Origin of the sequence: Comamonas aquatica NBRC 14918, assembly GCF_000739875.1 — a bacterium.
In the GTDB taxonomy this organism is placed as follows: domain Bacteria; phylum Pseudomonadota; class Gammaproteobacteria; order Burkholderiales; family Burkholderiaceae_C; genus Comamonas; species Comamonas aquatica.
This window is the reverse complement of the sequence record NZ_BBJR01000044.1, coordinates 1-56,625: the sequence shown is the minus strand read 5'-3', so window position 1 is coordinate 56,625 and position 56,625 is coordinate 1. Positions and strand designations below refer to the sequence as shown.

General features: G+C 66.3%; 48 protein-coding genes and 1 tRNA gene (1 of these 49 only partly in view). 30 read left to right on the top strand and 19 right to left on the bottom strand.

The window, feature by feature from the left end; genetic code table 11:
- From CA2_RS09960 to cobT, 9 genes are all read left to right on the top strand, one after another.
- On the top strand, nt 1–119 hold the 3' portion of the coding sequence (locus tag CA2_RS09960; protein ID WP_042416131.1) for an ABC transporter ATP-binding protein. 676 nt of this gene lie to the left of the window's left edge; only the last 119 of its 795 coding nucleotides appear in the window; its start codon lies off the left edge, out of view; its stop codon occupies nt 117–119.
- Between the two features lie 60 nt (nt 120–179).
- Nucleotides 180–857 (top strand): energy-coupling factor ABC transporter permease, encoded by a 678-nt coding sequence (locus CA2_RS09955; RefSeq protein ID WP_042416128.1) that lies wholly within the window; start codon nt 180–182, stop codon nt 855–857.
- Nucleotides 858–1,029: 172 nt separating this feature from the next.
- The gene (gene cobO, locus CA2_RS09950; protein ID WP_042416125.1) at nt 1,030–1,599 is read left to right on the top strand and encodes a cob(I)yrinic acid a,c-diamide adenosyltransferase; all 570 of its coding nucleotides are present in this window, start codon (nt 1,030–1,032) and stop codon (nt 1,597–1,599) included.
- 10 nt (nt 1,600–1,609) lie between these two features.
- On the top strand, nt 1,610–2,323 hold the full coding sequence (bluB, locus tag CA2_RS09945; protein WP_042416121.1) for a 5,6-dimethylbenzimidazole synthase: 714 nt from the start codon (nt 1,610–1,612) through the stop codon (nt 2,321–2,323).
- Entirely contained in the window at nt 2,320–3,387 is a 1,068-nt protein-coding gene (gene cbiB / locus CA2_RS09940; protein ID WP_042416118.1) for an adenosylcobinamide-phosphate synthase CbiB, read from the top strand. Before bluB ends, cbiB begins: the two co-directional genes overlap by 4 nt.
- Nucleotides 3,380–4,402 carry an aminotransferase class I/II-fold pyridoxal phosphate-dependent enzyme gene (locus CA2_RS09935; protein ID WP_042416115.1) on the top strand — a complete coding sequence of 341 codons (1,023 nt, stop codon included), beginning with the start codon at nt 3,380–3,382 and terminating at the stop codon, nt 4,400–4,402. The genes cbiB and CA2_RS09935 overlap by 8 nt, the downstream gene beginning before the upstream one ends.
- Complete coding sequence (locus tag CA2_RS09930; RefSeq protein WP_042416112.1) at nt 4,399–5,898, top strand: cobyric acid synthase; 1,500 nt, start codon at nt 4,399–4,401, stop codon at nt 5,896–5,898. The genes CA2_RS09935 and CA2_RS09930 overlap by 4 nt, the downstream gene beginning before the upstream one ends.
- Before the next feature lie 118 nt (nt 5,899–6,016).
- Nucleotides 6,017–6,568 carry a hypothetical protein gene (locus CA2_RS17195; RefSeq protein ID WP_052369903.1) on the top strand — a complete coding sequence of 184 codons (552 nt, stop codon included), beginning with the start codon at nt 6,017–6,019 and terminating at the stop codon, nt 6,566–6,568.
- 148 nt (nt 6,569–6,716) lie between these two features.
- Nucleotides 6,717–7,796 carry a nicotinate-nucleotide--dimethylbenzimidazole phosphoribosyltransferase gene (gene cobT, locus CA2_RS09920; RefSeq protein ID WP_042416186.1) on the top strand — a complete coding sequence of 360 codons (1,080 nt, stop codon included), beginning with the start codon at nt 6,717–6,719 and terminating at the stop codon, nt 7,794–7,796.
- 227 nt (nt 7,797–8,023) lie between these two features.
- Here the strand turns inward: cobT and CA2_RS09915 are convergent, their stop codons facing one another.
- From CA2_RS09915 to CA2_RS09905, 3 genes are all read right to left on the bottom strand, one after another.
- The gene (locus CA2_RS09915) at nt 8,024–9,331 is read right to left on the bottom strand and encodes an NAD(P)/FAD-dependent oxidoreductase (RefSeq protein WP_042416111.1); all 1,308 of its coding nucleotides are present in this window, start codon (nt 9,329–9,331) and stop codon (nt 8,024–8,026) included.
- A gap of 279 nt (nt 9,332–9,610) precedes the next feature.
- On the bottom strand, nt 9,611–11,050 hold the full coding sequence (locus CA2_RS09910) for a sensor histidine kinase (RefSeq protein ID WP_042416108.1): 1,440 nt from the start codon (nt 11,048–11,050) through the stop codon (nt 9,611–9,613).
- The gene (locus tag CA2_RS09905) at nt 11,047–11,745 is read right to left on the bottom strand and encodes a response regulator transcription factor (protein ID WP_042416181.1); all 699 of its coding nucleotides are present in this window, start codon (nt 11,743–11,745) and stop codon (nt 11,047–11,049) included. Before CA2_RS09905 ends, CA2_RS09910 begins: the two co-directional genes overlap by 4 nt.
- Nucleotides 11,746–11,921: 176 nt before the next feature.
- On the opposite strand from CA2_RS09905, the gene CA2_RS09900 reads away from it, so the two are divergent.
- The 3 genes from CA2_RS09900 (at nt 11,922) to CA2_RS09890 (ending at nt 15,066) form a co-directional block, all read left to right on the top strand.
- Nucleotides 11,922–12,881 (top strand): Bug family tripartite tricarboxylate transporter substrate binding protein, encoded by a 960-nt coding sequence (locus CA2_RS09900; protein ID WP_042416178.1) that lies wholly within the window; start codon nt 11,922–11,924, stop codon nt 12,879–12,881.
- A 107-nt stretch (nt 12,882–12,988) separates the two neighbouring features.
- Nucleotides 12,989–13,543, top strand: coding sequence for a tripartite tricarboxylate transporter TctB family protein (locus tag CA2_RS09895; RefSeq protein WP_042416107.1), 555 nt, complete (start codon nt 12,989–12,991; stop codon nt 13,541–13,543).
- On the top strand, nt 13,543–15,066 hold the full coding sequence (locus CA2_RS09890) for a tripartite tricarboxylate transporter permease (protein WP_042416104.1): 1,524 nt from the start codon (nt 13,543–13,545) through the stop codon (nt 15,064–15,066). Before CA2_RS09895 ends, CA2_RS09890 begins: the two co-directional genes overlap by 1 nt.
- 112 nt (nt 15,067–15,178) lie before the next feature.
- On the opposite strand, the gene nth is transcribed toward CA2_RS09890, so the two are convergent.
- A complete protein-coding gene (gene nth, locus CA2_RS09885; protein ID WP_042416175.1) occupies nt 15,179–15,829 on the bottom strand; it encodes an endonuclease III in 651 nt (216 codons plus the stop codon).
- A 180-nt stretch (nt 15,830–16,009) separates the two neighbouring features.
- Here nth and CA2_RS09880 point away from each other — a divergent pair, with 180 nt between their 5' ends.
- A complete protein-coding gene (locus tag CA2_RS09880) occupies nt 16,010–17,206 on the top strand; it encodes an aminotransferase-like domain-containing protein (protein WP_042416101.1) in 1,197 nt (398 codons plus the stop codon).
- Nucleotides 17,203–17,430 (top strand): SlyX family protein, encoded by a 228-nt coding sequence (locus CA2_RS09875; RefSeq protein ID WP_042416097.1) that lies wholly within the window; start codon nt 17,203–17,205, stop codon nt 17,428–17,430. The genes CA2_RS09880 and CA2_RS09875 overlap by 4 nt, the downstream gene beginning before the upstream one ends.
- Nucleotides 17,431–17,598: 168 nt before the next feature.
- Here the strand turns inward: CA2_RS09875 and CA2_RS09870 are convergent, their stop codons facing one another.
- Both CA2_RS09870 and map read right to left on the bottom strand, forming a co-directional pair.
- Nucleotides 17,599–20,190 (bottom strand): [protein-PII] uridylyltransferase, encoded by a 2,592-nt coding sequence (locus CA2_RS09870; protein WP_042416095.1) that lies wholly within the window; start codon nt 20,188–20,190, stop codon nt 17,599–17,601.
- Nucleotides 20,191–20,359: 169 nt separating this feature from the next.
- A complete protein-coding gene (gene map, locus CA2_RS09865) occupies nt 20,360–21,175 on the bottom strand; it encodes a type I methionyl aminopeptidase (RefSeq protein WP_042416091.1) in 816 nt (271 codons plus the stop codon).
- Nucleotides 21,176–21,416: 241 nt separating this feature from the next.
- Between map and purL the strand changes: the two genes are divergently transcribed.
- Entirely contained in the window at nt 21,417–25,427 is a 4,011-nt protein-coding gene (gene purL, locus CA2_RS09860; RefSeq protein WP_042416089.1) for a phosphoribosylformylglycinamidine synthase, read from the top strand.
- A gap of 82 nt (nt 25,428–25,509) precedes the next feature.
- Here purL and CA2_RS18015 read toward each other — a convergent pair whose 3' ends face one another.
- A complete protein-coding gene (locus CA2_RS18015) occupies nt 25,510–25,656 on the bottom strand; it encodes a hypothetical protein (RefSeq protein ID WP_156106008.1) in 147 nt (48 codons plus the stop codon).
- Between the two features lie 177 nt (nt 25,657–25,833).
- On the opposite strand from CA2_RS18015, the gene CA2_RS09855 reads away from it, so the two are divergent.
- The 4 genes from CA2_RS09855 to CA2_RS09840 all read left to right on the top strand — a co-directional run bounded on the left by CA2_RS09855 (nt 25,834) and on the right by CA2_RS09840 (nt 29,481).
- Nucleotides 25,834–26,706, top strand: coding sequence for a rhodanese-like domain-containing protein (locus CA2_RS09855; RefSeq protein WP_042416086.1), 873 nt, complete (start codon nt 25,834–25,836; stop codon nt 26,704–26,706).
- 102 nt (nt 26,707–26,808) lie between these two features.
- Nucleotides 26,809–27,816, top strand: coding sequence for a DUF808 domain-containing protein (locus tag CA2_RS09850; RefSeq protein ID WP_042416083.1), 1,008 nt, complete (start codon nt 26,809–26,811; stop codon nt 27,814–27,816).
- Nucleotides 27,817–28,012: 196 nt separating this feature from the next.
- A complete protein-coding gene (locus CA2_RS09845) occupies nt 28,013–28,624 on the top strand; it encodes an OmpW/AlkL family protein (RefSeq protein ID WP_042416080.1) in 612 nt (203 codons plus the stop codon).
- A 140-nt stretch (nt 28,625–28,764) separates the two neighbouring features.
- Entirely contained in the window at nt 28,765–29,481 is a 717-nt protein-coding gene (locus tag CA2_RS09840) for a LysR family transcriptional regulator substrate-binding protein (protein WP_081888942.1), read from the top strand.
- A gap of 10 nt (nt 29,482–29,491) precedes the next feature.
- On the opposite strand, the gene CA2_RS09835 is transcribed toward CA2_RS09840, so the two are convergent.
- From CA2_RS09835 to CA2_RS09815, 6 genes are all read right to left on the bottom strand, one after another.
- On the bottom strand, nt 29,492–30,769 hold the full coding sequence (locus tag CA2_RS09835) for an O-acetylhomoserine aminocarboxypropyltransferase/cysteine synthase family protein (protein WP_042416077.1): 1,278 nt from the start codon (nt 30,767–30,769) through the stop codon (nt 29,492–29,494).
- A gap of 303 nt (nt 30,770–31,072) precedes the next feature.
- Nucleotides 31,073–32,719, bottom strand: a complete 1,647-nt coding sequence (locus CA2_RS18745) for a methyl-accepting chemotaxis protein (protein ID WP_081888941.1) — start codon at nt 32,717–32,719, stop codon at nt 31,073–31,075.
- Nucleotides 32,720–33,182: 463 nt separating this feature from the next.
- Nucleotides 33,183–33,350, bottom strand: a complete 168-nt coding sequence (locus CA2_RS18260; protein WP_162858919.1) for a hypothetical protein — start codon at nt 33,348–33,350, stop codon at nt 33,183–33,185.
- A 17-nt stretch (nt 33,351–33,367) separates the two neighbouring features.
- The gene (locus CA2_RS09825) at nt 33,368–34,465 is read right to left on the bottom strand and encodes a YeeE/YedE thiosulfate transporter family protein (RefSeq protein ID WP_042416074.1); all 1,098 of its coding nucleotides are present in this window, start codon (nt 34,463–34,465) and stop codon (nt 33,368–33,370) included.
- Nucleotides 34,466–34,592: 127 nt separating this feature from the next.
- On the bottom strand, nt 34,593–35,540 hold the full coding sequence (locus CA2_RS09820; protein WP_042416071.1) for a sulfurtransferase: 948 nt from the start codon (nt 35,538–35,540) through the stop codon (nt 34,593–34,595).
- A 106-nt stretch (nt 35,541–35,646) separates the two neighbouring features.
- On the bottom strand, nt 35,647–36,567 hold the full coding sequence (locus CA2_RS09815; RefSeq protein WP_042416069.1) for a LysR family transcriptional regulator: 921 nt from the start codon (nt 36,565–36,567) through the stop codon (nt 35,647–35,649).
- A gap of 201 nt (nt 36,568–36,768) precedes the next feature.
- Here CA2_RS09815 and CA2_RS09810 point away from each other — a divergent pair, with 201 nt between their 5' ends.
- Genes CA2_RS09810 through CA2_RS09800 form a run of 3 tightly spaced genes read left to right on the top strand, consistent with a single transcriptional unit; the run spans nt 36,769 to nt 40,002 of the window.
- On the top strand, nt 36,769–37,992 hold the full coding sequence (locus tag CA2_RS09810; RefSeq protein WP_042416066.1) for a CaiB/BaiF CoA transferase family protein: 1,224 nt from the start codon (nt 36,769–36,771) through the stop codon (nt 37,990–37,992).
- Complete coding sequence (locus tag CA2_RS09805) at nt 37,989–38,966, top strand: hydroxymethylglutaryl-CoA lyase (protein ID WP_042416062.1); 978 nt, start codon at nt 37,989–37,991, stop codon at nt 38,964–38,966. Before CA2_RS09810 ends, CA2_RS09805 begins: the two co-directional genes overlap by 4 nt.
- Nucleotides 38,967–39,021: 55 nt before the next feature.
- A complete protein-coding gene (locus CA2_RS09800) occupies nt 39,022–40,002 on the top strand; it encodes a Bug family tripartite tricarboxylate transporter substrate binding protein (protein WP_042416060.1) in 981 nt (326 codons plus the stop codon).
- Nucleotides 40,003–40,078: 76 nt separating this feature from the next.
- Here the strand turns inward: CA2_RS09800 and CA2_RS09795 are convergent, their stop codons facing one another.
- The 3 genes from CA2_RS09795 to hemH form a co-directional block, all read right to left on the bottom strand.
- Complete coding sequence (locus CA2_RS09795) at nt 40,079–41,317, bottom strand: MFS transporter (protein WP_042416058.1); 1,239 nt, start codon at nt 41,315–41,317, stop codon at nt 40,079–40,081.
- A 305-nt stretch (nt 41,318–41,622) separates the two neighbouring features.
- On the bottom strand, nt 41,623–42,141 hold the full coding sequence (locus tag CA2_RS09790; protein WP_042416055.1) for a nucleoside deaminase: 519 nt from the start codon (nt 42,139–42,141) through the stop codon (nt 41,623–41,625).
- Between the two features lie 80 nt (nt 42,142–42,221).
- Nucleotides 42,222–43,289, bottom strand: a complete 1,068-nt coding sequence (gene hemH, locus CA2_RS09785) for a ferrochelatase (RefSeq protein ID WP_042416052.1) — start codon at nt 43,287–43,289, stop codon at nt 42,222–42,224.
- Nucleotides 43,290–43,368: 79 nt separating this feature from the next.
- On the opposite strand from hemH, the gene CA2_RS09780 reads away from it, so the two are divergent.
- From CA2_RS09780 to CA2_RS09770, 3 genes are read left to right on the top strand one after another with little or no spacing between them, the layout of a single operon-like run.
- Nucleotides 43,369–44,067, top strand: coding sequence for an HAD family hydrolase (locus tag CA2_RS09780; protein WP_042416049.1), 699 nt, complete (start codon nt 43,369–43,371; stop codon nt 44,065–44,067).
- A gap of 35 nt (nt 44,068–44,102) precedes the next feature.
- On the top strand, nt 44,103–44,948 hold the full coding sequence (locus CA2_RS09775) for a DUF2189 domain-containing protein (RefSeq protein WP_042416046.1): 846 nt from the start codon (nt 44,103–44,105) through the stop codon (nt 44,946–44,948).
- Nucleotides 44,949–44,967: 19 nt separating this feature from the next.
- The gene (locus CA2_RS09770) at nt 44,968–45,180 is read left to right on the top strand and encodes a DUF2788 domain-containing protein (RefSeq protein WP_042416044.1); all 213 of its coding nucleotides are present in this window, start codon (nt 44,968–44,970) and stop codon (nt 45,178–45,180) included.
- Nucleotides 45,181–45,270: 90 nt separating this feature from the next.
- Here the strand turns inward: CA2_RS09770 and hpnE are convergent, their stop codons facing one another.
- Together hpnE and hpnD are read right to left on the bottom strand one after the other, a co-directional pair.
- On the bottom strand, nt 45,271–46,593 hold the full coding sequence (hpnE, locus tag CA2_RS09765) for a hydroxysqualene dehydroxylase HpnE (protein ID WP_042416041.1): 1,323 nt from the start codon (nt 46,591–46,593) through the stop codon (nt 45,271–45,273).
- A 5-nt stretch (nt 46,594–46,598) separates the two neighbouring features.
- Nucleotides 46,599–47,438 carry a presqualene diphosphate synthase HpnD gene (gene hpnD / locus CA2_RS09760; RefSeq protein WP_042416039.1) on the bottom strand — a complete coding sequence of 280 codons (840 nt, stop codon included), beginning with the start codon at nt 47,436–47,438 and terminating at the stop codon, nt 46,599–46,601.
- A 149-nt stretch (nt 47,439–47,587) separates the two neighbouring features.
- On the opposite strand from hpnD, the gene CA2_RS18740 reads away from it, so the two are divergent.
- Nucleotides 47,588–49,315: a methyl-accepting chemotaxis protein gene (locus CA2_RS18740; protein WP_042416036.1), complete on the top strand. Its 1,728-nt coding sequence runs from the start codon at nt 47,588–47,590 to the stop codon at nt 49,313–49,315.
- 71 nt (nt 49,316–49,386) lie between these two features.
- On the opposite strand, the gene hpnC is transcribed toward CA2_RS18740, so the two are convergent.
- Complete coding sequence (gene hpnC, locus CA2_RS09750) at nt 49,387–50,253, bottom strand: squalene synthase HpnC (protein ID WP_042416034.1); 867 nt, start codon at nt 50,251–50,253, stop codon at nt 49,387–49,389.
- 80 nt (nt 50,254–50,333) lie between these two features.
- Here hpnC and CA2_RS09745 point away from each other — a divergent pair, with 80 nt between their 5' ends.
- The 4 genes from CA2_RS09745 to CA2_RS18010 form a co-directional block, all read left to right on the top strand.
- Nucleotides 50,334–51,446, top strand: a complete 1,113-nt coding sequence (locus CA2_RS09745; RefSeq protein ID WP_042416032.1) for an efflux RND transporter periplasmic adaptor subunit — start codon at nt 50,334–50,336, stop codon at nt 51,444–51,446.
- A 14-nt stretch (nt 51,447–51,460) separates the two neighbouring features.
- A complete protein-coding gene (locus CA2_RS09740; RefSeq protein ID WP_042416029.1) occupies nt 51,461–54,652 on the top strand; it encodes an efflux RND transporter permease subunit in 3,192 nt (1,063 codons plus the stop codon).
- A gap of 96 nt (nt 54,653–54,748) precedes the next feature.
- Nucleotides 54,749–54,834: transfer RNA gene (locus CA2_RS09735), tRNA-Leu, on the top strand.
- 329 nt (nt 54,835–55,163) lie between these two features.
- Nucleotides 55,164–56,625, top strand: a 1,462-nt coding sequence (locus CA2_RS18010; RefSeq protein ID WP_169741462.1) for a type IIL restriction-modification enzyme MmeI, incomplete at its 3' end; no start/stop codon positions are given.

The following is a 56,625-nucleotide window of genomic DNA, read 5'->3' as shown; positions in this document are numbered from 1 at the left end:
GGGTGCTGCACCAGGGCGCCACGCACGATGCGGCCACGCACGCCGCGCTGGAGGCGGTGTTCGACCAGCGCATCCGCATCCGCCAGGTCGAGGACATGTGGATGGCACTGCCCGGCTGAACCCTGTTTTTTCGTCCCTCCCGCTTCTTCGCAAGCACCCACTCTGAAAGGAAATCTGCGATGCATATCGAACCCGGTCTCGTCGATGGAACCAAGATTCTGCTGAGCTATGCCACGGCCACGGCGGCGTTGGCCTATACCGCCAAGCTGGCCTGGGACATGGTGCGCAGCAACAGCGTGCAGGCCCTGTTGCTGCGCTCGGTGGTGGCCACGGCCCTGGTGTTTGCCTTCTTTGAAGTGTTTCCGCACCACCCGGTCGGGGTGTCCGAGGTGCACCTGATCCTGGGCACCACGCTGCTGCTCATCTTCGGCGCAGCACCGGCGGCCATCGGCCTGGCGGCCGGCCTGCTGGTGCAAAGCCTGTTCTTTGCGCCGCAGGATCTGCCGCAGTACGGCATGAACGTGACCACCTTGCTGGTGCCGCTGTTCGCCACGGCCGTGTTGGCGCGCCGGGTGATTCCGGCCGACATGGCCTATGTGGACCTGAGCTATGCCCAGACCTTCAAGCTGTCGGTGGCCTACCAGGGCGGCATTGTGCTGTGGGTGGGCTTCTGGGCGATCTACGGCCATGGTGTGGGCGCAGAGAACCTCGCCAGCATCGGCAGCTTTGGCGCGGCCTACATGACCGTGGTGCTGCTGGAGCCCCTGATCGATCTGGCCGTGCTGGCCGCGGCCAAGTCCTGGCGCCGCCTGCAGGGCAGCGCCGTGCTGGAGCGCCGCGTCTACCAGGCCGTCTGAAGCCGGCGGGCGCACATCCCCTGTGCGCCCGTGCCCCGTTCCACCGGTGCGGCGTCCTGCGCGCGGCCGGTGGGTACCCGCTACCCGTGCAGGGCACGCCGTGCCTTGCTTTTTTCCTGGATGCCAGGACCTTGTTCACCCGGCGTGCGCTGCACGCGGGGACCCTTCTGTTATGCAAATCGAAACCCCACCTTCCACCAAACCCTACGAGAAGCCCGATGGCGAGCGCCGCGGCCTGGTCATCGTCAACACCGGCAATGGCAAGGGCAAGACCACGGCGGCCTTTGGCCTGGCCTTCCGTGCAACGGGCCGTGGCAAGGCCGTCAAGGTCTACCAGTTCATGAAGGTGCCCACGGCACGCTTTGGCGAGCACCGCCTGGCCGACCAGGTGGGCCTGCCCGTGCAGGGCCTGGGCGATGGCTTCAGCTGGAAGAGCAAGGACCTGGAGCAGTCGGCGCAGCTGGCCCGCGAAGGCTGGGACAAGGCCAAGGCCGACATCCTGTCGGGTGACTATTTCCTGGTGGTGCTGGACGAAGTGACGTATCCCTTGATCTATGGCTGGTTGCCCCTGCAGGAGGTGCTCGACACTCTGCGTGCGCGCCCCAAGGACGTGCACGTCTGCCTGACGGGCCGCCGCTGCCCGCAGGAAATCATCGATATGGCCGATACCGTGACCGAGATGCAGATGATCAAGCACGCCTTCCAGGCGGGGGTCCCTGCGCAGCGGGGCATCGAAGACTGACAATCGCAGCATGAACGACACCCACGACCTCGACCACTACCGCACGATTGCCGCCACCGCGTTCACGGACAGCGAGCGGGCGGCCGTCTACCGCGCCATCCATGAGCGGCGCGACATGCGCCACTTTGCCGGCGGCACGGTCAGTGACGAGGTGCTGCTGCGCCTGCTGCGCGCCGCCCACCATGCGCCCAGCGTGGGCTTCATGCAGCCGTGGCGCTTCATCCGCGTGCGGGAGCGCGCGCTGCGCGAAGGCATCCACACGCTGGTGGAGCAGGAGCGCGTGCTCACCGCCCAGGCCCTGGGCGAGCGCGAGGAAGATTTCATGCAGCTCAAGGTGCAGGGCGTGCTGGACGCTGCTGAGCTGCTGGTGGTGGCCCTGCCGCCCGGGCGCGAGGCCCATGTGTTCGGTCGCCGCACCATGCCCGAGATGGACCTGGCCTCGGCCGCCTGCGCCATCCAGAACCTGTGGCTGGCCGCGCGCGCCGAAGGGCTGGGCATGGGCTGGGTGTCGATCTACGACCCGCAGGCCCTGGCCCAGTTGTTGGAGATGCCGGCCGGCAGCTACCCCTTGGCCGTGCTGTGCCTGGGGCCGGTGCAGGCCTATTACGCCGAACCCATGCTGCAGCAGGAAAAGTGGGCCGCCCGCGCGCCCCTGCAGGACATGCTGTTTGAAGAACGCTGGGGGCAGGCGCCGCAGACCCCGCCACCGGCCGAGATGGAATGATCGCTATGGATGTGACGGCCGTGCTGGCCGTGGCCCTGAGCCCGCTGGCCTGGGCCTGGCAACTGTGGGGCGCCGAGGGCGCCTCGCAGCTTTTCTGGGCGCAGCAACTCATGTCGGCCGCGCTGGCGGTGCTGGTGGCCCTGCTGCTGGACCGCCTGTGGGGCGAACCCCCTGTGTGGCTGCACCCCGTGGTGCTGATGGGCAAGCTGCTGGGGGCCTTGGGTAAATGGATAGCGCCCTGCGCTGAAAGAACCAGGGATTACAGGTCTTTTGTACTGGGAATGACCGCGTGGTGCGCGCTGGCAGCTCTCTTTTTTGTGGTCTATGCCCTGTGCCAGTGGCTGTTGCCACCGCAGGCCTGGTGGGGGCAGGGCCTGGTGCTGGGCGTGCTGCTCAAGCCGCTGCTGGCGTGGCGCATGCTCCAGGACGAGGTGCTGGCCGTCGAGGCCGCCCTGCAGCAGTCGTTGCCCGCAGGGCGCGAGCGCCTGTCCTGGCTGGTCAGCCGCGACACCACGCAGCTGGACGCGGGCACGGTGCGCGAAAGCGTGATCGAGACCCTGGCTGAGAACCTCAGCGACTCCGTCATCGCTCCCTTGTTCTGGTTCCTGCTGGCCGGCCTGCCGGGCGCGGCGCTGTACCGGCTGGCCAACACCGCCGATGCCATGTGGGGCTACCCGGGTTGGCGCGGGCAGGGCGCGCAGCGCCGCCACTGGCAGTGGGCCGGCAAATGGGCAGCGCGTGCGGACGATGTGCTGAACTGGTTGCCTGCGCGCCTGACGGCCCTGCTGCTGGCCGGCGTGGCACATGGCGTGGCCTGGTCCGCGTTGCGCCGCGATGCGGCCATCACGCCTTCGCCCAATGGCGGCTGGCCCATGGGCTGCATGGCGCTGGCCCTGGGCGTGCGCCTGGGCAAGCCCGGCGTCTATGTGCTGAACCCGCAGGGCCAGGTGCCCCAGGCCGCGCAGGTGCAGCAGGCCGTGGGCCTGGCCGCGCGCGTGGTCGGGGCCTGCGCGGTGGCCGCGCTGGTGGTGCTGCTGGGCCTGGGGGTGATCGCCCATGGCTGAGGCCCAGATCCACGGTGGCACGGACGCACTGGGCGTGCCGGCGCACGATTTTTCCACCAATCGCAATGCCTGCGGCCCGTGCCCGCAGGTCGTGGCGGCGCTGCAGGCCGCGCACGTGGCCCAGTACCCGGACCCGGCCTACACCGACCTGCGCGCAGCCCTCGCGGCCTTCCACGGCGTGGACCCGGCGCGCGTGCTGCTGGCCGGCAGTGCCAGCGAATGCATCCACCGCCTGACCCTGCATGCCGTGCGCAGCGGGGCCCGCCAGGTCAGCCTGCCGCCGCACCACTATGGCGACTACCCGCATGCCGCGCGTCTGTGGCAGTTGCCGGTGGTTCCGCGCAGCCCGCACGCGGGTGGCCCCGGGCTGCACTGGGCCTGTGCCCCGTCCAGCCCCCTGGGCCTGGACGAGGACGTCTGGCCGCTGTGGCCATCGCCGGCCCCGGCGGGGGCCTGGCGCGTGCTGGACTGCGCCTATGTCCCGTTGCAGCTGGAGCCGGCCGCGGTGCAGCCGAACCTGGACCACGTGTGGCAGATGTGGACCCCCAACAAGGCCCTGGGCATGACCGGGGTGCGCGCCGCTTACGCGATTGCGCCCGTACAGGCCACGCCGCAGGAGCTGGCGGCGCTGCGCGATCTGGCCCCCTCCTGGGTGGTGGGGGCCCACGGCGTGGCCATGCTGCAGGCCTGGACCACCCCGCCGGTGCAGGCCTGGCTGCAGGCCAGCCTGGTGCAGCTGCGGGCCTGGAAGGCGCAGCAAGTGCAGCTGTGTGCCCGGCTGGGCTGGCAGGTGCTGCCGGGGCACCGGGCCAATTATTTCGTGGCGCGCTGGCCCCAGGACGGGCAGGCGCGCATGGCGCAGGCCCTGGCCGTGTTGCGCGCGCAGGGCATCAAGCTGCGCGATGCCCACAGCTTTGGCCTGCCCGGCTGTGTGCGCCTGGGCGTGCTGCCGCCGGCCTCCCAGCAGGCCCTGGCGCAGGCCTGGGCGGCGATGAACCTCAAGGAGTTGGCATGAGTCCGACCGCATTCGATCCCGTCCGCCTGCCGCGGCCGCAGCCCGGGCAGACCCAGGCCCTGTGCGTCATGGTGCTGGGCACCAGCAGCAACGCCGGCAAGAGCTGGGTGGCCACGGCCCTGTGCGCCTGGTACCGCGCCCAGGGCTACAAGGTGGCGCCTTTCAAGGCGCAGAACATGAGCAACAACGCCCGCGTGGTGGCCACGCCGGACGGGCAGTGGGGCGAGATCGGTACGGCCCAGTACCTGCAGGCCCTGGCCGCCGGCTGCGTGCCCGATGTGCGCATGAACCCGCTGCTGCTCAAGCCCGAGGCCGACACGCGCAGCCAGGTGGTGCTGCTGGGCCAGGTGGATGCCGCGCTGTCGGCCATGCCCTGGCGCGGGCGCAGCCAGCACGTGTGGCCGCAGATTGCCCAGGCCCTGGACAGCCTGCGGGCCGAGAACGACGTGGTGGTGATCGAGGGGGCCGGCTCCCCGGCCGAGATCAACCTGCACAGCAGCGATGTGGTCAACATGCGCGTGGCCCGGCATGGCCAGGCGCACTGCCTGCTGGTGGCGGACATCGACCGGGGCGGCGCCTTCGCCCACCTGTACGGCACCTGGGCCCTGCTGCCGCCCGAGGAGCAGGCCTTGCTGCGCGGCTTCGTGCTCAACAAGTTCCGGGGCGATGCACGCCTGCTGGCCCCGGCGCCGCAGATGCTGCAGGAGCGTACCGGCGTGCCCACGGTGGCCACCATCCCCATGCAGTGGAACCATGGCCTGCCCGAGGAGGACGGCGTGTTCGATGCCCGCAGCACGGGCGCCGGGGCCATCCACACCACGGTGGCCATCGTGGCCTATCCGCGCATGAGCAACCACGATGAATTCCAGCCGTTGCTGAACCTGCCCGGCGTGCGCGTGGTCTGGGCGCGCAGCCCGGCCCAACTGCAGGGTGCGGACTGGGTGATCCTGCCGGGCTCCAAGGCCACGGCGGCCGACCTGGACTGGATGCGCAGCCAGGGGCTGGACGCTGCGGTCGTGGCGCATGCCCATGCCGGGCGCCGGGTGCTGGGCATTTGCGGGGGGCTGCAGATGTTGGGCGAGGCCCTGATCGACCTGCACGGTGTGGACGGTAACGCCGCCGGCCTGGGCCTGCTGCCACTGGTCACGCTGTTTGCGCCGGACAAGACCGTGCGCCGCGTGCGCGTGCACCTGCCGGCGCTGCACGGGCCCTGGTCGTCGCTGGCGGGCATGGCGTTGGACGTCTATGAAATCCACCACGGCCAGACGCAGCTGCGCACCGACATGGAGGCCGGCCAGCCGCAGCGTTCCCGGGAGGTGGTGCCGGGCCTGGTCTGGCAGAACGGCCCCGGCCACATTTGGGGCACCTACTGGCACGGCATGCTGGAGAACACGGCCTTTGTCCAGGCCTTGTTCGGCGCCCAGGCCCCGTCGCTGGAGGTGGTGTTTGCCCGCCTGGCCGAGGGCGTGCAGGCCTGGTTTGCGCAAGAGGTGTAAGCGGGTGCTACGGTTGTAGGCTTGTGCCTGCAAGGCTGGGCGGGCTGGGCTGATAGTCCATGCCGGGCCATGGCAGGCATGCTGTTGGCATTGTTTGTCATCCAAGGAGAATGCTTTGATGAAGTTGCAATGGACCCCTTCCTGGCGCCTGGGCCTGTGCATGGTGGCACTGGCCGGCGCAAGCTTGGCCCAGGCGCAAACCGCTGCTCCCGCGTCCGCTCCCGCTGCGCTCACCCCTGGGGCGCACCACCCTGCAGCCCCCCACCATCCGGCCAAGGCGCCGCACCATCGCGCCATGCCGCACCACGGGACCCAGGGCACGGCCATGAGCCCGCAGCAGCGCGAGGCCGCGGCCGTCGCGGCGGAACAGCGCCGCGGGCAGGGGCCGGTCAACCCCCCGGGCATGGGCATGGATGAACTGCAGCGCAACGCCTTGCGCCGCTGCGACATCTTCAAGGAGCTGGACCGCAGTGCCTGTGTGGCGCGCGTGCAGCAACCGCAGCTCTCCGGCAGCGTCGAGGGCGGGGGGGTGATCCGCGAATACACCCAGACCATCGAGGTGCCCGCCGCACCGCCCGCCCAGCACCCCCACATGATGCAGCAGCCCATGCCGCACGCGCCCATGATGCAGCAGCCGATGCCCCAGCCCATGGAGCCGATGCGCAAGTAAGCGCCTGCGCTGCCCAGTACCCCCGACCCGGCCTGGCCGGGTTTTTTCTTGCCCGCGATTGATGTGGTGCGGGGCAAGGCCATGGACGCAGGCGCATACTTGGGCCCGGGCGCTGGAGCGCCTTTTTTGTGTGTGATGAGGGATGGAAATGTCGACCGTGATTCCTGACGTGGCTTCGATCGAGGACGCCACATTTGCCGCCCATGTGCAGGGCTTGCTGGACGTGAAGACCAAGCCCGTGGGCTCCCTGGGCGTGCTGGAGCAGCTGGCGCACCGCCTGGCCTGCATCCTGGGCAGCGACACCCCGGTGCTGGAGGCGCCGCAGATGGTGGTGTTTGCGGCCGACCATGGCCTGGCGGCGCGCGGTGTGTCGGCCTACCCCGTGGACGTGACCTGGCAGATGGTGGAGAACTTCATGGCCGGCGGCGCGGCCGTGAGCGTGCTGGCGCGCCAGCATGGCATTGCCCTGAATGTGGTGGACTGCGGCGTGGCGCGCGACTTTGCCGCCCGCGAGCAGGACCCCGAGGACAAGCTGCCCAAGGCCGGCCAGCCGCGCCTGTGGCGTCGCAAGGTGGCCTATGGCACGCAGGACTGCAGCCAGGGTCCAGCCATGACCGAGCAGGAATGCGCGCTGGCCATCCGCAACGGGGTGGAGCTGGTCAAGCGCCTGCCGGGCAATGCCTTGCTGCTGGGCGAGATGGGGATTGGCAACACCTCCACCGCCTCGCTGCTGCTGTCGCGGCTGTGCGGTGTGTCCGTGGCGGAGGTCACGGGCATGGGCACGGGCCTGGATCCGCAGGGCGTGCAACGCAAGATCGCTTTGCTGCTGCAGGTGCTGCAGACGCATGCCGCCGTGACCGAGCCGCTGCCGGTGCTGGCCGCCATGGGTGGGCTGGAGGTGGCGACCATGGTCGGCGCCGTGCTGCAGGCCGCGGCCGAGCGGCGCGTGATCGTGGTCGATGGCTTCATCACCACGGCGGCGGTGCTGGTGGCCAGCCGCCTGCAGCCTGCGGTGCTGCAGCGCTGCGTGTACGCCCACCGCTCCGGCGAGCCCGGCCACACCCTGCTGCTGCAGGCGCTGGGTGCGCGGCCCTTGCTGGACTGGCAGTTGCGCCTGGGCGAGGGTTCCGGGGCGGCGGCAGCCTGGCCGCTGCTGCCCGCGGCCTGCGCCATCCTGCGCGAGATGGCCAGCTTCACCTCGGCCGGCGTGGCTACCAAGGCCGGCTGAAGCTTTTTCAAAAAAAGGAGCTGACTGCGCGCCTTCCGCCTGCATTTCAAAGCGAATCGTTCTGAAAAGCGCGGAGGGGCTGCGTGGTCAGCTCCATTTTTTATACCCACTAGCGTGACCCCTGGTACGTCGTTGCTGGGCCTGGTCGTACGCGGGGACTGCCTGCGGCTTTACGCTGCGTCTCGGACGCCAATCTTCGATGGGCTGGGGGTTAGCGGCGCTTGGGGTCAATCCAGCCGGATGGTGGGGCGCAGGCGGGAGTTCATCAAATCCACCAGCCACAGCAGGCCGCCGCGCCAGAAGCCGTACAGGCGCGCCTGGTGCGAGCGGTACAGCCAGATGTGGCTGAGCATGGCCAGCCGGCCCTTGATCATGCCGCCGTTGAACAGCCCGAACTTGCCCAGCGAGCCATAGGCGTCGTAGTTGGCCAGCGACACCAGCGCCCCGAAGTCGCGGTAGGCAAAGCCCTTGCCGGCATACGGCTGGCGGCTGGCCAGCACCTTGGGCAGCAGTTCGATCAGGTAGCGCGCCTGCTGGTGGGCCACCTGGGCGGTGGGCGGCAGCGGTGTGCTCTGGCCGGGCAGGGTGTAGCTGGCGCAGTCGCCCACGGCGTAGATGTCGGGGTCGGCGGTCTGCAGGTCGTCGTTCACGATCAACTGGTTGCCGCGCGTGACGGGCAGGCCCAGTTGGGCCAGGAAACTGGGCGCCTTCACGCCGGCGGCCCAGACGCTGAGCCCGGCGGGGATGACCTCGTCGCCATCCAGCAGCAGGCCGTTGGCCAGTGCCGCCTGCACGCGGCGGCCGACCAGCACCCGCACGCCCAGGTGCTCCAGGCGCTGCTGGGTGGCCTGGGAGATCTCCTCGGGGAAGCTGGGCAGGATGCGCGGCCCGGCCTCGATCAGCACGATGCGGAATTTGGCGGCCCGCCCCAGCGCGCCATAGGCTTCGGCGCTTTCGGACAGCTGCACCAGCTCGGCTGCCAGCTCCACGCCGGTGGCGCCGGCGCCGACGATGGCCACCTGCAGGGTCTCGCCCTCGGTCATGCCGCGCACCATGCGCAGGCGGATTTCGCGGTTGAAGTCGTCGGCCTTGCGGCGCGAATCGATCATGTAGCAATGCTCCAGCACGCCGGGCGTGCCGAAGTCGTTGGCCCCGCTGCCGACAGCGATGACCAGCTTGTCGTAACCGATGCGGCGCGCGGGCACCATTTCACGCCCGTCGGGGGCACAGATGGCGGACAGGATGATTTCCTTGCGTGCGCGGTCCAGCCCTTCCATGGCGCCGGGCTGGTAGGCGAAGCGGGCGTCCGTGGCCTGGGCCAGGTAGGTGGTCTGCTGCTGCGCCAGGTCGCGCGTGCCGGCGGCAATCGTGTGCAGCATGGGCTTCCAGACGTGGGCGGAATCGGCATCGACCAGGGTCACCGAGGCGGTGTGCGGGTCGCGCAGCTTGCCCAGTGCCGAGGCGATTTCCAGCCCCGCGACCCCACCCCCCACGATCACGACCCGTGCGGCCTTGTCCTGCTGCGCTTCACCCATTGTTGTTTCCTGCCTGTGCTATCGAATGTTGTTGCGGCTGCGCGCATGCACCCGGCATGCGCGGCGAAACGGGCATTCTGCTGATATTTTTGATAGCGCGATGTGCAGGATGGGCTTAGGATTGCTTGGGATTTATGTCTTACAGCAGAGTGCTTCGCTATGCATAGCGCCCCAGGCGCATGGGCCGGGCGGGCGTTGCGGCCACCGTTCCCCGGGCCCGCAAAAACCGGGCGATAACCGCTCAGGGTTCGAGGTTATTGCGGGCGCGGGCGGCCGCCCTCAGGCGCCCTCGGCCGGGGCCATGGGCAGGCAGGCCATGGCCTCCAGGCCCAGGATGCGCGGGCCCTGCTGGCGGTTGTGCAGCTCCAGGCGGCCGTGCAGCGCCTGGACGATTTCCAGGCAGATGGCCAGCCCCAGGCCGGAGCCATTGCGCGTGTCCCCGGCCGAAAACGGCTGGTACAGGCGCTGCAGCAGCTCTTCGGACAGGCCCGGGCCCTGGTCGATGATGTGCAGGCAGGCGTGCTGCCTGTCGGCCTGCGGGGTCAGCGTGACCAGCAGGGCGCTGCCCGGTGGCGCATGGCGGATGGCGTTGTGCAGCAGGTTGCGCACCAGCTCGCGCAGCATCCATTCGTGTGCGGACAGCGGCACGGGCGTGTCGGCGCGCAGCTCGAAGTCCAGCATCTTGTCGGCGATCAGCGGGGCCAGGTCCAGCGCCACCTCGCGCACGATGGCGTCCCAGCCGGTGGCGGTGGCGGCCTGCGGCTGCTGGCGCAGCTGTTCCACCTTGGCCAGCGACAGCATCTGGTTGGCCAGCTGCGTGGCACGGTCCACGGTGGCCTCGAGTTCCTGCAAGGCCGTGGCGGGCGGCATGTCGCCCTGGCGGGCCGACTGCACCTGCACCTTCAGCACCGCCAGCGGGGTGCGCAGCTGGTGCGAGGCATCGCGCACAAAGCGCTTTTGGTGGCTGAGCAGTTCGCGCAGGCGCTCGATGGCGCGGTTCATGCCGTCGATCCAGGGCTGCAGCTCACGCGGCACGGCGTCGCGCTGCAGCGGTTGGAAATTATGGTGCGGCCGCTGGCCGATGGCGTGGCCGACCTCGCGCACGGCGCGCGTGACGCGCTGCACGACGATCATGATGGTCAGCACCAGCAGGCCCAGGAGCACGGCGTTCTGCCACAGGGTCTCGGTCAGTAGGTTCCAGGCCAGGTTGTGGCGCAGCTGCAGGGTTTCGGCCACCTGGATCACGGCCATGCTGCGCCCCGTGGCGCTGGACACGGGTTGCAGCAGCACGGCGATGCGCACCGGCTGGTCGCGGTAGCTGCTGTCGTAGAAGTCCACCAGGGCCGCGTAGGGGGGCTGGGCCGGGATGCTGCCGCGCCAGAAGGGCAGGTCGTCAAAGCCGGAGATCAGCTGCCCATCCAGGCTGGACACGCGGTAGTACAGGCGCGTGTGGGTGTCGGCCTCGAAGGCCTCCAGCGCCGAATACGGCACCAGCGCGTGGATGCGGGCGTGCTCGTCATAGCCGTCCACGTCCAGCTGCTCGCCGATCGTCTTGGCCGAGGCCAGCAGCGTGCGGTCGTAGGCGGTGTGCAGCGCCTGCAGCGAGGCGCGGTAGGACCACAGCATGTTCAGCGCGATACAGGCGATCACCGGCAGCAAGATGCCCACCAGCAGCTGGCTGCGCAAGGACCAGATGCCGCGGTGCTGGGCCTCGCTCATGCCGCGGCCCCCGGCGGCGTGGGCTTGAGCAGGTAGCCCAGGCCGCGCAGCGTGACCAGGTCCATGCCGGTGCCGGACAGCTTCTTGCGCAGGCGGTAGACCACCACCTCGATGGCTTCGTACTTGACGTCGACCTCGCCGGGGAAGACCAGCTCGTACAGGCGCTCCTTGGCGATGGCCTGGCCCGGGCGTGCCAGCAGGGCCAGCATCAGCGCCCGCTCGCGCGGCGTGAAGTCCATGGGCAGGCCCAGGTGGTAGATGGCGCCGCTGGCGCGGTCCAGGCGCAGGGTGCCGAAGCTGTCATGGTCGGCCTGGGCGGAGGTGCCGCCCGCGCCCTGGGCGCGCCGCTCCAGGGCACGCAGGCGTGCTTCCAGTTCGTCCAGGTCGAAGGGCTTGGCCAGGTAGTCGTCGGCCCCGGCGTTCAGGCCCAGCACGCGGTCGCCCACGGTGCTGCGCGCGGTCAGGATCAGCACCGGCGTGGTGGCGCGCAGCGCGCGCAGGTGCTCCAGCACCTGCAGGCCATCCTGGCCGGGCAGCGTCAGGTCCAGCACCACCACGTCGGGTTGCAGGGCCTGCCACTGCGGGATGGCCTGCAGCCCGTCCGCGCACAGGCTGACATGGATGCCGCGGCGCGCCAGGGCGCGCTGCAGGCTGGTTTGCATGGCGGGATCGTCTTCGACCAGGAGAATGTGCATGGGCGGCACGTTAGCACTGCGGCGACCGGGTTTTGTCGCTGTGCAGCTTGGGGTTTTCACGGCCCCTGCAGGACAGCCATTTGACAGGCAGTCGCCGCATCATGCTGCTCAAGCAGTGCAGGTTGCGGCTGGTGCTGCTTTTCCTGACGACGAACCTATAAACAGGAGACAAGATGATGCGACGCGATACTTTCTTGAAGAGCATGGCTGCCCTGGCGGTGGCCGGCACCGTCCCCACCAGCTGGGCCCAGGCTGCTGCCATGAAGATGATGCTGCCCGCCAATCCCGGTGGCGGCTGGGACACCACGGGCCGTGCTCTGGGCAAGGCCTTGCAGGATGCGGGTGTGGCCTCGTCGGTGACCTATGACAACAAGGGCGGCGCGGCCGGTGCCATCGGCCTGGCGCAGTTCGTCAACGGCAGCAAGAACGATGCGAACGCCCTGATGGTGATGGGCGCGGTCATGCTGGGCGGCATCATCACCGGCAAGCCCCCGGTGACCCTCAAGCAGGTGACGCCCCTGGCGCGACTGACCAGCGAATACAACGTGTTCGTGCTGCCCGCCAATTCGCCGTTCAAGAACATGGGCGAGGTGATCGCCCAGCTCAAGAAAGACCCCGGCAGTGTGAAGTGGGGTGGTGGCTCGCGCGGATCGACCGAGCACATTGCGGCTGCAATGATTGCCAAGGCCGTGGGCGTGGACCCCGCCAAGATCAACTACGTGGCTTTCCGTGGGGGCGGCGAGGCGATCTCGGCCATCCTGGGTGGCAACGTCACCATCGGCGGCAGCGGCTACAGCGAGTTTGCCGAGTACATCGCCAGCGGCAAGATGAAGCCCGTGGGCGTGACTTCGGCCGAGCGCCTGCCGTCGCTGGACGTACCCACGCTGAAGGAGCAGGGCATTGACGTGGAAATCGGCAACTGGCGCGGTGTCTACGGCGCCCCCGGCATCAGCAAGCAGCAGCGCGACGAGCTGATCGCCAAGCTGGAAAAGGCCACCAAGAGCGCGGTCTGGCAGGAAGCCCTGAAGAAGAACGACTGGACCCCGGCATGGCTGGCCGGCGATGCCTTCGCCACCTTTGTGGACAAGGAGTTCAGCAGCCTGCAAGACACCATGACCCGCGCCGGCATGGTGTAACGCGCGGTCCTGCAGCACGGTGCGTGCGCCGTGCTGCAGAACTTGATAGCTGAAAGCGCTTGCTGCACAAGCGCTAGAGCCTGATTTCTCTCTTAAAGGAGCTCTGCATGTCTGAGAGCTTGAACCCTGTGCCCGCCGAGCCGGCCTGGCACAGTGCAATTCCGTCCGCGCGCTGGCAAGCCGCCGTGGGCGTGGGGGTGGTGCTGGTCGCCGTGGGCATGGGCGTCGGTGCCAGCCAGATTGCCGGCGACGCCGGCTACGGCGGAGTAGGCCCCAGTTTTCTGCCCTGGTTGTGTGCCGCAGTGCTGGCCCTGTGCGGCGTCTGGCTGGTGTGGGAGGCCCTGACTGGGGGTTACCGCAAGGCAGGTGAGCCCGGCGGCAGTGCCAAGGCCGATGTCGGCCCCTTCGTCTGGGTCTCTGCGGGTCTGCTGCTCAATGCCGGACTGATCGAGCACCTGGGCTTCATCATCAGCTGCACGCTGTGCTTCACCCTGGCCGTGCAAGGCCTGCGCCGGGCCCAGGGCCAGACGGGCACCCTGAGCGGCAAGGCCCTGCTCAAGGACGTGCTGGTGGGCTTCACGATTGCGGCCCCTGTGTTCTGGGCCTTCACACAGTTCCTGGCCATCAACCTGCCAGGTCTGACGGAAACAGGGTGGCTGTGATGGACATGTTCGACGCACTGATGCAAGGCTTTGCCACGGCGGCCACTCCGATCAATCTGCTGTGGGCGCTGCTGGGCTGCGCCCTGGGCACGGCCGTGGGCGTGCTGCCGGGCATCGGCCCCGCCGTGGCCGTGGCCATGCTGCTGCCAATCACGGCCAAGGTGGAAATCACCGCCTCCATGATCTTCTTCTCGGGCATCTACTACGGTGCCATGTACGGGGGCTCGACCACCTCCATCTTGCTGAACACGCCGGGGGAAACCGCCAGCATGGTCACGGCCATGGAGGGCAACAAGATGGCCAAGAGTGGCCGCGCCGGCGCGGCGCTGGCCACGGCGGCCATCGGCTCCTTCGTGGCGGGCACGGTGGCCACCGTGGTGGTGACGCTGTTCGCGCCCACTGTGGCGGACTTTGCCGTGCGCCTGGGCCCGCCCGAGTACTTCATGCTGATGGTGCTGGCCTTCACCACCGTGAGCGCGGTGCTGGGGCAAAGCAGCCTGCGCGGCATGACGGCCTTGTTCGTCGGCCTGGCCCTGGGGTGCGTGGGCATGGACCAGATCACCGGTTCGGCCCGTTACACCGGCGGCAAGATGGAACTGATGGACGGCGTGGACATCGTGCTGGTGGCCGTGGGCCTGTTCGCCGTGGCTGAGGTGCTGTACGCCGCCCTGTACGAAGGCAAGGTCGACCAGTCGCAGAACAAGGTGACGCGCGTGCACATGACGCGCCGTGACTGGAAGCGTTCCGTGCCGGCCTGGCTGCGCGGCACCATCATCGGCACGCCGTTTGGCTGCATTCCCGCCGGCGGGACGGAGATCCCGACCTTCCTGAGCTACGCCACCGAGAAGAAGCTGGCCAAGGGCGAGGACAAGGCCGAGTTCGGCGGCAAGGGCGCCATCGAAGGCGTGGCCGGTCCCGAGGCGGCCAACAACGCCACGGTGACGGCGGCGCTGATTCCGCTGCTGACCCTGGGCATTCCCACCAGCAACACCACGGCAGTGCTGCTGGGCGCGTTCCAGAACTACGGTATCAACCCCGGGCCCCAGCTGTTCAGCAGCGCCGGTGCCCTGGTGTGGGCGCTGATCGCCTCGCTGTACATCGGCAACCTGATGCTGCTGGTGCTGAACCTGCCCATGGTGGGCCTGTGGGTGAAGCTGCTGAAGATTCCCCGCCCACAGCTGTACGCCGGGATCCTGATTTTCGCCACCGTCGGTGCCTATGGCATGCGCCAGAGCACGTTCGATTTGTTCCTGCTGTATGGCATTGGTCTGCTGGGCGTGCTGATGCGCCGCTTTGACTTCCCAACGGCCCCCGTGGTGGTCGGCATGATCCTGGGCCCGCTGGCCGAAGCCCAGATGCGCAACGCCGTGTCGATCGGCGAGGGCAGCTTCTGGATCTTCCTGCAGCGCCCTATGTCGCTCACGCTGGTGGTGATCGTGCTGCTGGTGCTGATCGTGCCACGTGCGCTGCAGTACTGGGCGGCCCGCCGTGCCGTGCAACGCCACGATTTCGCGGCCCACTGAACGGTCTGCCGTTGACCCTTCCAAGCCCCGCTGTGCGGGGCTTTTTTCATGGGTTGAACCCGCAGCACTGGGCCCGTGGTGCGGAGGGCGTTCAGGCGTTGCGGGCCCGGGCCTAGGCGCGTCCGGTGGGTGCTACGGTCTTGGGCTTGAAATCGCAGTGCGCCGCGACCAGGCATTCCCAGCACTTGGGCTTGCGCGCCTGGCAGACGTAGCGTCCCAGCAGGATCAGCCAGTGGTGCGAGTCCACGGCAAATTCGTCCGGCACCCGTTGGAGCAGCTGCTTTTCCACCTCCAGCGGGGTCTTGCCGGGCGCCAGACCGGTGCGGTTGCTGACGCGGAAGATGTGCGTGTCCACCGCCATCGTCGGCTGGCCGAAGGCCACGTTCAGGACCACGTTGGCCGTCTTGCGGCCCACGCCGGGCAGGGCCTCCAGGGCTTCGCGCGTGGCGGGCACCTGGCCGCCATGCTGGTCAACCAGGATGCGGCAGGCGGCCATCAGGTGCTTGGCCTTGCTGCGGTACAGGCCGATGGTCTTGATGTAGCCCTCCAGCCCCTCCAGGCCCAGGTCCAGGATGGCCTGCGGCGTGTTGGCCACCGGAAACAGCTTGCGCGTGGCCTTGTTGACGCCCACGTCCGTGGCCTGGGCCGACAGCAGCACGGCCGCCAGCAGCTCGAAGACGGTGGTGTATTCCAGCTCGGTCTGCGGGCTGGGGTTGGCGTCGCGCAGCAGGGTGAAGAAGGGAACGATCTCGGATTTTTTCATGGCGCTCGGTGGGGATGGTTGCTGCGGATTTTCCTTCAAGCGCCGGGCGGCGGTGGCCGGCCATGGCGCGGCGCGGCCTGTGGCAGGCGCGATAATGCAGCGCATAGGCGGCAGGCCGCCGCCGGCCTGGTGCACAGCCCCGGCACCAGGCACTGGATTTTTACCGAGAGGACATGCTCCATGCAGTTTGCACAACGTTTGGACAACGTAGAAACATCCGCGATCCGTGAATTATTCAAGCTGCTGGGCAAGCCCGGGATCATCAGTTTTGCCGGGGGCTTTCCCGACAGCGCCATGTTCGACGTGGCGGGCATCCAGGACGCCGCGCAGAAGGCCCTGGCCCAGGACGCCGGCCTGGCCCTGCAGTACGGCGCGACCGAAGGCTTCATGCCGCTGCGCGAACAGCTGGCCGCCTTCACCGCGGCCAAGGGCGCCAAGGATGTGTACGCCGACAACCTGGTCGTGACCACGGGCAGCCAGCAGGCGCTGGACCTGCTGGGCAAGTGCATGATCTCGCCCGGCGACAAGGTGATCGTCGAAGGCCCGACCTTCCTGGCCACCATCCAGTGCTTCCGCCTGTACGGCGCCGAAGTGATCAGCGCGCCCATCGACAGCCAGGGCGTGATCGTGGACGAGCTGGAAAAGCTGATCGCCGAGCACCAGCCCAAGCTGGTCTACCTGATCCCCACCTTCGGCAATCCCAGCGGCGCCACGCTGAGCCTGGAGCGCCGTCAGCGCGTGCTGGAGCTGGCCGTGAAGTACCAGACCCTGGTGGTCGAGGACGACCCGTATGGCGACCTGTACTTCGACGCTCCCCCGCCCGCCAGCCTGCTGGCGCTGTCCAGCGAGGTGCCCGGCAGCCGTGACTGGCTGGCGCACTGCGGCTCGCTGTCCAAGGTGCTCAGCCCCGGCCTGCGCATCGGCTGGCTGATCGCCCCGCCCGAGCTGCTGGCCAAGGCCGTGATGTGCAAGCAGTTCAGCGACGCCCACACCAGCACCTTTGCCCAGGCCACCGCGGCGCACTACCTGCTGGCCGGCCACATGCCCGCCACGCTGGCCAAGGTGCGCAAGGTCTATGCCCAGCGCGCCCAGACCATGATGGCGGCGCTGCGCAGCGAGCTGGGCGATGCCGTGGCATTCACCGAGCCGCTGGGCGGCCTGTTCCTGTGGGTGCGCCTGACCGGCGCGCACGGTGCGCTGGCCGATGCCAACGTGCTGGCCAAGCAGGCCATCGCGCAGGGCGTGGCCTTTGTGCCGGGGGCGCCGTTCTTCAGCCAGCACCCCGACCTGTCCACCTTCCGCCTGTCGTTCGCGACGGCGGACGAGGACAAGATCCGCGAAGGCGTGGCACGCCTGGCCAAGGCGCTGCGGGCATGAGCGTGCAGCCCACGCCCGAGGCGCTGGAGGCGCGCATCATGGACCTGGAGGTGAAGGCCAGCTACACCGACGATCTGTTGGAGCAGCTGAACATGACCATCTACCGCCAGCAGCAGCAGATCGACGCGCTGATCAACGAGGTGCGACAACTGCGCCAGCAGGTGCCGGAAGGCGGGCAGGGCGCGCCGCGCAATCTGCGCGACGAGCTGCCACCGCACTATTGAGCGGTGTGGCGCACGGGCCTGCAGGGGCCCGGTGCCGGTGGAGCCACTTCCACGAACAGAGCGCCTAGCGCAGGTCCTGCAAGGCTTTCAGAGTCAAAATCCTCTGAAATCCTTGTCAAGCCTGCGCCAGGCGCTCTTTTTTTCTTCGGGCCGCGTGCAGGCCGTGGCTCACTCCTGCAGCATCTGCACCAACTGGGTTTCGATCAGCAGTTGCTGGGCGTTGCTGTTCAGCCGCGGGCCTTGCACCAGGAAGCTGTCTTCCACGCGCTCGCCCAGGGTGGAGACCTTGGCCAGCTGCACGCTCAAACCGTGCGCCGCCAGGATGCGCGCCACGGAATAAAGCAGGCCGGCGCGGTCGCTGGCCGAGATGTTGAGCAGCCAGCTCTGCGCCTTGTCGTCCGGCGTGAGCGTGACGCGCGGCACCATGGGGAAGCTGCGCACGCGCCGCGACAGGCGGCGCTTGCCGGGCTCGGGCAGCGGCTCCTTGCTGAGGATGGCCTGGGGCAGGCCGTTTTCGATCAGCGTCGTCAGCTCGCGGTAGTGCATCTGCAACTGCTCGGAGGCGATCTGGAAGGTGTCCAGCGCATAGCCATTGCGCGCCGTGTGGATGCGGGCGTCCACCACCATCAGGCCGGCGTTGTCGAAGTAGCCACAGATGCGGGCGAACAGGTCGGACTGGTCCGGGGCGTACACCAGCACCTGCACGCCTTCGCCCACCAGGGACTGGCGCGCGCGCACCACGGGCGCCGGGCTGCCCACGTGGCGTGACAGCTGGCGCGCATGCCAGGCGATGTCGGCCGGCTCGTGGCGCATGAAGTAGCTCACATCCAGCGTGTCCCACAGCGCCTTGTGCGACTCGTAGGGCTGGGCCGTCAGGGCCAGGGCCACCTGGGCCTCGCGCTTGCGCGCCTCCACCAGGGCGGCGGCATCGGGCGCGCGCCCGCCCAGCACGCGCAGCGTGGCGTGGTACAGGTCTTCCAGCAGCTTGCCCTTCCAGGCGTTCCAGACCTTGGGGCTGGTGCCGCGGATGTCGGCCACGGTCAGCAGGTACAGCGCCGTCAGGCGGCGCTCGGTGCCCACGCGGTCGGCAAAGGCGCGGATCACGTCCGGGTCGCTGGTGTCCTGCTTTTGCGCCACGGTGCTCATCTGCAGGTGCTCGCGCACCAGGAATTCGACCAGCTCGGCGTCCTCGGCGGCCATGTTGTGCTGGCGGGCGAAGCGCCGCACCTCGATGGCGCCGATCTCGGAGTGGTCGCCGCCGCGGCCCTTGCCGATGTCGTGGAACAGCGCTGCCAGGTACAGCAGCCAGGGCTTGTCCCAGCCGCTGGCCAGTTGCGAGCACAGCGGGTACTCGTGCACGTGCTCGGCCATGAAGAAGCGCCGCATGTTGCGCAGCACCATCAGCGTGTGCTGGTCCACGGTGTAGACGTGGAACAGGTCGTGCTGCATCTGGCCCACGATGCGGCGGAAGGACCACAGGTACCGCCCCAGCACCGAGGTGGCGTTCATCAGCCGGAAGGCATGGGTCTGGCCGCGCGGTTCCTGCAGGATCTGCATGAAGGTGTCGCGGTTCACCGGGTCCTGGCGGAAGGTGTTGTCCATCAGGTCGCGCGCGCTGTACAGGGCGCGCAGCGTGCGCGCCGACAGGTCGCGCAGGCCGGGCGACTTCTGGTAGGTCAGGAAGGTCGCCAGGATGGCCTGCGGGTCTTTCTGGTACAGGTCGTCGCTGGCCACCTCGATCAGCCCGTCCTTGTCGAAGAAGCGGTCGTCGATGCGCTTGAGCTCGGCGTTGTTCGGGTACAGGTGCTCCTCGATGTTCAGCAGCAGGATCTGCTGCAGCTGCATCACCGCCTTGGCCGCCCAGTAGTAGCGGCGCATCAGCACCTCGCTGGCACGCACGGGCATGGTCTCGCCCACGGGCGTGTGGCTCTGGATGCCGAAGGACTCGGCGACGGCGGTCTGCAAATCGAAGATCAGCCGGTCCTCGTGCCGGCCCGACAGGGCGTGCAGCTTGGCGCGGATCAGGCTCAGCGTGGCCTCGTTGCGCTCCAGCTGCGTGGCCTCGAACTCGGTGGCAATGCCGCTGGCCGCCAGCTCGCGCCAGTTGCTGCCCAGACCGGCCGCCTGCGCCACCCACAGGATGGTGTGCAGGTCGCGCAGGCCGCCGGGTGATTCCTTGCAGTTGGGCTCCAGCGAATAGGGCGTGCCCTCGTGCTTGATGTGGCGCTGGCGCAGCTCCAGCGTCTTGGCGGTGAAGAAGGCCTTGGGGTTGAGCGAGGCGCGGTACTGGCGCTGGAACTCGGCAAACAGTGCCGCATCGCCGTCGATCAGCCGGGCTTCCAGCAGCGAGGTCTGCACGGTCACATCGTTCTGTGCCTCGGCCACGCATTCGCTGATGGTGCGCACGCTGGAGCCGATTTCCAGGCCCGCATCCCAGCAGGCGCCGATGAAGCGCTCCAGGTCCTCCTTCAGCGGGGCGTGCCCCTCGGTGCTGTGGCCGGGCAGCAGCAACAGCACGTCCACGTCGGAGGCGGGGAACAACTGCTCGCGGCCATAGCCGCCCACGGCCACCAGGGCCACCTCGGCCGGCAGCCCGCTGGCCGCGCGGATGGCACACAGGTGCTGGTCGGTCAGCCGCGAGAGCTTTTGCAGCACGCTGCGGATGCCCCGGGTGCTGCTGGCAGGGGTGCGCAAGGCGTCGGTGAGGGTCGCCTTGTCCTGGCGGTAGGCAGTGCGCAGGGCGCCGAGTTCGATGTTCATGGCAAGAAAGACCTGTCAGGCAAAAACTGGACCACAGGCAAGCAAGAAATATGCAAGGCGTGGCGGCGGCATGGACCTGGAGCCCGAGTGTGCACGATCCCGCCATGAAAAAAGGCAGTCCGCCTGCAGCGGGACTGCCTTGTCACTGGGCGTCAGGGCCGGTGCCGCATCAGGTGCGGATGCCGCTGATGAAGTCCGGCGGCGTGGGCGAGCCCTCGGACCAGGTCAGGATGTCGTAGCCGGTCTTGGTCACGGCCAGCATCAGTTCCCACTGGGCCGACAGGCTGCGGTCCTTGGTGATGATGGTCCAGCCGTCGTTGCCCAGTTCCTTCACCTCGCGCTTGCCCAGGTTCAGCATGGGCTCGATGGTGAAGACCATGCCTTCTTCCAGCACCGTGCCCGTGCCGGGCTTGCCGTAGTGCAGCACCTGGGGTTCTTCGTGGAATTTCTGGCCGATGCCGTGGCCGCAGTATTCGCGCACCACCGACAGGTTGTGCTTTTCGGCAAAAGTTTGGATGGCGTGGCCAATATCGCCCAGCGTGGCGCCGGGCTTGACTTGCTGGATGCCCAGCCACATGGCTTCAAAGGTCAGCTTGGACAGGCGCTTGCCGGCGATGGTGCCCTCGCCGATCATGAACATGCGGCTGTTGTCGCCGTACCAGCCGTCTTCGGTGATGACGGTGACGTCCACGTTGATGATGTCGCCCTTCTTCAGCGGCTTGTCGTTCGGGATGCCGTGGCACACCACGTGGTTGGGCGAGGTGCACAGGTGGCCGGGGTAGGGAGGGTAGCCCGGGGGCTGGTAGCCGATGGTGGCGGACCGGGTGCCCTGCTGGGCCATGCACTCGGCGCCCAGGCGGTCGATCTCTGCGGTGGTGATGCCGGGCTTGATGTGGGGGGTGATGTAGTCCAGCACTTCCGAAGCCAGTCGGCCTGCAATGCGCATGCGCTCGATGTCTTGCGGGGTTTTGATGGTGATGCTCATGCCCTGGATTATTCCATCGGCCGGCTTTCGGTGGCGGCACAGGCCCGTTTGGGGAAGTTGCTAGCAGGGTGTTGGCGATTGTGTGCAAAGCATGTGTCTATTCCCCCTGCTCATATTGCTTTCCATATATAGGGTATTCGACCCGGTAAAATCGCCACTCTCTCAATTCAGCGTCCCTGCCTTGGTGCTTGTCCTCAGGGCGGGACGCTTTTGACCAGCCTTCACATAAACAGGCCGCCTCGTGACCTTGCATTTGACTCAGTTTGAGGGTGGAAACGCCCTGAGCTCGTTCCGCGCCCAGCAACTCCTGACCGATCTGGTCGCCATCCACCCCAAGATCACGGGCATCAGCGCCCGATTTGTGCACCTGGTTGCCACCGAGGCCGCCCCGACCGCCGAGCAAGCTCAGCGTCTGGCGGCCTTGTTGACGTATGGCGACCCGTATGTCGGCGGCAGCGACGGCGTGGCCCTGGTCGTCACCCCGCGCCTGGGCACCATCTCGCCCTGGGCCTCCAAGGCCACCGACATCGCGCGCAACTGCGGCCTGGAGGTGTTCCGCGTCGAACGCATGACCGAGTACCGCGTGGAGGTGAAGTCCGGTCTGCTGGGTGGCAAGCCCGAGCTGTCGCAAGCGCAGACCGCGCAGATCGCGGCCTTGCTGCACGACCGCATGACCGAATCGGTCTTCGCCACCCGTGCCGAAGCCGAGCAGCTGTTCTCCACCCTGCAGGCCCAGCCCATGGAGTTCGTGGACGTGCTGGGCGGTGGCCGCGCGGCGCTGGAAACCGCGAACAAGCAGTGGGGCCTGGCCCTGGCCGACGACGAGATCGAGTACCTGGTCAACGCTTTCAATGACCTCAAGCGCAACCCCACGGACGTGGAGCTGATGATGTTTGCGCAGGCCAATTCCGAGCACTGCCGCCACAAAATCTTCAACGCCAAGTTCACCATCGACGGTGTAGAGCAGGACAGGTCGCTGTTCGGCATGATCCGCAACACCGAAGCCGTCTCTCCCCAGCACACCGTGGTGGCGTACTCCGACAACGCCTCCATCATGGAAGGCCATGTGGTCGAGCGCTTCGTGGCCCAATTCGATGCCAAGGCAGGCACAGTCAGCGCGCCCAGCTATCAAAAGAAGGTCGCGACCAACCATGTGCTGATGAAGGTGGAAACGCACAACCACCCCACGGCCATCTCGCCCTTCCCCGGTGCCTCGACCGGTGCCGGCGGCGAAATCCGTGACGAAGGCGCGACCGGCCGTGGCTCCAAGCCCAAGGCCGGCCTGACCGGCTTCACCGTCTCCAAGCTGTGGGGCAGCGAAGTCGGCAAGCCCGAGCACATTGCCAGCCCGCTGCAGATCATGATCGAAGGCCCCCTGGGTGGCGCGGCGTTCAACAACGAGTTCGGCCGCCCCAACCTGACCGGCTATTTCCGCGAGTACGAGCAGCAGGTCGGCGACATCACCCGTGGCTACCACAAGCCCATCATGATCGCCGGCGGCCTGGGCGTGATCGACGCCGAGCTGACCAAGAAGATCGAATTCCCCGCTGGCACGCTGCTGATCCAGCTGGGCGGCCCCGGCATGCGCATCGGCATGGGCGGTGGTGCGGCCAGCTCCATGGCTTCGGGCACGAACGCGGCGGAACTGGACTTCGACTCGGTGCAGCGCGGCAACCCCGAGATCGAGCGCCGGGCGCAGGAAGTCATCAACCACTGCTGGGCGCAGGGCACCGAGAACCCCATCCTGGCCATCCACGACGTGGGCGCCGGCGGTATCTCCAACGCCTTCCCCGAGCTGACCAACGACGCCGGCCGTGGCGCGCGCTTTGACCTGCGCGCTGTGAAGCTGGAAGAGTCGGGCCTGTCGCCCAAGGAAATCTGGTCCAACGAATCGCAAGAGCGCTACGTGCTGGCCATCGCGCCCGAATCGCTGGCCCAGTTCACCGCCTTCTGCGAGCGCGAGCGCTGCCCGTTCGCCGTGATCGGTGTGGCCACCGAAGAGCGCCAGCTGGTGCTGGAAGACACAGCGGTCGAGTCCGGCGACCAGAAGTTCCCCGTGGACATGCCCATGAACGTGCTGTTGGGCAAGCCGCCCAAGATGCACAAGGACGTGACCAGCGTGGAACGCACGCTGCCCGCGATGGACCTGACCGGCGTGGCGCTGGAGCAGGCCGTGATCGACGTGCTGGCCCACCCCACCGTGGCGTCCAAGCGCTTCCTGATCACCATCGGCGACCGCGCCGTGGGCGGCCTGACCCACCGCGACCAGATGGTCGGCCCCTGGCAGGTGCCGGTGGCCGACGTGGCCGTGACCCTGGCCGACTACCAGGGCTTCAAGGGCGAAGCCATGGCCATGGGCGAGCGCACGCCGCTGGCCGCCATCAACGCCCCGGCCTCGGGCCGCATGGCCGTGGCCGAAGCCATCACCAACATGCTGGCCGCGCCGATTGAGTTGCCCAAGGTCAAGATGTCGGCCAACTGGATGGCCGCCTGCGGGGAAGCCGGTGAAGACGCCGCGCTGTACGCCACCGTCAAGGCCGTAGGCATGGAGCTGTGCCCCGCGCTGAACATCTCGATTCCCGTGGGCAAGGACAGCCTGTCCATGCGCACGCAGTGGAACGAGAACGGCGTGACCAAAAAGGTCACCTCGCCCGTGAGCCTGATCATCACCGGCTTTGCCGCGATTGACGACGTACGCACCACGCTGACCCCGCAGCTGGACGCCGAGGTGGAGGACAGCACCCTGGTGCTGATCGACCTGGGCCGCGGCAAGATGCGCATGGGCGGCTCCATCATCGGCCAGGTGCTGAACCAGTCGGGCAACGAGACGCCCGACCTGGATGACGCCAAGGATCTGATCGCCTTGGTCGATGCAGTGAACGCACTGCGCGCCAAGGGCCTGATCCTGGCCTACCACGACAAGGGCGACGGCGGCCTGCTGGCCACTGTGGCCGAGATGGCCTTTGCCGGCCATGTGGGCGTGGCGCTGAACGTGGACATGCTGATCACCGAAGGCGACGGCATCAGCGACAGTCGCATGGACAGTGGCGAGGGCAAGAACTGGGGCAAGCAGGTGGCCGGCCGCCGCGAGGACCTGACGCTGCGCGCGCTGTTCAACGAAGAGCTGGGCGTGGTGCTGCAGATCAAGACCGAAGACCGCGCCGAAGTCATGCACGTGCTGCGCGAGCACGGCCTGATCCAGTGCAGCCACACCATCGGCAAGACCCGCCCCGCATCGTCCCCCGTGGACGCCGGTAAGGGCGAGCTGCAGGTCTGGCGCGATGCACAAAAGGTGTTTGGCGCGACATTAAGCGACCTGCACCAGGTCTGGGACGCCGTGAGCTGGAAGATCTGCCAGCAGCGCGACAACCCCGTGTGTGCTGACAGCGAGCACGCCGCCGCCGGTGAGCCCACCGACCCCGGCATGCACGTGCACCTGACGTTCGACCCCCAGGACAACGTGGCGGCGCCCTTCATCAATGTGGCTGCCAAGCCCCGCGTGGCCGTGCTGCGCGAGCAGGGCGTGAACTCGCACGTGGAAATGGCCTACGCCTTCACCGAAGCCGGTTTCGACGCCTTCGACGTGCACATGAGCGACCTGCAAGCCGGTCGTGCAGAGTTGAAGAACTTTGCCGGTGTGGTCGCCTGTGGCGGTTTCAGCTACGGCGACACCCTGGGCGCTGGCATTGGCTGGGCGCGTTCCATCACCTTCAACGACCGCCTGTCCGAGCAGTTCCAGGCCTTCTTTGGCCGCCAGGACACCTTCGGTCTGGGCGTGTGCAACGGCTGCCAGATGTTTGCCGAGCTGGCCGACATCATCCCCGGCGCACAGGACTGGCCACGCTTCACGCAGAACCAGAGCAACCGCTTCGAGGCGCGCCTGTCCATGGTGGAAGTGCTGGAGTCGCCCTCCATCTTCCTGCAGGGCATGGCCGGTTCGCGCCTGCCGATCGCCGTGGCACACGGCGAGGGCTACGCCAACTTCCAGTTCCGTGGGAATGCAGACCAAGTCGTGAAGGCCATGCGCTATGTGGACAACCACGGCCAGCCGACCGAGCAGTATCCGTTCAATCCCAACGGCTCGGCCGGTGGCCTGACGGCAGTGACCACGGCCGATGGCCGCTTCACGGCCATGATGCCCCACCCCGAGCGCGTGTTCCGCAACGTGCAGATGAGCTGGACCTCGGGCGACAAGTCCGCCTTCAGCCCCTGGATGCGCGTCTGGCGCAACGCCCGCAAGTGGTTGGGTTGATGGCCACCGCAAGCTGCTAGGCAGCTTGCGCGCTTGGCACACAAGCCTCTGCGCAGGCAGGGCCTTTTTTATGGACACTGAATCAAAAAAAGAGCGTGCTGCGCTGGTCATTCAAGCACTTCAAGCCTGAATGGCGTTGAACAGCAGATTGGGGCAGCGCAAGCCGCTCTCTTTTTTTAAATTGCAAACCGGGCAATACCGGACCCAGCCAGCGCAGCAGGGCCAGCATGCCTGCCAACACATCGCTGGGCGGGCTGCCGGCGGCGCAGCACGGAGTGGCGGCCTGGTGCAGGCCCAGCCATGTTCACGGCGGCGATGCGGTGGCGCGGGCCCGGCGCCCCTCTATGATGGCGGCCACAGCGCAGGCGCAGTCTTCGTGCCCGCGGGTTCTTCTTTCACCATGTGTATGCAAACCTCTTCTTCCTGGGTCCTGAAGGCGTTGGCCTTGTCGTCCGTGCTGCTCACTTCAGGCTGTGCCTATGTCCAAGGCTGGTATGGCGGCGGCAAGAGCACGGCCACCACCACCGTGGCCAAGGCGGCACCGGCGCAGCCCCTGTACGCCCCCGTGCGCCATTACGCGGGTGACATCAGCGCGGCCCGGGCCTATGTGGGCACGCAACTGCCGGCCAGCCAGCGCATGGCGCTGATCGATGTGCGCGATGCCACGGAATACCGCCTGGGCCACCCCGAGGGGGCGCGCCACCTGCCGTTTCCGCGCCTGTACCAGCAGTGCCAGCCCCACCCGTTTGGGGCGGCCGAGGCACAGATCCGTTCGGACGATGGCAGCCAATGCCGCTATGGCGTGGTGCCGGGCACCGAGGTGCGCGTCAGCGCGGCGGACTTCTGGCAGGCCGTGCAGGCGGTGCTGCCGTACAAGGATGCCCCAGTGGCCGTGCTGTGCCGCACGGGCGCCTGCGCGGCCGAGGCGGCCAATGTGCTGGCGCGGCCCGACCTGCTGGTCGATCAGCGCTGGGCCGGCCAGGGCTATACCGAGGTGTATGTGATCCGCGAAGGCTTTGTCGGCGAACCGCTGGTGGCCGTGGATGCCGCCAGTGGCCGCGTGCTCAGCACGGACAAGAAGGGCGACAAGCTCAAGCTGGATGGCGTGGGCGGCAGCTTCTACGGCGTGGCGCCGGTGGCGCTGGACGTCAACAAGGACGGCAAGCTCACCGAGGCCGACCGGGGCGGCTGGCGCAACTTCCTGGGCCTGCCGTATGCGGTCAGCATGCACCCCAACCTGCTGAGCGACGCGGCCCAGGCGTATTACGACAAGCCCTGAGTCCCGCAGCCGCCCGGCTGTGGCAGGGCGGCTGCCATGTTTTGAAGATTCACGTCATGCCGCGCAAGCAAGCGTGCTGCGGACATTCACCAAGGAGTCGAGATGGCCGGTGCTGGACTGTTGATGCTGCTGGATGACATTGCCGCCGTGTTGGACGAGGTGGCTCTGATGAGCAAGGTGGCCGCGCGCAAATCGGCCGCCATGGCCGACGACGTGGCGGGCATGACCAAGGTGGCCATGCAAAAGACCGCGGGCGTGCTGGGCGATGACCTGGCCCTGAACGCCGAGCAGGTGACCGGCGTGCGCACCCACCGCGAACTGCCCGTGGTCTGGGGCGTGGCCAAGGGATCGCTGCTCAACAAGGTGATCCTGGTGCCTGCCTTCTTGCTGATCAGCGCCTTCATGCCCTGGCTGATCACCCCGTTGCTGATGGTGGGCGGCGCCTTCCTGTGCTTTGAAGGGGTGGAGAAGATCTTGCACACCCTGCACCAGCGCCGCAACGGCCACGATCCCGTGCAGGAGGCCCAGGAAGCCCAGGCCCAGGGCGTGGCGCAGTCCTCGGTGCGTGAGGCCAAGCAGCGTGGCATGGACGCCGCAGACTATGAGCAGCAAAAGATCAAAGGTGCCATCCGCACGGACTTCATCCTCTCGGCCGAAATCCTGGCGATTGCGCTGAGCACCGTGGCCAACGAGCCGTTGGTCAAGCAGTTCAGCGTGCTGGTGGCGGTGTCGCTGGCCATCACTGTGTTCGTGTATGGCCTGGTGGCCTGCATTGTGCGCATGGACGATGTTGGCAACGCCTGGATGTCCAAGGACCGTGCCAGCCTGCAGGCCCTGGGCCGCGGCCTGATTGCCTTCACCCCCTGGTTGATGAAGGGCTTGTCGATCGTGGGCACGGCGGCCATGTTCCTGGTGGGCGGCAGCCTGCTGGTGCACGGCCTGCGGCCGATCCAGGCCTGGCTGGATGCCAGCATTGCCCCGCTGGGTGGCGTCGTGGCCTTGCTGGTGCCGCTGCTGGTCCATGTCGGGGTGGGCGCCTTCATTGGCGGGGTGATCGTCGTGCTGGTGCAAGCGGTGCAGCGCCTGCGCGGCACCGTGGATGCGCGCTAGCCCTGCGCATGGGTATGGGAGTGGGAGTGGGAGTGGGAGTGTTGCTGTGGCAGGGTTTGTTGCTCAATTCCAACATTTCAGCAAACTCTGAAATCGTGCTGGTGGCCGGGTTGACCTAAGGCAAACCCGAGGGTGGGGCGCAGTGATGCAATGGCTTTCACGGGGGTTGTCCCCGGACTTTGACCAAACACCTACTATGAAAAAGACTCTGCTGGCCGTGGCCGCTCTGTGTGCAATGACTTCCGGTGCTGCCATGGCGCAGCAGCAAGATGGCAAGTGGCAAGTGCGCGTGCGCGCTGTGAACCTGGACGCAGCAAACAAGGGTGCTGCTGCCGATGCGTTGAAGCTGACGGTCAACGACAAGGTGATTCCTGAGTTCGACATCAGCTACTACTTCACCCCCAACTTCGCCGCCGAACTGATCCTGACCTATCCCCAAAAGCACAATGTGCGTGCGGGCGGCGCCAAGATCGGTAGCCTGAAGCACCTGCCTCCCACCCTGCTGGCCCAGTACCACTTCACCAACTTTGGCGCTTTCAAGCCTTACGTGGGTGCTGGTATCAACTACACACGTTTTTCCAGCGTGAAAGACAACGGTGCTGCTGGCGCTCCTTGGGATGTGAAGCGCAACAGCTGGGGCGGCGCTTTGCAAGTGGGCTTTGACTATGCGCTGGACAAGAACTGGTCGCTGAACTTCGACGTGAAGAAGGTGTACATCGATACCGACGTATCGGTGAATGGTGCCAACATGGGCAAGTTCAAGGTCGATCCTCTGCTGGTTGGCGTGGGCGTTGGCTACCGCTTCTAAATTTCCTGCTCTCTCCAAGGGCTTCCAACCGCTGCCATGGCAGCGGTTTTTTTATGCCCGCAACCCCGGGGCATTAGAGCGACGCCATCAGGGCGTGGGCCATCAGGCGCAAACCGCTCAGCACCCACTAGGTCGCAGATGTGCCGGCGCAAGGCCATCGGCGACACCTGCAGTGCCAGGCCAGCAGGGGCTCGGTGCACATTGGCTGCGCCACGGCGGCCAGTTTGTTCATCATACCGCGCGTGATGGAGCAATTGCTGGCCAGTGCGATGAAGATCACGGTCCATGTGCACGAGGGTGAAACCGGCTATCTGCTCCAGCGCCTGCGCGAGCGCAGCCTGGACCTGGTCATCTGCCGCAGCCAGTTGGCGGCGCCGGAGCTGCAGAACCATGAGGTGATGAACGAACCCTTGCGGGTGGCCTTGCCGCCGCAGCATCCCTTGTGCGGGCAGGCCCAGATTGCCTTGGGGGCGTTGCGCGCAGAGCGCTTTTTGCTGCACAGCGCGCTGCTGGGCACCGGCATTTCGGACATGCTGCTGCGCGCCTGCCAGGAAGCCGGGTTCACGCCGGAAGTGGCCTACTGGGGGGTGGAAACCTTGCCCATGCTGCTGATGGTGCAAAAAGGCCTGGGCGTGGCCTTTGCCCCCGACAGCTTTGCCCAGTTGGGCATGCAGGGCCTGCCTGTGCTGGTGCCGCTGGCCGATGCCAAGCTGCGCACGCACCTGAACATGATCTGGCCGCGCGGCCATGCGCTGCCCCCGGCGGCAGAGCGGCTCAAGGAGCTCATCCTGGCGCAATGCCTGCCGCCGCCCACCTGCGCACAGGCCAAGGGCCCTGCACAGGTGCCTGGGGCCTGAACCCCAGTCCTCAGACCTGGGCCAGGGCCTGGTCCAGGTCGGCCAGCAGGTCGTCGATGTGCTCGATGCCCACGGACAGGCGCACCATGCCTTCGGTCACACCGGCCTTGGCCAGTTCGGCCGCGTCCAACTGGCGGTGCGTGGTGGAAGCCGGGTGCGTGGCCAGCGACTTGGCATCGCCAATGTTCACCAGGCGCGTGAACAGCTGCAGGGCATCGAGGAAGCGCGTACCGGCCGCGCGGCCTTCTGTGCCCTTGAGGCTGAACGACAGGATGCCCGAGGCGCGGCCGCCCGACTGCTTTTGCACGATGGCGTGGTCCGGGTGGTCCTTGAGGCCGGCATAGCGCACCCATTCCACCTTGGGGTGGTTTTGCAGGGTTTCGGCAATCTTTTGCGTGTTCTCGCAGATGCGGTCCATGCGCAGGGCCAGGGTTTCAATGCCTTGCAGGATCTGGAAAGCGTTTTGCGGCGAGATGGCCGCGCCCATGTTGCGCAGCGGCACCACGCGCGCGCGGCCGATGAAGGCCGCAGGGCCCAGGGCTTCGGTGTAGACCACACCGTGGTAGCTGACGTCGGGCTCGTTCAGGCGCTTGAAGCGGGCCTTGTGCTCGGCCCAGGGGAACTTACCGCTGTCCACGATGGCGCCGCCCACGCTGGTCCCGTGGCCGCCCAGGTACTTGGTCAGCGAGTGCACGACGATGTCGGCACCAAATTCAAACGGGCGCAGCAGGTAGGGGCTGGGCACGGTGTTGTCCACGATCAGCGGCACGCCATGCGCATGGGCCACATCGGCCAGCGCGCGGATGTCGGTGACATTGCCCAGCGGGTTGCCGATGGACTCAATGAACACCGCCTTGGTCTTGGCGTCGATCAGCGCGCCGAAGCTGGCTGGGTCGCGCGGATCGGCAAAGCGCACCTCGATGCCTTGCTGCGGGAAGGTGTGGGCAAACAGGTTGTAGGTACCGCCGTAGAGCGTGCTGGCGCTGACGATATTGTCGCCCGCTTCGGCCAGGGTCTGGATGGCGGCGGTGATGGCGGCCATGCCCGAGGCCACGGCCAGCGCGGCAATGCCGCCTTCCAGCGCCGCGACGCGCTTTTCCAGCACGTCGGTGGTGGGGTTCATGATGCGGGTGTAGATGTTGCCCGGCACCTTCAGATCGAACAGGTCGGCGCCATGCTGCGCGCTGTCGAAGGCATAAGCCACCGTCTGGTAGATGGGGACGGCCACGGCCTTGGTGGTGGGGTCGGGGCTGTAGCCGGCATGGACGGCCAGGGTTTCAATGCGCATGACAAGGGTCTCCGGGTTCAATCGTTGTAGAAGGTGCAACGATTGTGGAGAAGAACCCTGGCGGCGCCAACTACGCATCCGTGATGTGCTTATGCCGCCAGCGGTGCGTGCGCAGCAGCGGCCGGATGTGCTTTGAAATTGAGAGCTGTCAGCGCTTGCTGCACCAGCGTCATCGGCACTTTGGGTGCTGAAGCTGCGCGCACGCTGTGGCCTGGTGGGCGCGGTGCCTGCGCAACACGGCAGGGTGCGGCGGGCGGGGAGGGGGGCCGCACAGCCGGGCGGTTGTGCGGGAGGGGTGGGGGCTCAGTTCAGCAGCGCAGGCTCGTTCTGGGGCTGCGATTCGGCGGCCAGCTGACGGGCTGGTGCAGCCTGGCTGGTGGGCGCCAGCTTGGGCGCCACCGCCGCGAAGCGCGCCGAGGTGCCGGTGCCGGTCTTGAAGACGGCCACCAGCTGGTTCAGCTCGGCCGCCTGCATGTTCAGGCTGCTGGCGGCGGCGGCGCTTTCCTCGACCAGGGCAGCGTTCTGCTGGGTCACCTGGTCCAGCTGGGCAATCGCATCGCTGACCTGGCTGGTGCCCTGGCTTTGCTCGTTGCTGGCGTTGCTGATTTCCTGGATCAGCGTGGCCACGCTCTGCACCTGGCGAACGACCTCGTTGATGGTCTGGCCCGTAGTGTCCACCAGGCGCGTGCCTTCGTTGACCTGGTTCACGCTTTGCTGGATCAGTTGCTTGATTTCCTTGGCGGCTTCGGCGCTGCGGCCGGCCAGGGAACGCACCTCACCGGCCACCACGGCAAAGCCACGGCCTTGCTCGCCGGCACGCGCGGCTTCCACCGCCGCGTTCAGCGCCAGGATGTTGGTCTGGAAGGCGATGCCGTCGATCACGCCGATGATGTCGGCAATCTTGCGCGAGCTGGCCGCGATGGTTTCCATGGTCTGGGTGACCTGTTCCATGGCCTGGCCGCCTGCGTTGGCGCTTTGTGCGGCACCGCGCGCCAGCTGGGTGGCCTGCTGGGCGTTGTCGGTGTTGTGGCGCACGGTGGAGGTCAGCTCTTCCATACTGGCGGCAGTCTGCTGCAGGTTGCTGGCCTGCTCTTCGGTGCGCTGCGACAGGTCGTTGTTGCCGGTGGAGATCTGGTTGGCGCCGGTGGCAATCGATTCGCTGCTTTCGCGGATGCGGTTCACGATGCCGATCAGGTTGCCGTTCATGGTCTGCAGGGCCAGCATCAGGCGGCCCAGCTCGTCCTTGGACGTGACCTGGATGCTGGAGCTCAGATCGCCCTGGGCCACAGTCTCGGCCACTTGCACGGCACGGTCCAGGCTGCGGGTGATGGTGCGGATCAGCAGGGTGGCGCCGGCCAGGGCCAGCACCAGCACGATGGCGGCCGTCACGCCGGCGGCAATCACGGCCTGGCGCAGGCTGGACTGGGCCTCGTTGTAGGCGCTCTGGGCCTGCGCTTCCTGCATCGCCGACAGCTGCTGCAAGGCCGCGGCCAGGGGGCTCACGCTGGGGAACAGGCGGTATTCGATGAAGGAGCCCAGCGAGTCGTGGTCCTGGCGCTCGAACAGGCGCAGCACGTCGTCAATGCGCGGGGTGATGGCGTCCAGCAGCACGCCCACGCGGTCGGACAGTTCCTTTTCCTCGGGGGTGAGCACCGTGGACAGGTAGGCCTGCCAGGCCGCCTCGGCGTTCTTCTTCACCTCGGTCAGCTGTTCCTTGCCCGAATCGGCCAGGATCTGCTGGTTGTAGACCTTGTTGGTGATTTCCACCAGCTTGATGCCATAGCCGTCCGAGATCTGCTTGAGCTCCTTCATCGGCACAACCTCGTTGCTGTAGATGCTGGACAGGTGTTGATTGCTCTTGAAGAGCTGATAGCCCAGCATGCCGGTCATGGCCGCTGTCAACAGCAAAAGGCCCGCGACGAGGGACCACAGCTTGCCCCGAATACTCATATTTCTCATTGCTTACGTGTTCCTAACCAAGGTCTTCCAGAAACTGCACATTCCTTGATGTGCACCATGGAACCTGATGCAAAGACTGTGCCCTGCGGGTTCTGTGTGACAAATTGTGGCAGATTGTTAATGGATGAGGAGACGCTCACATGACGCAACGCACGCGCTGTCGCGCCCGGGGTGCTCCTATTTGTAACTTTTCGCTTGTATCCGCTGGCGCGCACGGGCTGGGCATTTCCGTCTTCTTTTGCGCGGGGTGTGAAATCGAAATTGGCGATGGTGTGGCGGCATGGTTGAAATACGGTTAAGACCCTGCTGTATACAAGGTCTTACTGGCCGGAGTCGGAGGTGCCCACCAGGTGGCACCCTGTGGTGCCGGCATCGACGGCCCCGGTCTGTTGTGCTATTGCGGCATGAAAAAAGGCCGCATGCAGCGGCCTTGGGCAGGGTGGGCGTGCGGCGTTCAATCCGGCATGGAGCAGTGGCCGCCTTGCACGGCAACGCCGGAGCCGGCCGCGATCAGCGGGGCTTCGAAGCGCAGGTCCACGGGTTGGGAGTGGGTGTAGTCCCAGGCCAGAAAGGCCACCAGGATCACCCAGAACGCAGTGCGCAGCACGGTCGATTGGCTCATGGTCTTGTCCTCCGGGGTCAGAAGCCGAAATGGCGGCGGATGCGCAGGCCGAAGATGGTGCCGGCAAACGCCAGCGGCACCCAGATCCAGCCGTGGATGGAGCCCGTGGAGATGCCCGAGAACATGGCCCCCACATTGCAGCCAAAGGCCAGGCGCGAGCTGTAGCCCAGCACCAGGCCAGCGACCAGGGCCACGGCCCATTGCGTGCCCGTCAACGGCTTGGCGCTGGCCGGTGTGCTGGCGCTGATCCACAGGGCACCGGCCAGGATGCCGATGTTGGTGATGCTGGTCACGTCCAGCAGCACCGTCTCCTGCAGGCGCAGGGCGTTGCCGGGCTGGCTCCAGAACCAGCTGCTGCCCACGTCGACCGCGCCGGTGGCGTTGGCGACCTTGGCGGCCCACAGGCCAAAGCCGTAGACCACCCCCCAGGGCTGGCCGGCGATGACCAGGTTCAGCGTGGCCAGCACGGCCAGCAGCACGGCGCCGACCACCCATTTGCGCACGAACAGGGGCTTGGGTGCACGCCCGGCGCGGTGGTTGGCGCGCTTGCAGTACGCGCTCACGCCGGCGGCCACGGCGGCCAGACCGGCCAGGGTGGCCAGCAGGGCGGTGGGCCAGCCCCAGGCGCTCACCAGGCCCACGGGCTGGGCGCGGCCCAGGTCCAGCCACCAGCCCAGGTGCATGCTGCCCAGGAAGCTGCCGATGGCAAACACGGGCAGGATGGCGGCGTTCATGGGGATGCCCAGGCCGGCCTTGTACAGCGTGCCGCTGCCGCAGCCGTCGGCAATCTGCATGCACAGGCCGAAGACGAAGGCGCCGACGATCAGGCTGACGCTGGGTGGGCCCAGGGCGGCGGTCAGCTCGGGGAAGTGGCCCAGCAGGGGCATGGCCAGGATGGCGGCCAGGGCCAGCAGCAGCAACTGGCCGAAGACGCCGGACGGGTCCTTGTCCTCGACCAGCAGGCGCCAGCCGGTGGTGAAGCCAAAGCGCTTGCCAGCCAGCACGGCGCCCAGGCCGATGCCGACGGCAAACAGTGCGGCCTGGCGCACGGACACCGACCACAGCAGCCAGCCAAAGAACACGGCCATCAGGATGGCCAAGGGTAATCGCTTCATTCGAAGACAGCCTCTCTTGAAAAAAACAGGAGCGCTCAGCGTGCGCTGCGCTTGCACTTTCCGCTGGTTGATGTCGGAAGTGCTTGTGGAGCCAGCGCCAACTGCTCTCTTTTTATGTAGTGTGGGATCAGTTGAACTTGCGCTGCCACCACTGCTGGGTGGCGCGCATCAGCTGCTCGCCGCGGCCGGGGGCGTTCTGCAGGGCCGGGTAATCGGGCTGCTGGGTCCAGTCGACCATGGAGCCGGCGTACAGCTTGACGTGCGGCATGCCGGCCACTTCGCTCATGCCGAACCAGTCGGTCGCGGCCCAGTGGCCGGTGTTGCAAAAGGCCACGGCCCCCTGGCCGCTGGGCACCTGGATCTGCGCGGCAATCGCCTGGGCCTTGGCCTTGTCGACGAACAGCGCGGTCTTGGGCTCGAACCATTGGTTGAAGTCCAACTGCACGGCGCCGGGCAGGGTGCCGGCCAGCTTGGCGGCGGGCGCCTGGGTCTTGCCCTGGTAGAAGGCGTCGGGGCGCGAATCGACCAGCACGGCATTGCTCAGCTTGAGGCTTTGCTGCACGTCCTCGCGCGTCGACAGCCAAGTGGCATCGAACGTGGGGGCGTAGGTGCTGGGCGCCACCTGCACCGGGGTGGTCGACAGCGGCAGCTGGGCCTGCTGCCAAGCCTGCATGCCGCCGTTGACGATGGACAGCTCGGTCAGCCCCAGGGACTTGAGCGTCCAGTACACGCGGGCCATGGCGCCGAAGTCGGTGGCGTCCTTGCCGGTGGAGACCACCACGGCATGGGTGGCGGCGGTCAGTCCCAGTTTTTGTACCAGGGCGACCAGCTTGTCGTGGTCGGGCAGCTCGCCCGGGTTGGTGGCCGGGCCGCGCCACTGGCCGTAGGGCGCGTTCACGGCGCCGGGAATGTGCTGGGCGGCAAAGGCTTTGGGATCGCGGATGTCGATCACGCGCACGCCGGGTTGTTGCAGCAGGGGCGACAGGGCTTGGGGGGTGAGCAGTGGCTCAGCGGCCAGCGCCCAGCCGCTGGCACCCAGGCACAGGGAGAAGGCAATCAGCTTGGAAGAGGTCATGGCATGTGTGCCTGGAGCAGCAGGCACCCACGGAAGTGACGAAGGGCCCTATTGTCGTGGCAGCGACAGGTTGCTTGAACGAACCATCGCTTTCAAACTTATGCCGTCAGGGAATAAGGCCGGGTCCCTCCGGGGCACCCGAAGCCGGTGCGACCAGGTGGTCCACCAGGGCCCGCGCCACCGGCGGCAGCGAGGCGTAATGGCGCAGGCACAGCACCAGTTCGCGCTGGGCCCAGGGCTCGTCCAGGCGCAGGGCTTGGATCGGCAGGCTACCCTGGTAGAGCGCTGCGCTCTGGCGCGGCAGCACGCCCACGCCCAGGCCGGCGGCGACCATCAGGCACAGCGCGTCGTAGCTGGTCACCTGGATGCGCAGCTTGAGCGGCAGGTCCAGCTGCGCCGCGCTGCGGGTCAGCACGCCGTTGATGGCGCTGCCGGTGTGGGCGCCCACAAAGTCGTAGGCCAGCGCTTCGCGCATGCGCACGCGGGTCTGGGCCGTCAGCGGGTGGCCCTGGGGGGCGATCAGGATCAGCTCGTCCCGGCGGTAGGGCATGTAGGTCAGCTCGCCGCCATAGCGCCCGGCGTTGAGGATGCCGAAGTCCGCCGTGTTCTGGGCCACGGCCAGGGCGATGTCGGTGGAGATCTTTTCCTGCAGGTGGACCTGCACCTCGGGGTGCTGGGCCAGAAAGCCCTTGAGCTGGGCCGGCAGGAACTGCGTGATGGCAGAGATGTTGGCCACCATGCGCACGTGGCCGCGCATGCCGCTGCCGTACTCGCGCATCTGGCGGGCGATGCCGTCCATCTCGCCCAGCACGCTGCGCGCCAGGTCCAGCAGGGTGTAGGCCGCCGGGGTGGGGGCGATGCCGCGGTTGCTGCGCTCGAACAGGCGCACCTTGAGCTGGTTTTCCAGTTCGGCCAGGCGGCGGCTGGCGGCCGAGGTGGCGATGTGCTCGCGTACGGCGGCCCGGGCGATGGCCTGCTCTTCCATCACGGCCACAAACAGACGCAGGGAGGTGGGGTCTAGGCGCATTCCTACATTTTGCTTTGCTGTATGGGCATTGCCGATGGCCGATGTGGTGATTTTTATTAAGGGTAATTACCAGTATGAAGTGTTGCTTTGCTGAAATGCGATGGCAGTTTCGCCAATCAGCGTTTTGCACCGGGCCTGGACTTTTGCATCATGCGACGGCAGCCCGCACACGGTGCAGGGCTGCCAGCACGGAGAAAGCAGATGCAAGACAGCACGATGGCCCCCACCACCCTCCAGCCAGGCGCCCTGGCCGGGGTGCGCGTGGTGGAAATGGGACAACTGATTGCCGGCCCGTTTGCCGGCAAGACCTTGGGCGAATTCGGCGCCGAGGTCATCAAGATCGAGGCGCCCGGCGCGGGCGATCCCTTGCGCAACTGGCGCATGATCAAGGACGGCACCTCCGTGTGGTGGCAGGTGCAGTCGCGCAACAAGAAGTCGGTGGCGCTGGACCTGCGCCAGCCGCAGGGCCAGGACCTGGCGCGCCAGCTGCTGCGCGAAGCCGACGTGCTGATCGAGAACTTCCGCCCCGGCACGCTCGAGGGCTGGGGCATGTCGCCCGAGGCGCTGCATGCCATCAACCCCGGGCTGGTGATCCTGCGCATTTCCGGCTATGGCCAGACCGGGCCCTACCGTGACCTGCCGGGCTTTGGCGTGGTGGGCGAGGCCATGGGTGGCCTGCGCCACCTGACCGGCGAGCCCGGGCGGGTGCCGGTGCGTGTCGGCGTGTCCATCGGCGATACGCTGGCCGCGCTGCACGGCACGATCGGCGTGCTGACGGCGCTGTACCACCGCAAGGTCAACGGCGGTCAGGGCCAGGTGATCGACGTGGCCCTGCACGAGGCGGTGTTCAACGTCATGGAAAGCCTGGTGCCTGAGTACAGCGCTTTCGGTGCCGTGCGCGAGTCCGCCGGCAGCGCCCTGCCGGGGATTGCCCCCTCGAACGCCTACCCCTGCGCCGACGGCTGGGTGCTGGTGGCCGGCAACGGCGACAGCATCTTCAAGCGCCTGATGCAGGCGATTGGCCGCGAGGACCTGGGCCAAGCCCCCGACCTGGCCAACAACGCAGGCCGGGTGGCACGGGTGCAGGAGATCGATGCCGCCATTGGCGACTGGACCCGCTGCCGCAGTATCAGCGAGGTGCTGGACGTCCTGGCCCAGGCCCGTGTGCCGGCCGGCCGGGTGTACACCGCCAAGGACATCTGCGAAGACCCGCACTACCGGGCGCGCGACATGATCCTGCAGCAAGCCACGCGCGACGGCTACACCGTGGAGGTGCCGGGTGTCGTGCCCAAGCTGTCGGCCACCCCGGGCACGGTGCGCAGCAGTGCGCCGCACCTGGGTGATGACACGGATGCCGTGCTGGCCGGCATGGGCTTGAACGCCGCACAGATTGCGCAGTTGCGCAGCCAGGGGGTGATCCAATGAGCGGCCCCGGCGTGTGGCAAGGGGCCGGGCGGCGCCTGTTCATCCAGGAGGTCGGGCCGCGCGATGGCCTGCAGATGGAGTCGGTGTTCGTGCCCACGGCGCACAAGATCACCCTGGTCAATGCGCTGGTGGCCACCGGCATGGCCAAGGTGGAGGTGACCGCCTTTGTCTCGCCCCAGGCGATCCCGGCGCTGGCCGATGCACAGGAGGTGCTGGCCCGCACCACGCGCCGTCCGGGCACTGTGCTGACCTGCCTGGTGCCAAACGTCAAGGGCGCAGAGCGCGCGATCGCTGCCGGCGCCGACGAACTGAACCTGGTCATGTCGGCCAGCGAAACCCACAACCTGTGCAATCTGCGCATGCTGCGCGAGCAGTCCTGGGCCGGGCTGCAGGCCGTGATCGCCACCGCCCAGCAGGCGGGGGTGGCTGTCAATGTGTCGCTGTCGTGCAGCTTTGGCTGCCCGATGGAGGGCGATGTGCCGGTGGACGAGGTGTTCGCCTGGGGGCAGCGCTTTGTGGCGGCTGGCGTGCAGGGCATCACCTTGTGCGACACCACGGGCATGGCCCATCCGCGCCAGGTGCATGCCATGGTCCAGGCCTTCAAGGCGCGCTGGCCGGCCACCACGCTGACCCTGCATTTCCACGACACGCGGGGCATGGCACTGGCCAATGTGCTGGCCGCCATCGACGCCGGGGCCGACCGCTTTGATGCCTCGGTCGGTGGCCTGGGCGGCTGCCCCTACGCCCCTGGCGCCAGTGGCAACGCCTGCACCGAGGAGCTGGTGCACGCCCTGCAACTGATGGGTTATGACACCGGGGTGGACCTGGCGGCACTGACGCAGATCGCTGCCGGGCTGCCGGGCTTGCTGGGCCACGACATCCCCAGCCCCATCGTCAAGGCCGGGCCGGCGCACCAGCTGCACCCGGCACCGGCATCCCTGCCAGAAATTCGCGCCCGGGCGATGGCGCGCTAGCAGCCTGGGCAGGTCCCCTGCCCAGGCGTATGACAACAAAGAAGGAGATGAAACTATGTCGATGACTCGCAAGCAATTTGGACGTCTGGCGCTGGCCTCGGTACTGGCCACGACCGTGGCAGGCACGGCCCTGGCGCAGACGGCCTACCCCCACAAACCGATCGCCATGGTCGTGCCCGCTGCGGCAGGCGGCACCACCGACCTGGCCGCCCGCATGACCGCCCAGGCCCTGGGTCCCACGCTGGGCCAGACCCTGGTGGTCGAAAACAAGGGCGGTGGCAACGGCAACATTGCGGCCGCGCAGGTCAAGCGCGCCGAGGCCGATGGCTACACCTTGCTGATGCAGTACTCCGGTTTCCACGTGATCTCGCCGCACCTGGGCAAGTCCAGCTGGGAGCGTGACGACTTTGTGCCCGTGGCCAACGTGCTGTCGGCCCCGCAGATCGTGGTGGTGCGCGGGGACCTGCCGGTCAACACCTTGCAGGAGCTGGTGGCCTATGCCAAGGCCCACCCGATGAAGCTGAACTACGCCTCCTCGGGCAACGGCTCGCTGCAGCACGTCACCGGCGTGCAGCTGGAGCAGGCCGCTGGCATCCAGATGGTGCACGTGCCCTACAAGGGCACCGGCCCGGCGCTGCAGGACCTGCTGGGCGGCCAGGTGGACCTGACCTTCGGCACCGCACCGCCCTTCATGCCCCACATCCAGGCCGGCAAGCTGAAGGTGCTGGCCGTGACCAGCCAGGCGCGCCTGCCCAGCCTGGCGTCGGTGCCCACCACGGCCGAAGCCGGTCTGCCCGGGGTGAATGCCACGTCCTGGTTTGCGCTGTTTGCGCCGGCCAAGACGCCCGAGGCCATCGTGCGCAAGCTGGAAGGCGATGTGCGCGCCATGCTCAGCGACCCGGCGTTCCAGAAAAAGGCGCTGGACCAGGGGGCCACGGCCGACTTCATGGACAGCAAGGCACTGGGGGCCATGGTCAAGCGCGACTGGGACCTGTGGGGCAAGGTGGTCAAGGCCGCCAACATCAAGGCCGATTGATGGCCTGGGCGACCCGCCGCCGATGAAAAAAGGGCATCCTCGGATGCCCTTTTTTGGTGGGATGACGCCGCTGGGCTCAGTGCAGTTCCTTGCCCTTGAGCTCGGGGATCAGCACTGCCGTGGCAATCATGTCGATCACATAGATGGCGGCCAGCAGGGCGATTGCCATCTGGAAGCCATAGCCCATGGCCACCGCCCCCACCACCACCGGCCCCAGACCGCCAACGCCGCGGCCAATGTTGAACAGCACGTTCTGCGCCGTGGCGCGGGCCTCAGTGGGGTAGGCCTCGCTCATCACGGCCCCATAGCCGCCCATCATGCCGTTCACGAACATGCCGAGCACAGCGCCGGCCCAGAGCATGGCGATGGGGTCGGACAGCTGCGCATAGGTCAGCACCATGATGACGGCGCCCAGCTGGAACAGCAGGAAGCTGGGCTTGCGGCCGATGCGGTCGGCCAGCTGGCCAAAAATCCAGATGCCAGCCATCATCCCGACGATGGTGACTGCCGTCCACATCGATGACTTGGTCAGGCTGAAGTCCAGCTGCTTGGATAGGAAGCTGGGCATCCAGATCATGATGCCGTAGTAGCCAAAGTTCTGTACCGAGGTCAGCACGATCACACCCAGGCTGACCTTGGCGGTGGCCTTGTCCTTGACCAGCAGGCGGAAGGCTTCGAAACGCGAGGCTTTCGGGGCGGCGGGCTTGCGCACAAAGACTTCGGGTTCGTGGATCTTGTGGCGGATGAACCAGGCCACCAGCGCGGGAATCACTCCGACCAGGAACATGCCGCGCCAGCCGATCAGTGGCAGCAGCAGCGGGGTCAGCAAGGCGGCGCCCAGCACGCCCACCTGCCAGCCCAGGGCCACATAGGACGACACGCGCGCACGGTGGCGGGCCGGCCAGGCCTCGGCCGCCAGGGCCATGCCGATGCCGAATTCACCGCCCAGGCCGATGCCGGCGATGGTGCGGTAGACCAGCAGGTCCCAGTAGCCGGTGGCGAAGGCGCACAACCCGGTGAACACGGCAAACAGCACGATGGTCCAGGTCAGCACGCGGATGCGGCCATAGCGGTCCGACAGCGCGCCAAACACGATGCCGCCGAACACGGCACCGATCAGGGTCCAGGTGACCAGGGAGCCGGCCTGGCCGGGGGTGAGGTTCAGGTCGGCCGAAATCGCTGTGAGCATGAAGCCCAGGATCAGCAGGTCAAAGCCGTCCATGGCGTAGCCAACGGCCGAGCCGCACAGGGCTTTCCAGCTGTAGCTGTTGACGGTCGTGGGCTGGCCGCTTGCAGTCGAAGAGGGGGAGGTCATGGCTGTTGTTGTCCTGTTTTTTGCTGGGGCACGGGCATGTGCCTCCAACAGGCCAAACCCCAGGGCGCGCAGGCCATGGGGGCAAAAGCAATCACCGAAATATGCTGGCGCCGCTGGATGGGGCGCAGCAAAAGGCCTGCAGAAAAGTGCAGGCCGTGGATTCGGAGCGTGATTCTAGGGGCAATCGCGCGGCCTGCACCGCACCGGTGCAACAGGCCCGCAACTGCACCAGCTTAATTCGGCAGCCCTGCAAAAAATGTCGGAATGTGCCATGCAGGGTGCAGGTCGGGGATGACCGCGCGCGGTCAGCGGCGGGACCAGAAGCGCTGCTGCTGGGCGGCGATCTCCGCGGCCAGCTCGGGCACCGGGCCGATCAGCGCCACGGGCTTTTGGCAGTGGTCAAAGATGTAGCGTGCGGGCACGCTCATCGTCGGGTTCTCGCCGTGGTTGCCGGTGCATTGCAGCAGCGCATGCTCTGTCATGCCGAACACCACGCGGCCGATGTTGGCCCAGTAGGCCGTACCGGCGCACATGCAGCAGGGCTCGACGTTCGTGTAGAGCGTGCAGCTCCACAGGTATGCGGGCGTGAAGTTGGTGGCCGCCATGCGCGCCAGGGTGGACTCGGCATTGTTGACGGTGTTGATGTTGCACTGCTCCATCAACACCGTCTCCTGGTCCGGGCCGACCAGGATGGCGCCAAACGGGTGGTGGCCCAGGGCCATGGCCCGTTCGGCCACCCGCTGGGTGTGGCGCAGGTGGCGGCACAGTTGCTCGTGCGTCGGGGCAAGGCCCTGGGCGGGCAAGGGGTGAGGTGTGGCAGTCATGGGTACAGAAAGTGTGTACCGCCATGCAAGCAATTAGCGTGCACGCCCGCAGCCCTGGCGTGCACGGTGCCTGGGTCGCCTCAGGTCCCGAGGGTTGTGGGGGGCACCGGTTGCACCGGCCAGCCCTGCAGGTGCTGGCGCGCCACGTCGCGCAGCGCACCGATCCAGGTGGCGTGGTCGTTCAGGCAGGGGATGAAGCGGTAGTCCTTGCCCCCGGCGTGCACAAAGGCTTCGCGCGCTTCCTGGTTGATTTCCTCCAGGGTCTCGATGCAGTCGCTGGTGAAGCCGGGGCACATGATGTCCACGCTCTCCAGGCCCTGGCGGGCCATCTCGACCAAGGTCGGCTCGGTGTAGGGCTCCAGCCACTTGGCCTTGCCAAAGCGCGACTGGAAGGTCAGCACATACTGGCTCTCGTCCAGCCCCAGGCGCGCGGCCAGCAGCCGGCCGGTGGCATAGCACTCGTCGCGGTAGGGGTCGCCCAGCTGCCAGGTGCGCTCGGGTACGCCGTGGAAGCTCAGGAACAGTTTCTGCGCCCGGCCGTTCTCGCGCCAGTGCTGCTCCACGGTCTGTGCCAGCGCTTCGATGTAGCCCGGGTGCTCGTGGTAGCGGTGCACGAAGCGCAGTTCGGGGATGTGGCGCTGGGTCTTGGCCCAGTCGTAGACCGCATCGCACACGCTGGCCGTGGTGGTGCCGGAGTACTGGGGGTACAGCGGCAGGATCAGGATGCGGGTGGCGCCCTGCGCCTTGAGGGCGTCGAGCTGCGCCGGGATGGACGGATTGCCATAGCGCATGGCCGGTGCCACCAGCACATTCGCGCCGGCTTCGCCCAGCCAGCCGCGCAGCAGGGTGGCCTGGCGCTCGGTGAAGTACAGCAGTGGCGAGCCCGTGGCGCCACCCTGGTCCCAGACGGTGGCGTACTTGGCGGCCGAGGCCTTGGGGCGCAGCCGCAGGATGATGCCGTGCAGGATGGGCCACCACAGCAGCTTGGGAATTTCCACCACGCGGTCATCGCTGAGGAATTGCGCCAGGTAGCGGCGCACCGCCGGGGCGGTGGCGGCATCGGGGGTGCCAAGGTTGCACAGCAGCACGCCCGTGCGTTCAGGCTGGCCGGAAGGGAGCTGGGGTTCGGGGGCAAAGCGGGAGAGCATGCAGTGATTGTCGCAAAACCCGGGTGGGCTCCGCACCGCGGGGGCTGTTGCGTGTGGCGGCTTGCAGTAACCTCGGCCCATGCTTGACCCATCGCAAATCCGCGCCATCACCCTGGATCTGGACGACACGCTGTGGCCGATCTGGCCCACCATCCACCGCGCTGAAGAAGTGCTGTTGCTATGGTTGAAAGAGCGTGCAGCCAAGACGGCACAGCTGTTTGACACCCCCAAGGCCCTGCGTGCCATCCGCGAGCGCGTGGAGCAGGAGCGCCCCGACCTGCGCCACGACCTGAGCGCGATGCGCCGCGAGTCCATCCGGCTGGCGCTGCGCCAGGCCGGCGACGATGAGGATTTGGCGACCCCCGCGTTTGATCTTTTTTTTGCCGAGCGCCAGCGCGTGCAGCTGTTTGACGACGCTTTGCCGGCGCTGCAGTTCCTCGCTCAGCGCTGGCCCGTGGTGGCCGTGACGAATGGCAATGCCGACATCCACCACATCGGGATCGGCCGCTTCTTTCGCGACAGTTTCAACGTCATGCGCACCGGCTTTGCCAAACCCGATGCGCGCATCTTTCACCTGGCGGCGGCGGCCGTCGATGTGCCGCCTTCGGCCGTGCTGCATGTAGGAGACGACGCCAAACTGGATGCCGTGGCGGCCCGGGATGCGGGTATGCACGCTGTTTGGCTGAACCGCAGCGGCTTAGATTGGCCAATAGAGAAAGAGCACCCACCCACCACGGTGGCCAGCTTGCAAGCGCTGTGTGACATGCTGGCTGCCTGAGGGTTTTGCCCCCAGCGGGGCGCAGGAGCCAGCGTATGCCCAGCACTTTGTCGCGCAACCCCAGCACGGATCTGCCCGTCCCCCTGTCCGTCGGCCTGATGCAGCCCCTGGGCTGGCTGGCCCTGGGCTGGAAGGACATGTGCCGAGCCCCGGCACTGAGCCTGGCGCATGGCCTGTGCCTGACGCTGTTCGGCCTGTTGATCCTGTGGATCGGGCATGACCGCTTCTGGCTGATGGCCGGCGCCTTGTCGGGTTTTCTGGTCATGGGGCCGGTGGTGGCCACCAGCCTGTACGCCATCAGCCGTGCCCTGGAGCGTGGTGAGCCGGTGGGCTGGCGCCTGGTGCGGCATACTTGGTCCCACTGGCAACAGGGGCACAGCAAGCTCGGCAACGACTACTGGTGCTTGGTGCAGTTCGGTGTCTTGCTGTCCATCTCGGCCACGGGCTGGGTGCTGGTGTCGGCCTCGCTGATCACGCTGATGTCCCCCGTGCGCATCGCCACGCCGCTGGACTTCATGCAGCACGTGGTGCTGGCGGCGGATGGCAACCTGTTCCATCTGTGGCTGGCACTGGGCAGCCTGCTGGCGGCACCCATCTTCGCTTCCAGCGTGGTTTCTATGCCTTTGTTGCTGGATCGCAAGGTTTCTTTGCCGCAGGCGGTGCTCACTAGCTGGTTGGTGATTTTGCAAAACCCCATTCCCATGGCCGTGTGGGCGGGGTTGATTTTGATGTTTACCTTGCTGGGCCTGGCGTCGTTGCTGCTGGGGTTGGTGTTTGTGATGCCCATGCTGGGCCATGCAAGCTGGCATGCCTACCGCGATCTGGTGGATGCCTCCGACTTTGCGCTGCGGGAGGCGGCGCACGGCGTGCCAGGGCGGTGAGGTTTCTAGGACCTGTGTTGTGATCTTCGGTTTTACAGAACAACAAATTTCGGAATTTTTCCTGACCTACGGCGTGGGGGCCTTCATTCTCTTCATGCTGTTCATCATCGGTCACCTGGCCTGGCAGTCCAAGGCGGGCAAGTTCGGCACCTTTGTGCTGTTTCTTGGCCTGGCCGTGGGCTTCATCGGCTTTCTGGCGAAGGTCGTGATCCAGTGGTACTTGGAAAAATGATCGCTTCTTAAACCATAGCTGTCAGCGCATGCGATGCAAGCACTTCGGGTCATAAAAGGCCTGAAGTGCTTTGTCTTTAAGCGCTAGCAGCTATGTTTTTAGAAAGTTGCCCACCGCCGCAGCCGCCTGCAGGCCGCTGCGCACCGCGCCTTCCAGCGTGGCAGGGTAGGGGCCTTGCACATAGTCGCCGCAGGCCCACAGGCCCGGCAGGATGTCGGCAGCGGGGCGCTGCACGCCGGGCGTGCAGGCAAAGGTGGCGCGCTTGTCGACCACGGTTTTCAGCGGCTGCAGATCGGGCAGGCGCAGCTGCGTGCGGGCTTGCGCCAGCACCTGCGACTGCAGCAATGCCTTATCGCCCTGGCTGGCGCTGACCACCAGGGCCAGCAGGCCGGCCGGCCCACCCAGTTGCCCCTTGTCAAAGGCGAACTGCGCGGGGGCGTCCGCCTGGCTGCGCAGGGCCACCATGGGCGCCGGCAGGCCAGGGCCCTGCGCTGTGTGGGCATAGACCGTGGCGATTGCCGTGTGCGGCAGCGCCTGTGCGCAGTTGGCCCAGGCGGTGGTGCGCCCGGACAGCGGTGCGGGCACCCCCTGCAGGGCCTGCACCAGGCGTGCCGCCTCGGCGCAGGGCGTGGCCAGCACCACGGCATCCATGTTTTCGCCATCCACCTGCCAGGCAGCGCCATGGTCTGTCGGGGGGGTGAGGGCCTGCACGCGTTCACCCAGGCGCAGCCGGGCACCGCGCTGCTGCAGCCAGGCGGCGGCCGTGGCCGGGAACAGGGTGGACAGGTCGGTGCGCGGAATCAGCAGGTTGGAGCCGCCCCGTCCGCTGAACAGCCCATCCTGCAGCACCCGCAAGAAGATCTGCCCGCTGGCGGCGCTGGCCGGCAGGTTCAGGGCCGAAATGCACAGAGGATCGACAAAGTCCTGCAGCAGGCGCGCCGGCAGGCCCTGGCACAGGTCGGCCACGCTGGCGCTGGCCGGGCACTGGAACTGCTGGCGCTGCCAGCGCTGGGCCGTGCGCAGCAGGGCCAGCTTCTCACGCCAGTGCCAGCCGCGGGCGCAGGCAATGCCCCAGGCCGCGTCCCAGGGCGGAGGCCAGTCGGGCAGGTGCAGCCCCTGGCCATCGGCGTAGCGCAGATCCAGCGGCAGGCGCTGCAGGGCTGCGGCTTCCACGCCGACGGTGCGCAGCAGCTGCAGGCAGGCCTGGTAGGCGCCGATCAGGATGTGCTGGCCGTTGTCGACCGTCCAGTGGCCACCGTCGGGTGCGGGAATGTCCAGTGCGCGTGCACGGCCGCCCCACTGGCGGCTGGCTTCCCAGACCTGCACCTGGTGGCCCTGCTGCTGCAGGGCGACGGCGGCGGCCATGCCGGCCCAGCCGCCGCCCACGATGGCGATGCGCTGCGGCTGGGGCATGGCCCTTACATGCGGCCCAGGGCCTGCATCTTCCACGCCAGCCACAGCTTGCGCAGCGGCGTCAGGGCAATGCGCTGATGCAGCACCTGGAACTGGCCGGCTTCGATCTCGCGCAGCAGGGTGCGGTAGATGCTGGCCATCATCAGCCCCGGCTTCTGGGTGCGGAGGTCGGCCGCCGGCAGCAGCGCCAGGGCTTCGTCGTAGAGCTGGTGGGCGCGTTGCGCCTGAAAGCGCATCAGGGCCGTGAAGCGGTCCGAGTATTCGCGCTTGGTGATCTCGTGGGCCTTGACGTCGAACTGCTGCAGCTCGCTGATGGGCAGGTAGATGCGCCCGCGCATGGCGTCTTCGCCCACGTCACGGATGATGTTGGTGAGCTGGAAGGCCAGGCCCAGCTTGTGGGCGTAGGCGGTGGTGGCCGGGTCGGTCTGGCCGAAGATGCGGGCCGCCACTTCGCCGACGACGCCGGCGACCAGGTGGCAATAGCGCTGCAGGCCGGCAAAGTCGAGGTAGCGTGTCTGCTCCAGGTCCATCTGGCAGCCCTCAATCACCGCCTGCAGGTGGCGCTGCTCGATCCCGAATTCGGCCACGTGGGGCATCAGGGCCAGTGTCACCGGGTGGCCGGGTTGGCCGCCAAAGGCCTGGGCGACTTCCTGCTGCCACCAGGCCAGCTTCTGGGCGGCCACGCCCACGTCCTGCACCTCGTCCACGACATCGTCCACTTCGCGGCAGAACGCATAGAACGCGGTGATCGCGGCCCGGCGGTTGGCTGGCAGAAAGAGGAAGGCGTAATAAAAGCTGCTGCCCGAGGCGGCGGCTTTTTCTTGGACGTAGGTTTCCGGATTCATATGGCGGACGATTGTCACATGCTTGGGCAGGGCCGCGGCGCTGTGTACTGGATTAGTGCGCGGCTTGATTTGCATCAATGGAAGGGTGTGCTGATTTTTCAGGCAAGCCCCTAAGATCATAGGGTTGCAATTTGATACAAGCATACGAGATGCCGAGCTTCAATTCCCTGCGTCTGACACAGCGGTACATGCTGGTCTTTTTCGGTTACTTCGCATCGATGGCGGTGGTCATCGGCATGAGCTGGTATGGCTTGATGAGCTCTCGGGATAGCCTGCGTTCCTTGCACGACGAGTCACTGCAGCGCATCTTGCTGGCCGACTCGATCAACGAAAGCGTGTCGCAGATGCGCATGCAGACCCTGCTGTCGTTCCAGCACGCCCCCGACAACCCCCTGTCGGCCCTGCACGACCACCCCACGTCCAGTCACCTGGAGCTGATCCGACACAATCTCGACAAGGGCGTGGAGTGGCAGCAGCAACTGGCCAAGATCGTCACCGAGCCCATGGAAAAGGAAATGTTCGCGGAGGCCATCCGTGCGCAGAACGCATGGAACGCCAAGCTGGGCGAGATTGTGCGTGGCCTGGAGAGCGGCGACTTCAGCAGCGAGCAGATGTCGCGCTTCCTGGCCCTGGGGCGCGAGGAGGGCGACATGCTGGTGGCCCTGGTCGGCGCCTTCAAGGGCCTGCAGATCTCCCAGGCGGACGTGGCCTACCAGGCGGCGTCCGAGCGCTACCACTTCAGCATCCTGGTGTTCGTGCTGTGCGTGCTGCTGGGCGGTCTGCCGGCCACGCTGCTGTCGGTGTCGCTGCTGCGCCGCATGAGCCATGGCTTCAAGTCCGCGCACCACACCGCCCAGGCGATTGCGGCGGGCGACATCTCCCAGCGCGTGCCGGTCAGCGGCAAGGATGAAATCACCGAACTGCTGGTGCAGATGGAAGACATGCGCATGCGCATGCACTTGCACGACATCATCTACAAGGTGCGCAGCGGTGCCGATGCGATTGCCGGCGCCTCGACCCAGGTGGCGGCTGGCACGGGCGATTTGTCGATGCGCACCGAGCAGCAGGCGGCCTCGCTGCAGCAGACGGCCTCGGCCACCGAGGAGTTGTCGAGCACGGTGCAGCAGAACGCGGACAGCGCCTCGCGCGCCAGCGAACTGGCCTCGGGGGCCACCGAGGTGGCGCAGCGTGGCGGCGAGATGGTGTCGCAGGTGGTGGCGACCATGGAGGACATCAACACCTCGGCCAAGAAGATCGAGGCCATCATCGGGGTCATCGACAGCATTGCCTTCCAGACCAACATCCTGGCGCTGAACGCGGCCGTGGAAGCCGCGCGCGCCGGTGAACAAGGCCGTGGCTTTGCCGTGGTGGCCAGCGAGGTGCGTTCGCTGGCCGGCCGCTCGGCCGAGGCGGCCAAGGAAATCAAGGTGCTGATCAACGACTCGGTCAACCGCGTGCGTGTGGGCAGCGACCAGGTGCACCGCACCGGCAAGACCATGGAAGACATCGTGCAGAGCATCGCGCGGGTGTCCAGCATCGTGCACGAGATTGCCGATGCCAGCCGCGAGCAGTCCAAGGGCCTGGCGCAGATCAACGATGCGGTCTCGAACCTGGACGATGTGACCCAGCAGAACGCCGCCCTGGTGGAGGAAACCTCAGCCGCCTCGAGCGCGCTGCAAGAACAGGCGCGCCAGATGGCGGAAATGTCGACCCAGTTTGTGCTGGAAGCTGGTGCCACCACGGGCACGCCGTATATCAGCAGCTACAGCCGCCCAGGTGCGTCGACGGCCACGGCCAAGCCTGCGGTGTCCCAGGGTCAGCGCACGCTGGCGTCGCCTGCGCTGGCGCCGGCCGAGTCGGCGAACGAAGCCGCGTAAAACCGCAGCTCCTCTGCAGTTCCAGGCCGGTGCATGCACCGGCCTTTTACATCGGGCGTGCGATCACACGATCACATCCACAGCGCACGCCAGAGCATGCGCGGCAGGTCGGCCTTGCCCAGGGTGCGGCGCGTGTGCAGGCTGGCGCCTTGTTGTGCCTCCACCCGGTCCAGCACGCGCAAGCCGCCTTGCACCACCAGGCGCAGCTCCCAGCCGATGCGCCCGGGCAGGCGGTGCACAAGTGGCAAGCCTTTTTGCATGCTGGCCCTTGCCCATGCTACGTTGTCAGCTATGAGTTTTTGTATGGACGGGGTGACCTGTTGCCGTGCCAGGTCCTGCCGGGTGACGTCCCAGCGTTGGCAGTCGGCATCGGTCAGGTAGTGCCGCTGGCGCGGAATGTCTTCGCTCAGGTCCTGCCAGAAGTTGATCAGCTGCAGCGCCGTGCAGATGGCGTCGCTGTGCGCCAGGGCCTGCGCATCGTGCACGCCATACAGGTGCAGCAGCAGGCGGCCCACCGGGTTGGCCGAAAGGCGGCAATAGTCCAGCAGCGCCTCCCGGTCGGCATAGGTGGCGCCATCGCGCGTCTTCTCGATGTCCTGTATGAAGGCGCTGAGCAGGTCGTCCAGCAGCCCGACCGGCAACTGCCGCTGCTGCAGCTGGTGTTGCAGCGGCGCAAAAATGTGCGCCCAGTGGGGCGCCGGTGGTTGGCCGCCGGCCGTGGCGTGCAGTTCGCTGCGGTAGGCCTGCAATTGCTGCAAACGCTGGGCAGGCGTGGCCGTGCCTTCGTCGGCCAGATCGTCGGCCGCACGCGCAAACGCATAGATCGCGGCAATCGGCTGGCGCAGCGGGGCCGGGCACAGCCAGGACGCGACGGGGAAGTTCTCGTAGTGCGTGACCGGGGCGGCTTGCGGGCTGGAGGAGGGGGCGGGCGTGTTCACGCCGTGATTGTCGCTTGACAGGTTGCGGGGGCTCTCCTAGATTGCTAACCAATCAGTCAGTAACTTATCTTTCCCCCTCCATGGTTTCTACTCTTCGGTTGCGGCCCAGCCTGGGCCTTTGCGTTGTCGCGCTGGTGGCGTTGACCTTGTCGGCCTGTTCGCGCCAGGCGCCGGCGCCCGAGCCGGTGCGTGCGGTGAAGTTGCTGGAGGTGGGGGCCAGTCCACTGCAGACCCGGGTGGAATATGCCGGGGATGTGCGGGCACAGACCGAATCGCGACTGGGCTTTCAGGTGGCTGGCAAGCTGGTGCGGCGTGCCGTGAATGTGGGCGATGTGGTGCGCCAGGGGCAGGTGCTGGCCGAAATCGACGGCCAGGACTATGCGCTGGCCGCCCAGGCCGCGCAGGCCCAGGTGGCCGCCGCACGGACGCAGCGGGATCTGGCGCAGGCGGACTGGCAGCGTTTCTCGGCCCTGAAGGAGAAGGGCTTCATCAGTGGGGTGGAGCTGGACCGCCGCCGCGCCAGCCTGCAATCGGCCCAGGCACAGCTGGAACAGGCCCAGGCTCAGGCTGCGGCCCAGAGCAACCAGAGCAGCTATGCCCGGTTGCTGGCGCCGGCCGCCGGGGTGATCACGGCGGTGAGTGCCGAGCCGGGGCAGGTGGTGTCTGCGGGCACCGCGGTGCTGCAACTGGCCCACGATGGGCCGCGCGATGCGGTGATTGCCGTGCCCGAAGGTGCGCGCGGTCAGATCGCCGTGGGACAGGCGGTGCAGGTGCGCATCTGGTCCACGGCCGAGAGGCTGTCGGCCACGGTGCGCGAGATGGCCGCCAGCGCCGACCCGGTCACGCGCACCTACAGCGTGAAGGTGGGTCTGCAAGGCCAGCCCCAGCCGGATCTGGGCGCGACGGCCTATGTGTCCATGGATTCCGGGGCAGCGGCAGCCCAGGCCGCCTTGAAGCTGCCGACCACGGCGTTGTGGCAGCAGCAGGGTGCGTCCATGGTCTGGCGCTTCGATCCTGCCAGTGCCACCGTGCAAGCGCAGCGTGTGGAGGTGGGCAGCGTCGAGGGCAGCGAGGTGGTGATTGCCTCGGGTCTGGAGCCGGGCATGCAGGTGGTGGTGACGGGCACCCACGTGTTGACGCAGGGCCAGAAGGTCAGCGTCTATCAGCCACGCCACCCTGAAGCTGCGCACTGAGCCTGGAGCCAAGCATGAGTGACCAAGACCAAGCGCCGCAATCGGCGCCGGACAAGCAGGGCTTCAATCTGTCGCGCTGGGCGCTGCAGCACATCCCGTTGACGCGCTACCTGATGGTGGTGATCCTGCTGTTGGGTGGGGCCGCCTATTTCCAGCTGGGGCAGGATGAGGACCCGCCGTTTACCTTCCGTGCGATGGTGGTGCGCACCTACTGGCCGGGGGCATCGGCCCAGCAGGTGGCGGAGCAGGTGACCGACAAGATCGAGCGCACCCTGCAGGAGGTGCCCTACGCCGACAAGATCAGCAGCTACTCCAAACCCGGGGAGTCCCAGGTCATCTTCCAGTTGCGGGACAATTCGCGCCCCCAGGATGTGGCCAACCTCTGGTACACGGTGCGCAAGAAGATCGGTGACATGCGCTACACCCTGCCGCAGGGGGTGCAGGGGCCGTTCTTCAACGACGAGTTCGGGGATGTCTACGGGGTGATCTATGGCCTGTCGGGCGAAGGCTACAGCTACGCCGAGCTGAAGACCTTTGCCGACGACGTGCGCCAGCAACTGCTGCGGGTCAAGGATGTGGCCAAGGTCGAGCTGTTCGGCGTGCAGAACGAACGCATCTTCGTTGAGCTGTCCCAGAAGCGCCTGGCGCCCATGGGGCTGGACGTCAACCAGGTGGTGGGGCAGTTGAACCAGCAAAACGCCATCGAGGGGTCCGGCGTGCTGCAGCTGCCGCAAGAGCAGGTGCAGATCCGCGTGGCCGGTCAGTTTGATGCGCTGGAGCAGGTGCGGTCCATGCCGGTGCGTGCGCCGTCCGGGGTGCTGATGAAGCTGGGCGACATTGCCAGCGTGACGCGCGGCTACGAGGACCCGCCCAGCGTCAAGGTGCGCCACGAAGGGCGCGAAGTGATCGCCCTGGGCATTTCGATGACCAAGGGCGGAGACATTGTTGGCCTGGGCCACGCCCTGCGCCAGGCGGTGGCGCAGATCGGGCCCAAGCTGCCGGTGGGGGTGGAACTGGTCAACATCCAGGACCAGCCGAAGGCGGTGACCGAATCGGTCAACGAGTTCATCAAGGTGCTGGTCGAGGCGGTGGTGGTGGTGCTGGCGGTGAGCTTTGTCAGTCTGGGGCTGCACCAACGTGCGGAGGCCACCGTGTGGTGGCGCCGCTGGTACATCGATCCCCGGCCGGGGCTGGTGGTGGCAGTGACCATTCCCCTGGTGCTGGCGGCGACCTTTCTGGCCATGTGGTACTGGAAGATCGGCTTGCACAAGGTTTCCCTGGGCTCGCTGATCATCGCCCTGGGCTTGCTAGTGGATGACGCCATCATTGCGGTCGAGATGATGGTGCGCAAGCTGGAAGAGGGCTACGACAAGCTGCGCTCGGCCACCTTCGCGTATGACATCACCGCCAAACCGATGCTGACCGGGACCCTGATCACGGCGGCCGGCTTTCTGCCGATCGGCATGGCCCAGTCCATGACCGGGGAGTACACCTTTGCCATCTTTGCGGTCACCGTGATTGCACTGGTGATCAGCTGGGTGGCTTCGGTGTATTTCGTGCCCTACCTGGGGAGTCTGTTCCTCAAGGAGCCGCAGCGCACGGTGCAGGCCGGATTTGCCCAGGATCCGCACGAGGTGTTCGACAGTGCCTTCTATGGATGGTTTCGCTCAGCGGTCACATGGTGCGTCGCGCACCGCTGGCTGACGATCGCGGTCACGGCGGCGGTGTTTGGCCTGGGGCTGTTCGGCATGACGCGGGTGCAGCAACAGTTCTTTCCGGATTCCAACCGGCCGGAGATCCTGGTGGACGCCTGGTTCCCCGAGGGGACTTCGTTTGCCGGCAACGAGCAGGTGGCCCAGCGCATGGAGACCTTCCTGCGGGCACAGACCGGGGTGCAGAGCGTGACGGTGTGGGTGGGCTCGGGTGTGCCGCGTTTCTATCTGCCGCTGGACCAGGTGTTCCCGCAAACCAATGTGTCGCAATTCATCGTGATGATGGATGACCTGGCGGCACGCAACCATTTGATGCAGGTTTTGCCGGCAGGGCTGGCGCAGGCGTTTCCCGAGGTGCGGTCGCGCGCCAAGCTGCTCCCCAGTGGGCCGCCCGTGCCCTATCCCGTGCAGTTCCGGGTGGTGGGCCCGGATGCGCAGCAGCTGCGCGTGCTGGCTGACCGGGTGAAGGCCGTGATGCAGCAGCACCCCGATCTGCGCGGGGTCAATGACAACTGGAACGAGTCGGTCAAGGCCATGCGCCTCGAGATCGACCAGGACAAGGCGCGTGCCTTGGGTGTCAGCAGCCAGTCGATTGCCCAGGCCATGCAGACGATGTTCTCGGGCACCACGATCGGCCAGTATCGCGAGGGCGACAAGCTCATCAACATCGTCTTGCGCCAGCCGGTCGAAGAGCGCGACGCGTTGTCGGACCTGGCGGCGGCCTATGTGCCCACGTCATCGGGCAAGTCGATCCCTCTGCTGCAGATTGCCCAGCCGGTGTTTGCCTGGGAGCCGGGGGTGCTGTGGCGTGATGCGCGCAGCTATGCCATCACGGTGCAGGGCGATGTCCGCGAGGGGCTGCAGGGCGCGACGCTGACACAGGCACTGAAGCCGCAGCTGGACCGTTTGCAGGTGCAGTGGACTGCGGAAGGCTGGGGGGACTACCGCATCGTCGTGGCCGGTGCGGTAGAGGAAAGTGCCAAGGGGGCTTCCTCGATTGCAGCCGGCATTCCTGTCATGCTGTTCCTGGTGTTCACCTTGCTGATGCTGCAATTGCACAGCTTCAGCCGTGCCTTGCTGGTGTTCATGACCGGCCCGCTGGGGATTGCGGGCGTGGCGGCCGCCTTGCTGCTGCTCAACCGGCCGTTTGGCTTCGTGGCCCTGCTGGGGGTGATCGCCCTGATGGGGATGATTCAGCGCAATTCGGTCATCCTGATCGATCAGATTGAATCGGACCGCGAGCGGGGTGTGCCGGCCTGGGATGCCATCGTGGAAGCAGCGGTGCGGCGCTTGCGCCCCATCGTGCTGACGGCCGCCGCTGCGGTCCTGGCCATGATCCCGCTGTCACGCAGTGTGTTCTGGGGGCCAATGGCGGTGGCCATAATGGGCGGTTTGATCGTGGCGACGGTCTTGACGCTGTTCGCCTTGCCGGCAATGTATGCGGCGTGGTTCCGCGTCAAACGTCCGGATGTCCACTTTTTCCCTGAAAAATGATGGGCGCTGTCGTTCTGCTGCGAAGTTTTCGCGGTTAAAATCGCCGATTGACCTATGACGCGGGTCGGTGTACGCCGGTCCGCTGTTATCCAGACCGCGCGGGTGGCGAAATTGGTAGACGCACCAGGTTTAGGTCTTGGCGGTAATGCACCGTGCCGGTTCGAGTCCGGCCTCGCGCACCATAAAATTGTTAGTAAATTCAAGGGCTTACGGAGTGATCTGTAAGCCCTTTTCTTTTGGTCAAGTTTCCGCTTTTGACCCCGTTTTTCCCGCTTTTTCCGGCTTTTTCCAGAGGGAGTTTGGGAAAAATTTGGGAAGAAATTGGTGCGGAGGTCGCTGAGTGCTCCGTTGCTCAACCCTGAAGGCGAAGCCAATGCAATAAGGGTTATTACATTTCACCCGGACTGGTCATCGTGATAGGTCAAGCAAACCGCTTCAAACAGGTAGTTGATAGCGCGAAACCGAACACAATCTCAACGCCTACTCGCTTCAAGCACCAAGGTGCACTCGATTGGGAAGAACCGCAATTGCTTTACTCTATAAGGGCGGATACGAAGCACAAGTCTTCAACAATTCATTGAAGCCTGATTTAAGTGTGAGTGCTTACAAGTGGAAATGGAAAACTAGTCTCAATCTCATGACACCAGAAGAATTTATTGCACGCTGGCAAAAAAACAAACTCTCGGAGAGGGCGGGAGCACAAGGCCACTTCGATGACTTGTGTGAGTTGTTGGGTGTGCCGAAACCTCGTGACCCTGAAAGCTATTGTTTTGAACGTGGTGCCAAAAAATCTAGTGGCGGTGATGGTTGGGCAGACGTATGGAAAAGAGGCTACTTTGCTTGGGAAAACAAGAAGCCGGGAAGAGACTTAGCCAAAGCACTTAAACAGCTCGCGGACTATGCCCCCAATCTAGAAAACCCTCCTCTTCGGGTTGTCTGTGACAGAGAGCGCATCATCATTCACAAAGCCTTTACAGGCTATCCTGATGAACCTCACACGATACGCATTGAAGAGCTGATTGACCCAAGCAAAAGGCAAATTTTAAAGTGGGTGTTCACAGACCCGCAAAAACTTAGGCCAGAAAAAACTACTGCTGCGGTAACAGAAGAAGCAGCAAGCAAGTTCGCAGACCTCGCAGAAGTAATGCGGCTGCGTGGGCTAGATAGCAACCACGTAGCCCACTTTCTTGTTCAATGCCTGTTCTGCATGTTTGCGGAAGATGAAGGCTTGCTGCCCGAAAAAATCTTCACCAATTTATTGGAGAGTGCCAAGGCTGATGTAACCAAGGCAGCAGACCGCATCAAAAAATTGTTCGTTGCGATGCAGAAGCCATATGGTGCCTACGGCAATGACGATATTGAATGGTTCAATGGCGGCTTGTTTAAGCAAACTTCAATTCCAACACTGACGGTCAGTGACCTTGAAACATTGCGTCAAGCGTCTGCTGATATGGACTGGCGAGCGATAGACCCAACAATTTTTGGCACTCTGTTTGAACGTGGTCTAGGAAGCAAGCGAGCAGCACTCGGCGCCCATTACACAGATACATCGACCATCGAAAAGTTGGTGTCGCCCATAGTTAGCGAACCATTGCTTGAAGAGTGGTCAGCGACACTGGACAAGATTAAGATTGAACTGGAAAAAGCCAATCAACTAGATGAAGCAAAAGCCGAAGCAGGCCGTATGAAAGTTACGACTGTTGAAGCAAAAAAAGAATTAGAAGCCAAACTTACTTTGGCTAAAAAGAAAAGCACGGAAGCCCGAAACAAAGCTCAAAAACTTTACTCTGCCTTCTTGCTCAAACTAGCACAGTTCCGAGTGCTAGACCCTGCATGTGGAAGTGGAAACTTTTTGTATTTGGCACTCAAGGCACTACGAGATGTTGAAAAAGTAGTCCACGTTACAGCCGAAGAACTTGGCCTTGAAGCAGAGACTGAACTGCACACAGGGCCTCGCAACATCCTAGGTCTTG

Bases quoted from the DNA above. Each gene is read 5' to 3' on its own strand.
- CA2_RS09955 (WP_042416128.1), top strand. From the start codon at position 180: ATGCATATCGAACCCGGTCTCGTCGATGGAACCAAGATTCTGCTGAGC.
- cobO (WP_042416125.1), top strand. From the start codon at position 1,030: ATGCAAATCGAAACCCCACCTTCCACCAAACCCTACGAGAAGCCCGAT.
- bluB (WP_042416121.1), top strand. From the start codon at position 1,610: ATGAACGACACCCACGACCTCGACCACTACCGCACGATTGCCGCCACC.
- cbiB (WP_042416118.1), top strand. From the start codon at position 2,320: ATGATCGCTATGGATGTGACGGCCGTGCTGGCCGTGGCCCTGAGCCCG.
- CA2_RS09935 (WP_042416115.1), top strand. From the start codon at position 3,380: ATGGCTGAGGCCCAGATCCACGGTGGCACGGACGCACTGGGCGTGCCG.
- CA2_RS09930 (WP_042416112.1), top strand. From the start codon at position 4,399: ATGAGTCCGACCGCATTCGATCCCGTCCGCCTGCCGCGGCCGCAGCCC.
- CA2_RS17195 (WP_052369903.1), top strand. From the start codon at position 6,017: ATGAAGTTGCAATGGACCCCTTCCTGGCGCCTGGGCCTGTGCATGGTG.
- cobT (WP_042416186.1), top strand. From the start codon at position 6,717: ATGTCGACCGTGATTCCTGACGTGGCTTCGATCGAGGACGCCACATTT.
- CA2_RS09915 (WP_042416111.1), bottom strand. From the start codon at position 9,331: ATGGGTGAAGCGCAGCAGGACAAGGCCGCACGGGTCGTGATCGTGGGG.
- CA2_RS09910 (WP_042416108.1), bottom strand. From the start codon at position 11,050: ATGAGCGAGGCCCAGCACCGCGGCATCTGGTCCTTGCGCAGCCAGCTG.
- CA2_RS09905 (WP_042416181.1), bottom strand. From the start codon at position 11,745: ATGCACATTCTCCTGGTCGAAGACGATCCCGCCATGCAAACCAGCCTG.
- CA2_RS09900 (WP_042416178.1), top strand. From the start codon at position 11,922: ATGCGACGCGATACTTTCTTGAAGAGCATGGCTGCCCTGGCGGTGGCC.
- CA2_RS09895 (WP_042416107.1), top strand. From the start codon at position 12,989: ATGTCTGAGAGCTTGAACCCTGTGCCCGCCGAGCCGGCCTGGCACAGT.
- CA2_RS09890 (WP_042416104.1), top strand. From the start codon at position 13,543: ATGGACATGTTCGACGCACTGATGCAAGGCTTTGCCACGGCGGCCACT.
- nth (WP_042416175.1), bottom strand. From the start codon at position 15,829: ATGAAAAAATCCGAGATCGTTCCCTTCTTCACCCTGCTGCGCGACGCC.
- CA2_RS09880 (WP_042416101.1), top strand. From the start codon at position 16,010: ATGCAGTTTGCACAACGTTTGGACAACGTAGAAACATCCGCGATCCGT.
- CA2_RS09875 (WP_042416097.1), top strand. From the start codon at position 17,203: ATGAGCGTGCAGCCCACGCCCGAGGCGCTGGAGGCGCGCATCATGGAC.
- CA2_RS09870 (WP_042416095.1), bottom strand. From the start codon at position 20,190: ATGAACATCGAACTCGGCGCCCTGCGCACTGCCTACCGCCAGGACAAG.
- map (WP_042416091.1), bottom strand. From the start codon at position 21,175: ATGAGCATCACCATCAAAACCCCGCAAGACATCGAGCGCATGCGCATT.
- CA2_RS18015 (WP_156106008.1), bottom strand. From the start codon at position 25,656: ATGCTGGCCCTGCTGCGCTGGCTGGGTCCGGTATTGCCCGGTTTGCAA.
- CA2_RS09855 (WP_042416086.1), top strand. From the start codon at position 25,834: ATGCAAACCTCTTCTTCCTGGGTCCTGAAGGCGTTGGCCTTGTCGTCC.
- CA2_RS09850 (WP_042416083.1), top strand. From the start codon at position 26,809: ATGGCCGGTGCTGGACTGTTGATGCTGCTGGATGACATTGCCGCCGTG.
- CA2_RS09845 (WP_042416080.1), top strand. From the start codon at position 28,013: ATGAAAAAGACTCTGCTGGCCGTGGCCGCTCTGTGTGCAATGACTTCC.
- CA2_RS09835 (WP_042416077.1), bottom strand. From the start codon at position 30,769: ATGCGCATTGAAACCCTGGCCGTCCATGCCGGCTACAGCCCCGACCCC.
- CA2_RS18745 (WP_081888941.1), bottom strand. From the start codon at position 32,719: ATGAGTATTCGGGGCAAGCTGTGGTCCCTCGTCGCGGGCCTTTTGCTG.
- CA2_RS18260 (WP_162858919.1), bottom strand. From the start codon at position 33,350: ATGAGCCAATCGACCGTGCTGCGCACTGCGTTCTGGGTGATCCTGGTG.
- CA2_RS09825 (WP_042416074.1), bottom strand. From the start codon at position 34,465: ATGAAGCGATTACCCTTGGCCATCCTGATGGCCGTGTTCTTTGGCTGG.
- CA2_RS09820 (WP_042416071.1), bottom strand. From the start codon at position 35,540: ATGACCTCTTCCAAGCTGATTGCCTTCTCCCTGTGCCTGGGTGCCAGC.
- CA2_RS09815 (WP_042416069.1), bottom strand. From the start codon at position 36,567: ATGCGCCTAGACCCCACCTCCCTGCGTCTGTTTGTGGCCGTGATGGAA.
- CA2_RS09810 (WP_042416066.1), top strand. From the start codon at position 36,769: ATGCAAGACAGCACGATGGCCCCCACCACCCTCCAGCCAGGCGCCCTG.
- CA2_RS09805 (WP_042416062.1), top strand. From the start codon at position 37,989: ATGAGCGGCCCCGGCGTGTGGCAAGGGGCCGGGCGGCGCCTGTTCATC.
- CA2_RS09800 (WP_042416060.1), top strand. From the start codon at position 39,022: ATGTCGATGACTCGCAAGCAATTTGGACGTCTGGCGCTGGCCTCGGTA.
- CA2_RS09795 (WP_042416058.1), bottom strand. From the start codon at position 41,317: ATGACCTCCCCCTCTTCGACTGCAAGCGGCCAGCCCACGACCGTCAAC.
- CA2_RS09790 (WP_042416055.1), bottom strand. From the start codon at position 42,141: ATGACTGCCACACCTCACCCCTTGCCCGCCCAGGGCCTTGCCCCGACG.
- hemH (WP_042416052.1), bottom strand. From the start codon at position 43,289: ATGCTCTCCCGCTTTGCCCCCGAACCCCAGCTCCCTTCCGGCCAGCCT.
- CA2_RS09780 (WP_042416049.1), top strand. From the start codon at position 43,369: ATGCTTGACCCATCGCAAATCCGCGCCATCACCCTGGATCTGGACGAC.
- CA2_RS09775 (WP_042416046.1), top strand. From the start codon at position 44,103: ATGCCCAGCACTTTGTCGCGCAACCCCAGCACGGATCTGCCCGTCCCC.
- hpnE (WP_042416041.1), bottom strand. From the start codon at position 46,593: ATGCCCCAGCCGCAGCGCATCGCCATCGTGGGCGGCGGCTGGGCCGGC.
- hpnD (WP_042416039.1), bottom strand. From the start codon at position 47,438: ATGAATCCGGAAACCTACGTCCAAGAAAAAGCCGCCGCCTCGGGCAGC.
- CA2_RS18740 (WP_042416036.1), top strand. From the start codon at position 47,588: ATGCCGAGCTTCAATTCCCTGCGTCTGACACAGCGGTACATGCTGGTC.
- CA2_RS09745 (WP_042416032.1), top strand. From the start codon at position 50,334: ATGGTTTCTACTCTTCGGTTGCGGCCCAGCCTGGGCCTTTGCGTTGTC.
- CA2_RS09740 (WP_042416029.1), top strand. From the start codon at position 51,461: ATGAGTGACCAAGACCAAGCGCCGCAATCGGCGCCGGACAAGCAGGGC.